This window comes from Mastigocladopsis repens PCC 10914 (genome assembly GCF_000315565.1).
In the GTDB taxonomy this organism is placed as follows: domain Bacteria; phylum Cyanobacteriota; class Cyanobacteriia; order Cyanobacteriales; family Nostocaceae; genus Mastigocladopsis; species Mastigocladopsis repens.
The window spans coordinates 4,558,989-4,616,191 of sequence record NZ_JH992901.1 but is presented as its reverse complement, the minus strand read 5'-3'; the positions used below and the strand labels follow the sequence as shown (position 1 = coordinate 4,616,191).

The 57,203-nt window shown below is 43.2% G+C and carries 56 protein-coding genes (1 of these 56 only partly in view); 24 read left to right on the top strand and 32 right to left on the bottom strand.

Annotation, left to right across the window (positions count from 1 at the left end; all coding sequences use genetic code 11):
• Window positions 1-562, top strand: the 3' portion of a protein-coding gene (locus MAS10914_RS31720) for a sulfurtransferase (protein WP_332248821.1). Its footprint begins 200 nt before the window's first position; only the last 562 of its 762 coding nucleotides appear in the window; its start codon lies off the left edge, out of view; it ends in the stop codon at window positions 560-562.
• A gap of 108 nt (window positions 563-670) precedes the next feature.
• Here the strand turns inward: MAS10914_RS31720 and MAS10914_RS0122580 are convergent, their stop codons facing one another.
• The 3 genes from MAS10914_RS0122580 to MAS10914_RS0122570 form a co-directional block, all read right to left on the bottom strand.
• Window positions 671-1,279, bottom strand: coding sequence for a hypothetical protein (locus MAS10914_RS0122580; protein WP_017318221.1), 609 nt, complete (start codon window positions 1,277-1,279; stop codon window positions 671-673).
• A gap of 189 nt (window positions 1,280-1,468) precedes the next feature.
• A complete protein-coding gene (locus MAS10914_RS0122575; protein WP_017318220.1) occupies window positions 1,469-2,053 on the bottom strand; it encodes a thylakoid membrane photosystem I accumulation factor in 585 nt (194 codons plus the stop codon).
• A gap of 83 nt (window positions 2,054-2,136) precedes the next feature.
• Window positions 2,137-3,378 (bottom strand): RNA-guided endonuclease InsQ/TnpB family protein, encoded by a 1,242-nt coding sequence (locus MAS10914_RS0122570; RefSeq protein ID WP_017318219.1) that lies wholly within the window; start codon window positions 3,376-3,378, stop codon window positions 2,137-2,139.
• Between the two features lie 441 nt (window positions 3,379-3,819).
• Between MAS10914_RS0122570 and MAS10914_RS0122565 the strand changes: the two genes are divergently transcribed.
• From MAS10914_RS0122565 to MAS10914_RS0122555, 3 genes are all read left to right on the top strand, one after another.
• Window positions 3,820-5,157: a Mur ligase family protein gene (locus tag MAS10914_RS0122565; RefSeq protein WP_017318218.1), complete on the top strand. Its 1,338-nt coding sequence runs from the start codon at window positions 3,820-3,822 to the stop codon at window positions 5,155-5,157.
• 85 nt (window positions 5,158-5,242) lie between these two features.
• Complete coding sequence (locus MAS10914_RS0122560; RefSeq protein WP_017318217.1) at window positions 5,243-5,734, top strand: DinB family protein; 492 nt, start codon at window positions 5,243-5,245, stop codon at window positions 5,732-5,734.
• 126 nt (window positions 5,735-5,860) lie between these two features.
• Entirely contained in the window at window positions 5,861-6,724 is an 864-nt protein-coding gene (locus MAS10914_RS0122555; RefSeq protein ID WP_017318216.1) for a type 1 glutamine amidotransferase, read from the top strand.
• 27 nt (window positions 6,725-6,751) lie between these two features.
• On the opposite strand, the gene MAS10914_RS0122550 is transcribed toward MAS10914_RS0122555, so the two are convergent.
• Window positions 6,752-8,098: a methyl-accepting chemotaxis protein gene (locus MAS10914_RS0122550; RefSeq protein ID WP_198014998.1), complete on the bottom strand. Its 1,347-nt coding sequence runs from the start codon at window positions 8,096-8,098 to the stop codon at window positions 6,752-6,754.
• 169 nt (window positions 8,099-8,267) lie between these two features.
• Between MAS10914_RS0122550 and MAS10914_RS36295 the strand changes: the two genes are divergently transcribed.
• Entirely contained in the window at window positions 8,268-8,402 is a 135-nt protein-coding gene (locus tag MAS10914_RS36295) for a hypothetical protein (RefSeq protein ID WP_269635072.1), read from the top strand.
• 260 nt (window positions 8,403-8,662) lie between these two features.
• Here MAS10914_RS36295 and MAS10914_RS0122545 read toward each other — a convergent pair whose 3' ends face one another.
• On the bottom strand, window positions 8,663-9,724 hold the full coding sequence (locus MAS10914_RS0122545) for an aromatic ring-hydroxylating dioxygenase subunit alpha (protein ID WP_033366414.1): 1,062 nt from the start codon (window positions 9,722-9,724) through the stop codon (window positions 8,663-8,665).
• A gap of 174 nt (window positions 9,725-9,898) precedes the next feature.
• Here MAS10914_RS0122545 and MAS10914_RS0122540 point away from each other — a divergent pair, with 174 nt between their 5' ends.
• Both MAS10914_RS0122540 and MAS10914_RS0122535 read left to right on the top strand, forming a co-directional pair.
• A complete protein-coding gene (locus MAS10914_RS0122540) occupies window positions 9,899-10,408 on the top strand; it encodes a YbjN domain-containing protein (protein ID WP_017318213.1) in 510 nt (169 codons plus the stop codon).
• A gap of 50 nt (window positions 10,409-10,458) precedes the next feature.
• A complete protein-coding gene (locus MAS10914_RS0122535) occupies window positions 10,459-11,136 on the top strand; it encodes a lipoate--protein ligase family protein (RefSeq protein ID WP_084786473.1) in 678 nt (225 codons plus the stop codon).
• A gap of 58 nt (window positions 11,137-11,194) precedes the next feature.
• Here MAS10914_RS0122535 and MAS10914_RS0122530 read toward each other — a convergent pair whose 3' ends face one another.
• Entirely contained in the window at window positions 11,195-11,809 is a 615-nt protein-coding gene (locus MAS10914_RS0122530; RefSeq protein WP_017318211.1) for an HD domain-containing protein, read from the bottom strand.
• Window positions 11,810-11,945: 136 nt separating this feature from the next.
• On the opposite strand from MAS10914_RS0122530, the gene MAS10914_RS0122525 reads away from it, so the two are divergent.
• A complete protein-coding gene (locus tag MAS10914_RS0122525; RefSeq protein ID WP_017318210.1) occupies window positions 11,946-13,106 on the top strand; it encodes a DNA cytosine methyltransferase in 1,161 nt (386 codons plus the stop codon).
• Here the strand turns inward: MAS10914_RS0122525 and MAS10914_RS30840 are convergent.
• From MAS10914_RS30840 to psaK (MAS10914_RS0122490), 6 genes are all read right to left on the bottom strand, one after another.
• Window positions 13,063-13,566: a hypothetical protein gene (locus MAS10914_RS30840; RefSeq protein ID WP_017318209.1), complete on the bottom strand. Its 504-nt coding sequence runs from the start codon at window positions 13,564-13,566 to the stop codon at window positions 13,063-13,065. The two genes, MAS10914_RS0122525 and MAS10914_RS30840, sit on opposite strands and share 44 nt — an antisense overlap.
• Window positions 13,563-13,817, bottom strand: coding sequence for a hypothetical protein (locus MAS10914_RS35820; RefSeq protein ID WP_017318208.1), 255 nt, complete (start codon window positions 13,815-13,817; stop codon window positions 13,563-13,565). The genes MAS10914_RS30840 and MAS10914_RS35820 overlap by 4 nt, the downstream gene beginning before the upstream one ends.
• The gene (locus MAS10914_RS0122510) at window positions 13,801-14,046 is read right to left on the bottom strand and encodes a helix-turn-helix domain-containing protein (RefSeq protein ID WP_017318207.1); all 246 of its coding nucleotides are present in this window, start codon (window positions 14,044-14,046) and stop codon (window positions 13,801-13,803) included. Before MAS10914_RS0122510 ends, MAS10914_RS35820 begins: the two co-directional genes overlap by 17 nt.
• Window positions 14,047-14,356: 310 nt before the next feature.
• The gene (locus tag MAS10914_RS0122500) at window positions 14,357-15,553 is read right to left on the bottom strand and encodes a site-2 protease family protein (protein WP_017318205.1); all 1,197 of its coding nucleotides are present in this window, start codon (window positions 15,551-15,553) and stop codon (window positions 14,357-14,359) included.
• A 303-nt stretch (window positions 15,554-15,856) separates the two neighbouring features.
• Window positions 15,857-16,153 carry a photosystem I reaction center subunit PsaK gene (gene psaK, locus MAS10914_RS0122495; RefSeq protein ID WP_017318204.1) on the bottom strand — a complete coding sequence of 99 codons (297 nt, stop codon included), beginning with the start codon at window positions 16,151-16,153 and terminating at the stop codon, window positions 15,857-15,859.
• Between the two features lie 250 nt (window positions 16,154-16,403).
• Window positions 16,404-16,658: a photosystem I reaction center subunit PsaK gene (psaK, locus tag MAS10914_RS0122490; protein WP_017318203.1), complete on the bottom strand. Its 255-nt coding sequence runs from the start codon at window positions 16,656-16,658 to the stop codon at window positions 16,404-16,406.
• Between the two features lie 392 nt (window positions 16,659-17,050).
• Here psaK (MAS10914_RS0122490) and MAS10914_RS0122485 point away from each other — a divergent pair, with 392 nt between their 5' ends.
• Window positions 17,051-17,683 (top strand): phosphoribosylanthranilate isomerase, encoded by a 633-nt coding sequence (locus tag MAS10914_RS0122485; RefSeq protein WP_026082745.1) that lies wholly within the window; start codon window positions 17,051-17,053, stop codon window positions 17,681-17,683.
• 110 nt (window positions 17,684-17,793) lie between these two features.
• Here MAS10914_RS0122485 and folE read toward each other — a convergent pair whose 3' ends face one another.
• The 5 genes from folE to MAS10914_RS0122460 all read right to left on the bottom strand — a co-directional run bounded on the left by folE (window position 17,794) and on the right by MAS10914_RS0122460 (window position 22,797).
• The gene (gene folE / locus MAS10914_RS0122480; protein ID WP_026082744.1) at window positions 17,794-18,501 is read right to left on the bottom strand and encodes a GTP cyclohydrolase I FolE; all 708 of its coding nucleotides are present in this window, start codon (window positions 18,499-18,501) and stop codon (window positions 17,794-17,796) included.
• Window positions 18,502-18,671: 170 nt separating this feature from the next.
• On the bottom strand, window positions 18,672-19,397 hold the full coding sequence (locus tag MAS10914_RS0122475; RefSeq protein WP_017318200.1) for an SDR family oxidoreductase: 726 nt from the start codon (window positions 19,395-19,397) through the stop codon (window positions 18,672-18,674).
• Between the two features lie 397 nt (window positions 19,398-19,794).
• Window positions 19,795-20,778, bottom strand: a complete 984-nt coding sequence (locus MAS10914_RS0122470; RefSeq protein WP_017318199.1) for an acetyl-CoA carboxylase carboxyltransferase subunit alpha — start codon at window positions 20,776-20,778, stop codon at window positions 19,795-19,797.
• 111 nt (window positions 20,779-20,889) lie between these two features.
• On the bottom strand, window positions 20,890-21,909 hold the full coding sequence (locus tag MAS10914_RS0122465) for a long-chain acyl-[acyl-carrier-protein] reductase (RefSeq protein ID WP_017318198.1): 1,020 nt from the start codon (window positions 21,907-21,909) through the stop codon (window positions 20,890-20,892).
• A 192-nt stretch (window positions 21,910-22,101) separates the two neighbouring features.
• A complete protein-coding gene (locus MAS10914_RS0122460; protein WP_017318197.1) occupies window positions 22,102-22,797 on the bottom strand; it encodes an aldehyde oxygenase (deformylating) in 696 nt (231 codons plus the stop codon).
• A 196-nt stretch (window positions 22,798-22,993) separates the two neighbouring features.
• On the opposite strand from MAS10914_RS0122460, the gene MAS10914_RS0122455 reads away from it, so the two are divergent.
• Complete coding sequence (locus MAS10914_RS0122455) at window positions 22,994-23,857, top strand: carbohydrate ABC transporter permease (protein ID WP_017318196.1); 864 nt, start codon at window positions 22,994-22,996, stop codon at window positions 23,855-23,857.
• Between the two features lie 93 nt (window positions 23,858-23,950).
• Here the strand turns inward: MAS10914_RS0122455 and MAS10914_RS32275 are convergent, their stop codons facing one another.
• The 4 genes from MAS10914_RS32275 to MAS10914_RS0122435 form a co-directional block, all read right to left on the bottom strand.
• On the bottom strand, window positions 23,951-26,977 hold the full coding sequence (locus MAS10914_RS32275) for an ABC transporter substrate-binding protein (RefSeq protein WP_017318195.1): 3,027 nt from the start codon (window positions 26,975-26,977) through the stop codon (window positions 23,951-23,953).
• Between the two features lie 71 nt (window positions 26,978-27,048).
• Window positions 27,049-28,116: an ABC transporter substrate-binding protein gene (locus MAS10914_RS30830; RefSeq protein ID WP_198014997.1), complete on the bottom strand. Its 1,068-nt coding sequence runs from the start codon at window positions 28,114-28,116 to the stop codon at window positions 27,049-27,051.
• A gap of 182 nt (window positions 28,117-28,298) precedes the next feature.
• Window positions 28,299-29,615 (bottom strand): AAA family ATPase, encoded by a 1,317-nt coding sequence (locus tag MAS10914_RS0122440; RefSeq protein WP_017318193.1) that lies wholly within the window; start codon window positions 29,613-29,615, stop codon window positions 28,299-28,301.
• A gap of 463 nt (window positions 29,616-30,078) precedes the next feature.
• Window positions 30,079-31,104 (bottom strand): hypothetical protein, encoded by a 1,026-nt coding sequence (locus tag MAS10914_RS0122435; protein ID WP_017318192.1) that lies wholly within the window; start codon window positions 31,102-31,104, stop codon window positions 30,079-30,081.
• Window positions 31,105-31,168: 64 nt separating this feature from the next.
• Between MAS10914_RS0122435 and MAS10914_RS34550 the strand changes: the two genes are divergently transcribed.
• Together MAS10914_RS34550 and moaA are read left to right on the top strand one after the other, a co-directional pair.
• Window positions 31,169-31,315 (top strand): hypothetical protein, encoded by a 147-nt coding sequence (locus MAS10914_RS34550; RefSeq protein WP_017318191.1) that lies wholly within the window; start codon window positions 31,169-31,171, stop codon window positions 31,313-31,315.
• A gap of 98 nt (window positions 31,316-31,413) precedes the next feature.
• Complete coding sequence (gene moaA / locus MAS10914_RS0122425; protein ID WP_026082742.1) at window positions 31,414-32,403, top strand: GTP 3',8-cyclase MoaA; 990 nt, start codon at window positions 31,414-31,416, stop codon at window positions 32,401-32,403.
• Window positions 32,404-32,595: 192 nt separating this feature from the next.
• On the opposite strand, the gene rpsD is transcribed toward moaA, so the two are convergent.
• A complete protein-coding gene (gene rpsD, locus MAS10914_RS0122420; RefSeq protein WP_017318189.1) occupies window positions 32,596-33,204 on the bottom strand; it encodes a 30S ribosomal protein S4 in 609 nt (202 codons plus the stop codon).
• A 223-nt stretch (window positions 33,205-33,427) separates the two neighbouring features.
• Between rpsD and MAS10914_RS0122415 the strand changes: the two genes are divergently transcribed.
• Window positions 33,428-34,168: a hypothetical protein gene (locus tag MAS10914_RS0122415; protein WP_017318188.1), complete on the top strand. Its 741-nt coding sequence runs from the start codon at window positions 33,428-33,430 to the stop codon at window positions 34,166-34,168.
• Window positions 34,169-34,260: 92 nt separating this feature from the next.
• Here MAS10914_RS0122415 and hetR read toward each other — a convergent pair whose 3' ends face one another.
• The 6 genes from hetR to MAS10914_RS0122385 all read right to left on the bottom strand — a co-directional run bounded on the left by hetR (window position 34,261) and on the right by MAS10914_RS0122385 (window position 42,420).
• Window positions 34,261-35,160 (bottom strand): heterocyst differentiation master regulator HetR, encoded by a 900-nt coding sequence (gene hetR / locus MAS10914_RS0122410; RefSeq protein ID WP_017318187.1) that lies wholly within the window; start codon window positions 35,158-35,160, stop codon window positions 34,261-34,263.
• Window positions 35,161-36,378: 1,218 nt separating this feature from the next.
• Entirely contained in the window at window positions 36,379-38,322 is a 1,944-nt protein-coding gene (locus MAS10914_RS0122405) for an EamA family transporter (protein ID WP_017318186.1), read from the bottom strand.
• 490 nt (window positions 38,323-38,812) lie between these two features.
• Window positions 38,813-40,087, bottom strand: coding sequence for an inorganic phosphate transporter (locus tag MAS10914_RS0122400; RefSeq protein ID WP_017318185.1), 1,275 nt, complete (start codon window positions 40,085-40,087; stop codon window positions 38,813-38,815).
• A 131-nt stretch (window positions 40,088-40,218) separates the two neighbouring features.
• On the bottom strand, window positions 40,219-41,265 hold the full coding sequence (locus MAS10914_RS0122395) for a zinc-dependent dehydrogenase (protein ID WP_017318184.1): 1,047 nt from the start codon (window positions 41,263-41,265) through the stop codon (window positions 40,219-40,221).
• A gap of 101 nt (window positions 41,266-41,366) precedes the next feature.
• Window positions 41,367-41,951 (bottom strand): PIN domain-containing protein, encoded by a 585-nt coding sequence (locus MAS10914_RS0122390; RefSeq protein ID WP_017318183.1) that lies wholly within the window; start codon window positions 41,949-41,951, stop codon window positions 41,367-41,369.
• On the bottom strand, window positions 41,944-42,420 hold the full coding sequence (locus MAS10914_RS0122385) for a helix-turn-helix domain-containing protein (protein WP_017318182.1): 477 nt from the start codon (window positions 42,418-42,420) through the stop codon (window positions 41,944-41,946). Before MAS10914_RS0122385 ends, MAS10914_RS0122390 begins: the two co-directional genes overlap by 8 nt.
• A gap of 250 nt (window positions 42,421-42,670) precedes the next feature.
• Between MAS10914_RS0122385 and MAS10914_RS0122380 the strand changes: the two genes are divergently transcribed.
• From MAS10914_RS0122380 to patX, 4 genes are all read left to right on the top strand, one after another.
• On the top strand, window positions 42,671-43,267 hold the full coding sequence (locus tag MAS10914_RS0122380) for an extracellular solute-binding protein (RefSeq protein WP_017318181.1): 597 nt from the start codon (window positions 42,671-42,673) through the stop codon (window positions 43,265-43,267).
• A 46-nt stretch (window positions 43,268-43,313) separates the two neighbouring features.
• Window positions 43,314-43,577, top strand: a complete 264-nt coding sequence (locus tag MAS10914_RS35815) for a hypothetical protein (RefSeq protein WP_232224215.1) — start codon at window positions 43,314-43,316, stop codon at window positions 43,575-43,577.
• A 375-nt stretch (window positions 43,578-43,952) separates the two neighbouring features.
• A complete protein-coding gene (locus tag MAS10914_RS0122375; protein ID WP_017318180.1) occupies window positions 43,953-45,719 on the top strand; it encodes an FAD-dependent oxidoreductase in 1,767 nt (588 codons plus the stop codon).
• Between the two features lie 105 nt (window positions 45,720-45,824).
• Window positions 45,825-46,037 (top strand): heterocyst-inhibiting protein PatX, encoded by a 213-nt coding sequence (gene patX, locus MAS10914_RS30825; RefSeq protein WP_017318179.1) that lies wholly within the window; start codon window positions 45,825-45,827, stop codon window positions 46,035-46,037.
• Window positions 46,038-46,652: 615 nt separating this feature from the next.
• Here the strand turns inward: patX and MAS10914_RS0122365 are convergent.
• Both MAS10914_RS0122365 and MAS10914_RS0122360 read right to left on the bottom strand, forming a co-directional pair.
• A complete protein-coding gene (locus MAS10914_RS0122365; RefSeq protein WP_017318178.1) occupies window positions 46,653-47,552 on the bottom strand; it encodes a ferritin-like domain-containing protein in 900 nt (299 codons plus the stop codon).
• 557 nt (window positions 47,553-48,109) lie between these two features.
• Window positions 48,110-48,967 (bottom strand): SDR family oxidoreductase, encoded by an 858-nt coding sequence (locus tag MAS10914_RS0122360; RefSeq protein ID WP_017318177.1) that lies wholly within the window; start codon window positions 48,965-48,967, stop codon window positions 48,110-48,112.
• A 707-nt stretch (window positions 48,968-49,674) separates the two neighbouring features.
• Here MAS10914_RS0122360 and MAS10914_RS0122355 point away from each other — a divergent pair.
• Window positions 49,675-49,875, top strand: a complete 201-nt coding sequence (locus MAS10914_RS0122355) for a hypothetical protein (RefSeq protein ID WP_017318176.1) — start codon at window positions 49,675-49,677, stop codon at window positions 49,873-49,875.
• Between the two features lie 180 nt (window positions 49,876-50,055).
• Here MAS10914_RS0122355 and glnA read toward each other — a convergent pair whose 3' ends face one another.
• Window positions 50,056-51,471, bottom strand: a complete 1,416-nt coding sequence (gene glnA / locus MAS10914_RS0122350) for a type I glutamate--ammonia ligase (protein ID WP_017318175.1) — start codon at window positions 51,469-51,471, stop codon at window positions 50,056-50,058.
• Window positions 51,472-51,835: 364 nt separating this feature from the next.
• On the opposite strand from glnA, the gene apcB reads away from it, so the two are divergent.
• From apcB to MAS10914_RS0122330, 4 genes are all read left to right on the top strand, one after another.
• Window positions 51,836-52,345 (top strand): allophycocyanin subunit beta, encoded by a 510-nt coding sequence (apcB, locus tag MAS10914_RS0122345; RefSeq protein ID WP_017318174.1) that lies wholly within the window; start codon window positions 51,836-51,838, stop codon window positions 52,343-52,345.
• A gap of 288 nt (window positions 52,346-52,633) precedes the next feature.
• On the top strand, window positions 52,634-53,062 hold the full coding sequence (locus MAS10914_RS0122340) for a DUF29 family protein (RefSeq protein WP_017318173.1): 429 nt from the start codon (window positions 52,634-52,636) through the stop codon (window positions 53,060-53,062).
• A gap of 6 nt (window positions 53,063-53,068) precedes the next feature.
• On the top strand, window positions 53,069-53,878 hold the full coding sequence (locus MAS10914_RS0122335) for a TlyA family RNA methyltransferase (protein WP_017318172.1): 810 nt from the start codon (window positions 53,069-53,071) through the stop codon (window positions 53,876-53,878).
• Between the two features lie 106 nt (window positions 53,879-53,984).
• Window positions 53,985-54,248, top strand: coding sequence for a hypothetical protein (locus tag MAS10914_RS0122330; protein ID WP_017318171.1), 264 nt, complete (start codon window positions 53,985-53,987; stop codon window positions 54,246-54,248).
• On the opposite strand, the gene MAS10914_RS0122325 is transcribed toward MAS10914_RS0122330, so the two are convergent.
• Window positions 54,242-55,633, bottom strand: coding sequence for a GTP-binding protein (locus MAS10914_RS0122325; RefSeq protein WP_026082741.1), 1,392 nt, complete (start codon window positions 55,631-55,633; stop codon window positions 54,242-54,244). The genes MAS10914_RS0122330 and MAS10914_RS0122325 overlap by 7 nt on opposite strands.
• 178 nt (window positions 55,634-55,811) lie before the next feature.
• Here MAS10914_RS0122325 and MAS10914_RS34545 point away from each other — a divergent pair, with 178 nt between their 5' ends.
• Window positions 55,812-55,967, top strand: coding sequence for a hypothetical protein (locus MAS10914_RS34545; protein WP_232224214.1), 156 nt, complete (start codon window positions 55,812-55,814; stop codon window positions 55,965-55,967).
• A 113-nt stretch (window positions 55,968-56,080) separates the two neighbouring features.
• A complete protein-coding gene (locus MAS10914_RS0122320; RefSeq protein WP_017318169.1) occupies window positions 56,081-57,091 on the top strand; it encodes a bestrophin family protein in 1,011 nt (336 codons plus the stop codon).
• The last annotated feature ends 112 nt before the right edge of the window (window positions 57,092-57,203 follow it).

Genomic DNA, 57,203 nt, shown 5'->3' with positions numbered 1-57,203 from the left:
TAGTGCCCCTTGGGTCTTTTGGTTCCTCAAAGTATTCGGGCATGACGATGTACGAGTCATGAATGGTGGTCGCAAAAAATGGCTCGTCGAAGCACGCCCTCTCGTGACCGAAACTCCCACCATTACGCCAACCACATATACCGCACAGAATCTCGATTCAAGCATACGTGCGCTACGGGAGCAGGTGCAAGCGAGCATCGGCAAGTTAGACCGCGTTTTGGTAGATGTACGCACACCCCAAGAGTATTGTGGCGAATTGTTCACCATGAAGCCACCAGAAGGAACAGAACGCCCGGGTCACATTCCAGGTGCAGCCCACATTTTTTATGAATCAGCCCTGAACGAAGATGAGACCTTTAAATCAGCCGAAGAATTGTACACCTTATACAGTAGCAAAGGCATCACCTCTGACAAGGAAGTGATCACGTACTGTGCAATTGGGGCACGCTCCGCCCATACTTGGTTTGTCTTGAAGTATTTGCTAGGCTATGAGAATGTACGCAATTACGACGGTTCTTGGAATGAGTGGGGGAGACTACCTGACACGCCTGTCGAGGTTTGACACTCCTTAATATTTTTACACACCTGAAAGCTCAATTGATGAGTTCTATAAAATCCGCTTAATGACTTATCGTAAGTTCCCTGAGTCATGAAACAGATTTTATATTACTCAACCAATCGGACGATGACCTGGATTGACTGCATGAATATACTCAATTCCTGAGGATGGAAACCCTCTTTTATAACAGGCTTCCTCCGGTTTTCCCCATCCTAATTGTAAAATGATTTCCAAAAAGTTAGTCTTTTCCCACTTCCATAAACTTGTCCATTCTGTTCGTTGAGCTATTCTATCTACATCAGCTTTTATAATCTGCTGATGCTGTTTGCCATGATTAAAACTTAAGTACAAGTCCATCCCTACAGTGATTTCATTCCAAAACTCCAATATGGAATTTTTTGCCGCTTTTAATGTTTCTATGTCACTGGGTAAAGCAATTAATTGAGCATCTAGTTCTGGATAGCGCAAAGTTTTACCTTTGACAGTGACTTCACGCCAGACAATACCTGAAACTTGATGTTCCCTTTGATATTCGTGAATGGTGGCTTTAAAATCTTGATAAGCCGTGAACTTTTGTAGCCCATCGGTTCTGATAAACTGGTCTATGACAGGATTGCCAGAGACAGTGACTGCTAACTTCAAGCGGTTTCCCTTGAGGCAAGCTTGGCGTTCAGACCGCAGAATTTGGATTAGCTGTTCGGTAGTGTAAACCTTTGACATCAGAACACACTCTATTAGTCATTGGTCAATAATTATTATTTATTTAGTTACTTATTCCTGACTTCCTAGCTCCTTAGTTCTCAATAATTTTTAAAGATTGTTCTTATAAATTATCCTTTAGAGTCATTAGGTTTGTGGTATCTAATCACACCAAAAAATAGGGCAGACAAATTTTGTCTGCCCCACAAGTTACTGAGTTAACTCGCTGTTCAACTCATTGAATGATCGCCGCTTCAATCGCACGGATTCGGAACGAGGTAATAAATCAAACACTTCTCGAAACCTGTCGTCTATTTCCTCATAGGGGACTTGACCCTTTTTATTCAAAACGACTTGACCCGACTGATTGAACACCACTACTTGAGGAACAACCCCAGAATAGTAATAACCCGGTTCTGTGGAGTTATAGCTTTCTTTGATAGGGATGGTATCGACATTCACGGGGATAATTTCTGCTGCTCGACCGTAAAATTCTTGTACCGTTGAAACGACAATAGCATATTTCTTACAATCGCTGCTGTCATCTACATAGAAAGCTAATATTGCCGGTTTATGCTCTGATAAAGCCTTTGCTAGCGTTGCTTTGGGAGGAACTAGTGAACCATTCCCCGCATAAACCACGAAAACATTGCCATCGTATCTGTCGTTATTGATATCAGCAAATGCTGATTGCACATCTACAACTAACAAGCAGGTCAGCAGCAGAGATATGGAGAATAACCGCCGCCAGTTTGGAATGAGATTCTGTAAAAAGCGCCACTTTATGCCATTCATCAATAAGAACCTTCTCACGTCTATTTTTTACAAGTTTGTGCTGAATGTAGCAAACTGGGGTGGAATTGACACTCCCACAGCTATCAAAACACGGCGTTAGCTCGTTTTGACTTAAAGCCGTGGGATTCTTGACTCACAGGGGTTCTAGTGAACTTACCCTCATCAAGCATCTTGACCGTCTGCCCGACGGCTGCACACCCTCTATTGAGGACGACTTGAGCGGCTGCGACATCTCTATCTGTTGTGTAGCCGCAATTTTCACAAACATGAACACGTTCTGACAAATCTTTTTTACCCGTTTCAGTACCACAGTTTGGGCATATCTGACTTGTCTTTCTACTATCAACTTTCTGGAAGTAGACACCACGCTTAAAGCAGCACTGTTCAAGAACCTGGAAAAATTGGCCCCATCCAGCATCTAAACAATGCTTTCCTAGCATCCCTCTGGACAAACCAACTAAATTTAAATCCTCAACAAATATTGTTTTGGCTTGGTCACAAAGTTGGTGCGCTATCTTCCAGTGAAAGTCTTTTCTAGTATTAGCAATACGTTCATGTAGTCTTGCCACTTTTGCTTGAGTTTTGCGCCGATTATTTGATCCTAATTTCTTGCGACTAACTCGTTGTTGCAGCAATTTAAGCTTGCGTTGGAGGTCTACAAAAAATTTAGGACGCTTAACACAAAAACCATTAGAAGCAGCAATAAAACTCATTAACCCCACGTCCACGCCCAAAGCATCACCATGAGGCAAAGGCTGAGGAACAGATACATCCCATTGCAGAGTCAGCATCACATACCAACCAGATGAGCGTTTAACAATTCGAGCCTGCTTAACTGCTGCATCTGTTGGAATATCTCGTGATTGCCTAAACTTAACCCATCCAATTACAGGAAGTTTTATTAATCCAGGCTTTAACGGTTCTTTCCCTAACTGGGGAAAAACAAAAGAGCGTAGCTGACCTACTTTCTTAAAGCGTGGAAACCCAAAATCACGCTCCCACATTGATGTAAAAGCATTCTCAAGCCGCTTTAATGTTTGTTGCAATACTTGAGACTGAACCCGTTTTAAATCTGGGTATAGCTCCTTTGCGGCAGTCAACGATTTGGATTGACTTGCATATGTCGGACGAGGTGCGTTGACTGGAATGATGTACTCAGAGTGCAATGAACAAGCATTAATTTGACATGAGCGCGACTTGTACCAGTCTTTGCGTTCAGCAAGAGCATAATTATAGACTTTGCGATTAATTTCTAACCAATCTTGAAAAATCTCTATCTGTTGCTTGGTTGGCAGTAGTCGAAACTCATAAGTCAAAGAAAACATTGATCATCACCTCCCTTCGAAGGGAATCTTAACTGAGCCACACGGTGAAGCTAAGACTTGAATAGACACTTGTGCAACTGTCACAATTAAGATCTGACTGCACCTAAAGGTGCAACGCATTCATCCCACGGCTGAAGCCGTTCGCGGAAGCGTGCCGTAGGCATTGGGCTTTCTGCTTTCATCGCTGTAAAATAAAACTCTATACCCTATCACCTGTTACCTCCTCGACTGGCTATTTTGGCAAGGATTCGCGAAAATACATGATTAATTGAAAATCAGGACGACGACAAACTAGTACTTTGTCAAGATAGTTTTGAGGGTTTGCAGTAAGCACGAAGAGTGCTTAGAAAATAAGGACTAAAGTCCTTACTACGAACTTACTTACCCATCAATTTAAACTTGACAGACCACTAGCAACACTCAAAAGACTAGGGTACTGATGTGGGAAACAAAATTCAACTGATAGACAGGATACGACTGGCTTTTGCTGTGTCAGTCGCAAAAAGCGTCACTTTAGGAGTGCGATCGCTCCGCTTGGGTGCAGCTAGTGTTTTACCAGGTTCTCTAGCGCGTCGCATTGAACCCCGACTGTTGCAGTTATTAACTCAGCAAGTCAAGAATGGGGTGATTTTGATTGCCGGTACCAATGGCAAAACGACCACATCGCTGCTTCTACGCACAATTCTAGAACGTAAAGGATACCGCGTTGCTCACAACTCGACAGGCGCAAATCTCGAAAACGGCTTGATGACTGCGCTGTTGGAAAGTACAAACGTGGTGGGTACGCTGGATGTTGATTACGCCATTTTAGAAGTCGATGAAAATATCGTACCGAAGATTTTGACACCGATTCAGCCCCGGATCATTCTCTGTTTAAACCTGTTCCGCGACCAATTGGATAGGTATGGAGAAGTTGACACAATTAGCAAGCGTTGGACAAAAGTTATTTCTACGCTTCCACCAGAAACAGTTGTCATTCCTAACGCTGATGACCCAACTTTATCTTATCTTGGTCAGCAGTTACCCCAAAGGGTATTATTCTTTGGTTTGAATGAACCAGAAAATTATTTAGATGAAATTCCTCACGCCGTCGATTCTATATTCTGTCCCAAATGCGGACACTCTTTAGATTACGAAGGTGTTTATTTATCTCATTTAGGAGATTTCCAATGTCCTAAATGCGGCTTTAGGAGAAGTCAACCTGCGCTTAATAGCAGCGAATTTCCCCAAATTCTTGTAGGTTTATACAACAAATATAATACTTTGGCAGCCGCGACTGCTGCTATAGAATTAGGCGTTGATGAAGCAACTATCCTAGATACGATTAACAACTTTCAAGCTGCATTTGGTCGTGCTGAAGAGTTAGAAATTAACGGAAAACGGGTGCGAATTTTGTTATCAAAAAATCCTGTAGGGACGAATGAAACAATTCGCGTCGTGACTCAAAGTCATGATAAAACAACACTGCTCGTCTTAAATGACCGGACACCCGATGGAACTGATGTCTCTTGGATTTGGGATGTAGATACAGAGAAATTAGTAGAACGAGGAGGGACTTTAGTTGTGAGTGGCGATCGCGTTTATGATATGGCGCTACGTCTACGCTACAGCGAAAAGACTCCTGATAGTCATTTTAATTTAATTGTCGAAGAAGATTTACGGCAAGCAATTGCAACTGCGCTGGAACATACACCAGATAACGAAACTTTGCACATTTTACCAACCTATTCTGCCATGCTGGAAGTGCGAGAAGTTCTAACAGGTAGAAAGATTCTTTAAATTGGGTAATTGGCTTGTAGTAAGCGCTTAAGCGCTCACTACGAACCTCTTACATAATTACCTTTAACAAGTGAAGATATTGATTATGCTCATCCAGCACTTTCAAATGCTTGCACGTTATAACACTTTGGCAAATCAAAAACTCTATGAAGTTTGTTCCCAACTTTCAGATGCAGAACGCAAACGCATTAGACCAGCTTTTTTCAAAAGTATTCACGGGACATTGAATCATATTATGTTAGGCGATCGCATCTGGATGGGACGCTTTGAAGGTAAACAAATGCCATCCACCGGACTTGATGCTATCCTCTATGATAATTTTGACGAGTTGTGGAAAACTCGTGTTTTAGAAGATGAGAAGATAGAAGCTTTCGTGTCTGGATTAAAGCAAGATTTCGTGACCAAAACAATCAGCTACGTAAACAATGCGGGTAAGCTTTATAACGACCCGGCTAACTTATTGCTAGCACACTTTTTTAACCACCAAACACATCATCGCGGTCAGATTCACGATATGCTGACTCAAACCGAAATCGCCCCACCATCTCTAGATATGCACCGGGTTATCCGACCATAACTAGAAAAAACTGTTCGTAGTGAGGACTTTAGTCCTCTTTCACAAAAACCAAGACTAAAGACCTGACTACAAACAAGTTTTATCATGGGTAATATTTGGAACATGATATTAGGAATTATTTAAGTTATGAATTATCAACAGTATGAATTAACAATTGGTTGGTTGTACCCAAAGCTGATGAGTACTTACGGTGACAGAGGTAATGTCATCTGTATAGAACGCCGTTGTCAGTGGCGCGGATACGATGTTAAAGTATTACCTTTAGACCAAAACGCTACAGCAGATGATATTCATGCAGTAGATGTGATTGTTGGTGGTGGCGCACAAGATCGTCAGCAAGAAATTGTTATGCGCGATTTGCAGGGTGCAAAGGCAGAAGCAATACGCGAGAAAATTGAAAATGGAACTCCGGGAGTGTTTACCTGTGGTTCACCCCAGTTGTTGGGACACTATTATGAACCAGGGTTTGGACAGCGCATTGAAGGCTTGGGCATATTAGATTTGGTATCGGTGCATCCTGGGGAAAATGTCCGGCGTTGTATTGGTAATTTGGTCATAGAAGTTACGGCGACTCGTCTGGCGCGGGACTTGGAAGAAATGACGGGTCGCAAACCGTATTTGATTGGTTTTGAAAATCACGGTGGACGCACCAAGCTGGGAAAAGTAGAAGCATTAGGGCGCGTGGTGTACGGTTTGGGTAATAATGGTGAAGATGGGACAGAAGGAGCATTCTATCAGAATGCCATAGCCACTTATTCCCACGGTCCCCTGTTACCAAAAAATCCCTTTGTCGCCGACTGGCTAATTCAAACAGCGCTCCGGCTGAAGTATCAACAGCCTATCACTCTGGCATCTTTGGATGATACCTTAGCCTTTGAAGCGAGAGAGGCGATGTTTAAGCGGTTGAAAGTGAATATTTCAACCAACCTTCGAGGGAATGTCACGAAGTTTTCACCATTGGCAAAGGACGATTTGAGAACGCCTTTGTAGCAAGAGTTCACGCACCATTGTTGTTAATCATACGATTAATTTGAGATTCTGTGCAGCTTCGTTGAGGTGTTGAGTGGTGAGCCTAACCTGTGCAATGCCATTAGTAATCTCTTTAGCACCCTGGTTGATAGCATTCATTCTCGCCTCTACTTGCTGCACTGCGGCTAATTGCTGTTTGGCATTTAGCGAAATCTGTTGGCTATTCAAGAAGACATTGTTAATGGCATTTTTAACTCCTACAAAGGTTTGGGCTGTTCCCTGACTCAGTTTGATCCCTGACTCTGCTGTTTGAGTCCCTTCTTGGGTCACTATAACTGTGGAATTCATTGCTAGCTGAATTTTGGCAACTAGGATATTAATCTCTTGAGCTGATCTTTTACTTCGATCCGCCAGTGTACGAACTTCTGCTGCAACAATACCAATCCCTTTACCCTGATCCCCTGCTCGTGATGCGTCCACAGTCGTTTTGAGAGCAAGCATATTCGTCTGTTCAGCTAACTCGCTGACTAGCACAGCAATTGTTCTAATTTGCTCAGTTTGTTCACTCAAGTGCAGAGTTTGTGAGGCGATCGCTCCCACTTTGTCTTTAAGAGTGACCATTTCTGCCATTGTTTGCTCGATAGCGATCGCACCATCTTCCGCCAGCAATAATGCTTGGCGAGCTGAAGCTTCTGAAGCTTCTGAGGCTTGTGCTGATTGTACAGAAGAAGCCGCTAACTTATTCATTGTCGTTGTTGTTTGGCTCACCGCACTTGCTTGTAAAGAAATCGTCTGCTCTTGTTCAAAAAGTGTTGATGCAATTTGAGTTGAAGAGGTAGCAATGGCACGTATGGATTCTCCAAAAGTGGATGTAATTCGATGTACTATTATCAGGAGAATTGCAAGAATCGCTATAGTTATTCCCAAGATAGCGAGCTGTATCGTTCTTAAGAACTGCACTTTTGCCTGAGAATATTTTTCTGCAGCCAGCACTGTTTCATCAGTGAGCTTAAATAAATCCTCACTTTGATTTAACAGCACATTTCGCTCAGTAGACTTCTGCCTGACTTTAATAATAGTCTGTTTAAGAGTTTTCCAAGCATTTTCAACTTGCTTGAGTTTTAATAGAAAGTTTGGATCTGTTGCTTTTGGCAAACCCAACTCTTGATCACCATTAATAAGTCCATTTACTTTTTTATCTAACTTTTGAATCAAATCATCATTTGCTTTCCCTGCCATTTCTAACTTAACAAGCCTCTGAGTACCACCCCTAACTAAACCTGCCTGATTTACTACTGTGCTGTCGCTTGCAACCACACTAAAATAAACAGATACTACATTTCCAGTACCAAGCAGCAATAGTCCAAGTGCAACACCTCGTAATTGAGTTGTCATTTTCATTTCTCCAAATCTCCTACAGAGACTGTTTGTAAATGATTGTTACCAGAAATATCAACCCTTTTAATTGAGTCGTGTAGACCTAATATGATGACTACTCACTCTGAAAAGTTTGATTTTTAGAACCTTTGCTTTTATTGACAAACAACTTCTAAAGATTGCGTGAATGAGGGATATCCATAAAAATAAATATCCAGTCGTCAAATTTACAGCAGAATACATCCGTCAGAAGTCAGAAGCGGAGCCACCAGATGCTCCGCCTCCGGCCAGAAGTAAAATTGGCTCTGTGTCTGGCTTTTAGACCTCACGATTGTACTTCACTGACTTGCAATGCGCTGTATATCCCTCTCTTAGAGACGCTCTGCGAACGTCGTAGTTGCAACCCCCTGACACACGGCTGGATATTTATTTACGCGCTATGTGCCTGAATTGATATGAAACGCTCAAACATTAAACTCAGAGGCGAAGTAGCAGTAGATTTACCCAACTAATTACTGAATGATCTGTTTCTAATTTTTATCTCATTATCTTTACATGGTTCTCTCTGGCTGTAAAGTTCTATCATTCTCCTTTCTCAACCTGACTCGTCATCAACCTTTGCACACTTGCCAAGGCTCGATTCAACTCATAACTCCGCCTCTGGGGATTCTGCAAATATGCTTGCTGTTCCTCCTCAATCATCTGTACATCTTGGCGCACCAAACCATCAAGTAACTTTTGCGCTGCACCAAACAAACTATTTTTCACAAACCGCCGAAACCACACAGGTAATTTGTGTAATCGCCAAAAGGCATTTAATGATGTGAAATGAATCAAATAAGCTTTTGTTTGTGTCTCATTCACGGGACATAATAAACAATAAATTTTAAAATCTTTACCTAATGTCGAAGTCCAGTGAGGATACACATAACTGACATCCAAAGGTTCAGGATGAAGGCGGCGCAAAGCCGGAAAAAATAATTGTGAAATTGACCAAATTTTATCTATTTTATAATAACTTTGTGCTGTATAATGAGCATCAACACGATGAGCATCTTCGTTAATATCTTCCAGCAATGCTTCCGCCCAAGCTTGGTAATCCTGATGTAAATGTCCGTGATACATATCCATCAGGTTTTCAATTAAATATGAATAATGGGCGTTACAGTTAATAATTGAAACTGTGGCAATGTAATTGAGATGATCCCACTCTGGTACACCCATTGGTTGTAGAGACATTGCATGCAACGTCTCTACATCGCCGGGGAACAACCAAATAAAACCATCTTGCTCCTTCACTGGGTAACGGCGGATTTTGCAACTGGGGAGTTTCTGGTTGTCTGCTAAATAGGGAACTGCTGCACATTCACCTTGATCATTGAAGCGCCAACCGTGATAAGCACATTCCAACTCGTCACCAATAACTTGCCCGTGACTCAGTTTAACTAACCGATGAGGACATTTATCCTCTAGGGCGTGGACTTGTCCCTTGCTGTCGCGGTAGAGTGCGATTGCCTGTTTCCAAAGCGTCACACTCACAGGCTGAGTTTTCACCTCACGCGAAAGTGCAACAACATACCAGTGATTCGGGTTAATACCCAACTGACGAATATCACGACTTTGGACAGCTTGGGAAAGAGACATAAATTCACGCATCCTCACTACTGGATTAGAATCTAGCGCAAATCCTCTCACTCATAACTGATAACTGTTCACTGATTGGGTTAGCCTACCACTTAAGGAGCTAAACATTACCACGCGCACGAGCTATAAAGTATCTCTAGGTGTAACAATTATGCTGTTGAGGCAAAAATCTATATGACAAGCTACCAATCCAATCAAGAAACGGTTCCGACTGCGACTGAATCTACATCAAACGACGAACTCATCAATGAGATTATCGAAGAAACAAAAGACATCAACTACGTCGAGATCATCGAAAACGTTATCGACAGTCTAGAACAAGATAACAGCGCAATGGTCAGCCATGCTCAAGAAGGTGGTTATCTGTGGAAGTTTAAGTACGGTTCAGTAGAAGTGTTTGTCCAACTTGCTGGAACAACTGATGAAGACACCTTAACAGTTTGGGCTGTGGTGCTAAAGTTACCGGCAAAAGATGAACCCAAGTTGATGCGAGAGTTGTTAGAGATGAATGCTTCTGAGACCTTTGAAGCACGTTTCGCCTTTGTTGAAAACCAAGTCGTCGTCCTCTCAACACGCACTCTAGCGGATTTGTCTGCTGGCGAAGTTTCCCGCTTGATTACTATTGTGGCAACGATCGCCGATAACAACGACGATGCATTACAATCTGAGTTTGGTTTAGCTTGACTTTAGTGTGGCGACTGATTCCGTTGCTAGAAACCTCTGGCAAAGTGCAGATGGCGATTGACCATTGGTTGTTAGAACAGCACCAGTCGGGACATCCTTCAACTTTGCGGTTTTACACTTGGTCGCCACCTGCCATTTCCTTAGGCTACCATCAACACAAATATCCCGAACATTGGCAGCATCTTGTTTGGCAAGGTCAAAAAGTAGACTTGGTGCGGCGTCCCACGGGGGGACGCGCGGTGTTGCATCAGGGTGATTTAACTTATGCTGTCGTGACATCTGGACTCTCTGGGAGTCGTGTCCAGATGTACCAAAAAATTTGCGAATTTTTGATTCAAGGGTGGCGATCGCTTGGCGTACAATTGCACTACGGTAGCGCTGGGCGAGGTTACATCCACAACCCCAATTGTTTTGGCACGGCGACTGGTGCAGATTTGGTTTTACCAGATGGTACAAAACTTATTGGTAGCGCCCAACTGCGACGAGCTGAGGTAATTTTGCAACATGGTTGCATCCGTTTGCAACCTGATGCTGAATTGTTTACTCAGGTATTTGATGGAGAATCTTTTACTCCTGTGCAACTTCCCCAGAATCTAGATATTGAAAATATTATGACAGCTTTAATTGCTGCTGCTGAAGATTGTTTTGGTATGCAGATAGAGGTGCAACCACTCTCTCAAGATGAGTGGGAGGCAATTTTGGAGCAACCGAGTTTGGAGGTTGGTTAACCATTTTAGAATAAGAAACGAATTGCTTAACACCGCCCCCTTGTCTTTTTTAAGTATGTTATTTTGCTGGAGCAGTTGCAGGAACATCTTTGAGATAACCTGCGGCTATAGAATCCTCAATCAGTTGCTGCACAAAGAACCAAAGTTCCGGCGCACCCGTCTCCACAGGTGCTACCCGTTTCATCACCTGATCGCGTGTAATGCCATGAATGCGCCAAGTACCGCCTTCAGTTTGTTGGTTGTGTAGCAAAGGCTGTATGCGATCTAAGGCTGCTGAAAACTTAGCTGTGGGTGTTTCCCGCACTTCAAATTCTTCCCAAAGTGAACGCAACTCACTTGCCTGATCTGCTGGCAAAAGTCCAAATAGCCGCAACGCCGCCTGTGCTTCCTTTGCTGCCTTGCTTTCGTTGCCCTGCACATCGTAGCAGAAGGTATCACCCGCATCAATTTCCACCAAATCGTGAATGATCAGCATTTTTATCGCACGAGATAAGTCTACCCCTTGCGGAGCATACTCAGATAATACTACCGCCATGATTGCCAAATGCCAAGAGTGTTCTGCACTGTTTTCTTGACGTGAATGATCTGTCAGCAGAGTTTGACGGAGGACTTGCTTGAGCTTGTCGATTTCGATGATGAATTGTATTTGTTGAGTGAGTCGGCTGATTGTCACTGGAATTTTTAGAAAACGACTATCTCACACTTTACTAGAGAGATGCGATATCTCGCGTCTCTTACAATAGGTGAACCATTCTCATAACCCTTAAAATCAGTTGACAACACTATTTGAGTACTATAGTATTCAATATATGACGTACAAATTAATTGATTTATTTGCTGGCGCAGGTGGATTAACTACAGGGTTTCACTTGGCAGGTTTGGAGTCCTTATGTGCCATTGATATAGATAAAAAAGCTTTAGTAACCTATAAACTCAATTACCCGAACACTCAAGTTGTTAATCAAGATATACGTAAAGTAAATCCTTCAGAGTTGCGTTTATTGCTTGGCTTGCAGCGAGAAGAACTAACAGCGTTAATTGGCGGTCCTCCTTGTCAAGGCTTCTCAAGAAATATCCCTGCTGGCGATCGCAGTCTTAATGATCCTCGCAATCAACTGTATAAAACTTTTCTGGAATTTGTACAAGAGTTCAGACCTCTTTACGTCGTTATGGAAAATGTCTCTGAAATCTTAAAAGCGTATGATGGTGTAGTTAAAAACGAAATAACGGAGCAACTGGAATCATTTGGTTATAAAGTTGCTTCCTCTGCATTAAATGCTGCCCATTATGGAATACCGCAAACGAGAACCAGGGCTTTTTTTCTCGCTAGTTTAGATAAATTGCCTCACTTTCCTAAACCCACACATTGTGGTAATACCAAAAGTGATTATAGAGATGCAAAATCCTGTAATCACCAGATAGCTTTATTCGATCCAAGCATTTCTTCAATTGTCACAGTTAGAGATGCAATTGGAGATTTGCCACCATTAGATGCAGGGCAAGAATATGGTGATGAAGGTTATCCATCAGCTCCGCAAACCATATATCAAGCCATAATGCGTAGTGAAAGTACGAAAATTGTTAACCACATTGCTCGTGCTTTAACCCCGATTCAAACAACAAGAGTACGTCTTTTAAAAGAAGGGCAAGATGCAAGAGACTTACCACCGGAATTAGCCCCTAAGAAGCACTACAGTGGTGCCTATGGAAGACTTTACTGGGATAAACCGGCAAAAACGATCACAAGATGGATGTTTCATCCTGGTTCTGGTAGATTTTTCCATCCTACACAAAATAGAACTATAACAATACGTGAGGCTGCAAGATTGCACTCTTATCCAGATAACTTTCACTTTTTAGGAACGTATACTGATATGGCTTCTCAAATTGGAGAATCCGTACCTCCGCTATTAGCTAAAGCGCTTGCTACGTGTTTGCTCCGGGGTTGTCATCAAAAAGAGGGTTGCTGATTTGCACTTGTAATGCTGCAAGGATAGTTTCTACATATTTGTCAGGTACAAGACGAATTCGTTCAATATTAATACGAACTGCTTCGAGAAGAACCGTTCTGGCTCTGAAAAGTTGTTTTTGATTTTTATACCACACTAAATCTGTTTTGCCTGCAATACTCCCTTGTAACCCTGCTCCTTCTTTCCTAGAGGTTCTATCTACCGCCCAAGCCCAAGAAAAGGTAGTTGGATCAAGTGGTTCGAGAGCATATTCACAATAAACATATTCATTACCTCGAATAGTTTTCAAAAGTATACCTTCGTCACTATTTACAACGCCTTGTACTGACTGACTTGTTAAAATCTTTTCGTTCCAATGCTGTATGATAGCTGCTCCTAACTCCTGTGGTGAAGAGCGTTCGGTTAGACTAGGAAAACCAAGTTGAGCAGCTTTTTTAAGCACATCTGCTCTCTGAATCACAAAAAAAATGTGTTTCCTGGCGTGAAATTATTGAGTTGAAGCGATTTCAGTGACCAACCAGTTTGAGTCGTAATATCAACAGCGTCATAGAGAAGTTTGCTACGCCCTAAAGCTGGATCAGAAAGAGGAATATCTTTGACGTAATGAAAAATTGCTTCCCAAGCATAATCTTCTATTGAGCCGATAACTGGGGATGCCACAGTGGCAATTATGGCTTTCCTCAATCTTTCAACTTCATTCTCTGTCAGCACTCAAAGATTCCTCCACGGCTCGCAAAAATTCGCTCATTGTTATACTTAAAGCATTAGTAATATGACTTAGAACTCTAACAGATGGGCTTTTCAAGCCTCGTTCTAGTTGGCTGATGTAGGTTCTGTGCAGACCTGTCATTTCTGCCAGATACTCTTGAGACCAACCTTTTTCTGTACGACGACGCTGTATTTCTAGCCCTAACATTTGGTCTAGTTTACTGGGCTGCATAAAGAAGAAATTAAAGCTTTGAATACAAAAGTGCTACAGACTAAAGTATTCAAAGCAACCAGTTATGGACAAACAATAACCACATGGGGTGACTCGCATTGCTGCTACTCAGATGCGCCTGCTTATCAAAGCGTTGTGGATTTCAGGAAAACGCGCAGTCTTTTCCACTGGTTTGCCTGGCTATCAGGGTAACTTCAGGGCAAAGTTGCATGGCTTTTGAAATTCGCCATATGAACAAGAATTCCACCCTATCTAACTTTGCTGAAAAGGTGGGTTTTTTAGGTAATAGGATAGAATTTTTTAATTAGGATTAGCTGGTGATTGATTTCGCAATGACACCCAATTGCAAACCAGGTGGATAACTCCCTTCCTCTTTAATTCGCTTGATCTCGGCTTCCGTTATCCGCAAATTTAACTTTTGTGCTAATGTCCGTACGATATCTCCTCGGTCAATGACACCAGAGACAGCACCTGCGGGAGAAAGGACGGTTATGCGGGGTAGCTGTTTATTTTCCAGCTTGTTAATCACCTCTACCAACGAAGTTGACTCGGCAACAGTGGGAATTTCTGTCAGCGGATGCACAATATTTTGCACAGGTAAAGTTTCCCATTGACTCCTTTCTACCAGGCGTAAATCGTCGATGGAAACCATGCCTCGGTAACGTCCATCAGACTCGGCAAAATAAACCTGTGGGGCGGTGGTGTCCAAAAGGTATGAGTCGGCAAATGAACGCAAAGTTTGATTGGCATCAATAACACGAAAGTCGCGGGTCATGCTATCAACAGCAACCAGATTGAGCAAGGTTTCTTGTAAATTTGTGATGCGGTCATAGCTGCTGGCATTGCGGATGCCAAACCAACCTAACAGGGCTATCCACAAACCAGTGACTAATTCGCCAGTAAAATAATCTACTGCCAAACCCAGGGCGATCGCACCATAACCCAAAATTTGCCCTGCTTTTGCTGCCCACTTGACAGCTTGAAAGCGATTACCTGTTGCTTTCCACAGCGCTGCTTTTAACACTTGCCCGCCATCTAAGGGTAAGCCAGGAATCAAGTTAAAGAGCGCTAACACTAAATTAATTCTCGCTAAATCCCCAACCATGAAGCTGGCAGGACTATTAGAAGGCAGAATATTAACTAGCACTCTGAGGACTAAAAACAGGACAACACTCACTGCAGGTCCGGCAATTGCCACTTGAAATGCTTTGCCTGGGGTTTTGGATTCTTCTTCAATAGAAGCAATGCCACCAAACAGAAATAAGGTTATTGAATTAACTCTAATGCCTTGCGATCGCGCTACTAAGCTATGACCTAATTCGTGCAATAATACTGAACCAAAAAGCAGCAGCGCCATGACCACTCCAGCACTCCAAGCAAGGACAGTTCCCCACGCTTGGTAAGCTACCCCAAAGTTCAGGGTTGCCAGCCCTAAAATCACAAACCACAGAGGGTCTAAAAACAGTGGAATTCCAAATAAAGACCCGATTCTCCAATTTGTTTGCATTATTTTTTCCTAAAACTAGATATTTCCAACCGTCGAGCTATCGTCATATGTTATTTTTTACACATATTATCGGTTTGCCGCATTAACAATACCTTGCTGCTATTTGGAAAATCAGCAATTGCTGGTTAATAGGCTCCAATTTCTAGAATAGACAATTCCTGCTAGCGAGCCAAACTCAACTAGGGGCGCAGCAGTTTAAGAATGAAAAACAGAGGCGGTAGACCATATCCTTCAGGAGTAGCCCAGAAGGAGAAGACCTGCCGCCTATCATGTTTCAGATGTAGTATGTTTGTCAGGTAAAATCTAGATAACGCCGAGGTTGGTCAAGCCCAAAACTGCACCAATACCAATAAGGTGACCAGTACTCATCGCAGCGAGAAATGAACCGACGCTGGGATTATTGAACACCGACGGGAAAGGCAGCGGCATTTTAGGACCAACGTGGGGGTAGCGAACCACTCGGGGAATAATCAAAAGAGATAATAGACTAGCGCCGACAATAATTATTGTTCCCGTCCAGTCCCATTCTGTGCCAGTGTTGGGAACGGTAGCTTGGACTGCTAATAACAGTGATGAAATCACAGAGCTTTCTCCTAGCATGAATAAATTGATTTATTTATCAATGTAGAGACGCGTAATTCGTGCCTCCTGAACAGTAGCTTACACCGCCGCGTAGCGCTTTTCGATAAGCACACAACTGCAAAGCGGCGCGAGGCAATTTCGCGTCTCTACCACCATCTCCATGCTCCGCCCGATGAAGTCGCTGAATCTTCTTTCTTAGGGAAGGTGTTCATCTCCTCCTAGAGTAAGAGGTCGATAGCGGGAGAAAGAACGTGATATGTGGAATAACCTAGAGACTACCGATATTAGTCAGCCCTAAAACGATGCCAACCCCGATAAGATGACCAAAACACATAGCGCCGATAAATGTTGGAATGCTTATAGGCAGTAGAGGCACTTTGGGACCAACTAAAGGCTTCTGAATCTTGAAAGCGAACAAAAGAGCTACTAAACAGCTGATGCTGATGACTATTGCTACATTGGGGTTCCACTCAGGTGTTGCGGGAACAGTTGCGGCGGCTGCGAGTAAGATTGATGAAATCAACTTTTTCTCTCCTAAATAGAAAAATTGACAAATTGTCAGCAATCAGCATTTAGCGATCTGAATGCTGATGACTTACTGTATGAAAAGGAGTCAGAATTCAGAACATGTCCTGCGGACACGCTACGCGAACAGAAATCAGAATACCCCACGGAGCAATCCGGGGGTTTCAAATAGGATGCTCCGCATTTCTATTCCTCCATACTTGAAAGTAGGGGTTTAAACCTCGACTCATCCGCGGCTTCGTACAGAACTCACAATGAGTTCTGAGTTCTGAGTTCTGAGTTCTTCTTCGGTAAACCACAAAAATTATAGAATTACAAAGCAAAAAACTAGCAATTGTTTATACAACTTAGAGTTTCTATAATTCTTACTACATATTGTTAAAAATTTCTATGCGAGTCAAGATTTGCGGAATTACTCAACCACAACAGGGGAAAGCGATCGCCTCACTCGGTGCTACGGCATTAGGCTTTATTTGTGTTCCATCCTCACCGCGCTATATCACTGTAGAGCAAATTCAGGCAGTGGTGGAACAACTGCCGGAAAAAATTGACAAAATCGGAGTTTTTGCCAACGCTAGTAGTGAGGAAATTACTCAGACTGTTGTTAATTCTGGCTTGACTGGCGTCCAACTACACGGAGACGAATCTCCAGAATTTGCTGTGCAGTTGCGTCAATTGTTGCCCACAGTAGAAATTATTAAAGCTTTGAGAATACGTAGTTTAGAGGATATTGAAAAAGCATCTACTTATATATTCCACGCAGATACACTGTTACTTGATGCTTACCATCCGCAGCAGTTGGGTGGTACTGGCACAACTTTGGACTGGAATATGTTACAGCAATTCAGCCCCAGTAGTCCTTGGCTTTTAGCTGGAGGGCTTACTCCAGATAATATTGTCGAAGCTTTAACAAAGGTTAACCCCAATGGCATTGACCTATCTAGTGGTGTAGAACGTACACCTGGGGATAAGGATTTGGATAAGGTAGCTAAGTTGTTTGAGCAATTGGGGAAGAGGCAATAAGGATTGTTAGTGGGTAGTGGGTAGTGGATAGTCGATAGTGGAAAAAACAACTCCCAACTCCCAACTAACAACTAACAACTAACAACTAACCACTATCTACTAACAGCTCCCTAAAAGAATGCTGATTGGTGGCGAATTAAGTTAAAGAATTCTTCACGGGTTTTCTGTTCTTCTTGGAACACACCCAGCATTGCACTAGTGACCGTCCAGGAACCTGGTTTTTGCACACCCCGCATGACCATGCACATATGGCTAGCTTCAATCACAACGGCAACTCCCTGGGGTTCCAAAACAGTCTGAACTGCTTCAGCAATTTGGCGGGTGAGCCTTTCTTGCACTTGCAAACGGCGAGAATACATCTCGACAATGCGGGCAAGTTTGCTGAGTCCTACAACTTTTTGGTTGGGGATATAGGCAACATGAGCTTTGCCCATAAACGGCAACATATGGTGTTCGCACATGCTAAAGACATTGATATCCCGCACTAGCACCATCTCGTTATGACCTTCATCAAAGATGGCACCATTAACGATTTCTTCTAAGGATTGGTTGTAGCCACTGGTCAGAAACCGCATTGCCTCTGCTACCCGCTTGGGTGTTTTCAGCAGTCCCTCGCGTTCGGGGTCTTCTCCCACACCCACCAGTAGAGTCCGCACGGCGTCCATCATCTGCTCCATATGCTCCTCTGTTTGCGGGTGCAAATCAGCTTCCCGCCCGTCATGAGTGTTGCGGTCTGGTCTTAGGGTGATGGCTTCTGTTAATTCGGGAATCAGAGGAGATTGAGAGCGATTGGTACCGTTGGAACTAGCACTAGTCATGATATCAGTCTTGGTTAATGTTTGAATGTGAGTCATTTGTAGAGACGTGCCATGGCAGGTCTTCACATTAGTCGTTTGTAGAGACATGCCATGGCATGTCTTTACATTAGTCATCAGTCATTAGTCTTTTGTCACTAGCAAAAAACCAAGGACAAAGGACACGGGACTAATTAGAGTGCGCCAGCCATAGGCATGATAGTCAATTCATCAATAACTGCTTGTTGTGGTAACAAAGCTGCATGGAGAATTGACTGAGCAACAATTTCTGGAGTTAGCATTTTTGAGCGGTCAAAGTTAGCATTGACAGTTTCTGTATCCCAGAGTTCTGTGTTGACCGCACCGGGACAGATAGCAATCACACGAATACCGTGGACACGTTCTTCCTGTGCAAGGGTTTGAGAAAGGGCAATCAGACCAGCTTTGCTGACGCTGTAAGCTCCCCAATTGGCAAACGCCTGCTTTCCTGCTATTGAGGTAAGATTGATAATTGTGCCTGCGCCGCGCTCGCGCATTCTGGGCAAAATTCCCATTATGGACTGGAACACGCTGGTGAGATTTAACTCTATCACTTGCTGCCAGTCAGACAAGGGAGTTTCACTCAAAGTGGCGGTATAACCCATGCCAGCATTGTTGACTAAAATATCTATGTCACCAAAGTTAAGGGCTATTGCCTGCATCTTCTCTTGCACTTGAGCGACACAAGCTAAATCCACTTCGTAAGCTTTCGCTTCCACTCCTGTGTGTGATACAGCTTCACACACCGCCGTCAGCTTATCAACTGAACGGCTCACTAGAGCAACATCTATTCCTGCCTTTGCAAATGCTAAAGCGGTTGCTTTCCCAATCCCACTACTTGCCCCAGTAATTAGAGCACGCCGTTTTTGCTCAACACTCATGCTATCTCCCAATTTTTTAGCGGTTTGATAACCGCGTCGCCACCCAATTATTTAAGTTTCGTTGTCTGGATAGATTAAACAAACCTAAAAATCAGATTAATTTTCTTTGACAACTGCTATACTGCATTTGCCAATAAGATAAATTCCTAATCTCGTCATTTCATAAAGAGCGACAGCATACTTTCGCCCTAGGAATCCTCTATCACCCTGAATGTTAATCAGTCAGTCATCAGCCAACAACCCATAGCCTATAGTCGAAAAATGTTTAACTAATGACTCATAATTGATAACTGATGACTAAAAACGCAAATGCCTATGGCTTAAAAGATTGTTAAAAATCTTTAACTTCCATAGGCAATTATAGCACTGCCGCCATGCTAATCAAGCAGGTCACGTTTTATGAGTGTGAAACTTCAGTAAAAACACCAATTTTCCGGAATTTCTCGTAGCGCATTTGGCGTCGTTCTTGAGGGGTCAAACAGTTGAGTTCCTCTAAATTGTCCAAGAGGGCTTGCTTGAGAGTGGTGACTGCTGCTAGAGGGTCAGAATGAGCACCGCCAATGGGTTCAGGTAATATGTGGTCAATAATCCCCAAGTTTTGTAGGTCGTTTGCCGTCATTTTCAAAACAGCGGCTGCTTGAGGAGCCTTGCTAGCATCTTTCCATAAAATAGCAGCACAGGCTTCCGGGGTAATCACAGTATAAACGGCGTGTTCAAACATCAGGAGGCGATCGCCAACACTAATACCCAATGCACCGCCAGAAAAAGCTTCACCAATGACGGTACAGACTATTGGCACATCCAAGCAAAACATCTCACGTAGGTTGTATGCAATGGCTTCTCCTGCACCTTGTTGTTCGGCGACGACCGTGGGTAAAGCTCCAGGCGTGTCGATAAAAGTTAAAATTGGCATTCCAAATTTATTAGCATGTTCCATCAATCGCATCGCCTTGCGATAACCCCCAGGGCTAGCCATGCCGAAGTTGCGGGCAATATTGTCTTTTGTGTCGCGCCCTTTTTGATTACCCAACATGACCACGGGTTGCCCGCCTAAACGACCCACACCACCCACTAAAGCAGGGTCGTCAGAACCACCGCGATCGCCATGCAACTCCATCCATTCATCACTGATAGCCTGAATATAATCAAGAGTACTAGGGCGGCGGGGATGACGAGCGACTTGCAGTCGCTGAGACGGCGATAGACTAGTGAAAATTTCCTCACGCAGTTGCATAGCGCGTGCTTCTAGTTGACGAATTTGACCAGAAACATCGACGCCATTTTCTTCTGCAAGTTGCCGAATTTGCTCAATTCTGGTTGCCAGTTCTGCTAGCGGCTTTTCAAAATCCAACAGTAGCGGTTTACGCTCAGTAGTAGCCATTTTTCTATTGAAAAGTGAAGATTGGGTAGTGGTTAGTGGATAGTGGTTAGTTGTTAGTAGGATTTTTAGCAACTAACAACTAACCACTAACAAATCACAAATCAAAAATGACTAAACCAACAGTGGTCTAAATCCATGCTTTTTCGATACGTGACCAATCTGCTCCATTTTTTCTACAGTAATCCGATTGCGCCCCCAAGAGAAGTTAGTGTATAACTTCTCAAATTCCAAAAGCATTGATTCTGCAAAACAAGCAAACAACTGGCGTGCGGGAACGTCCATATTGACGATGCTCATAATTTTCCAGTCAATGTCTAGGGAATGTTCTACGATGCCACCATTGAGGACATACACACTAGGATGCCGAATTTTGATTGCTAGGTTTTTTGGATAGCCACCATCAATTAGCAAACAGGGTTGCTTTAAAACTGCGGGATCAATTTCCATACCTTTAGGCATACTAGCAACCCAAACCACAATATCAGCTTGGGGAAGTGCTTCTTCCAAAGACATGATTTTTCCACGCCCCAGTTCGTCTTGCAGCTGTTGCAAACGTTCTGGATTACGGGCTATCAGCAAAAGTTCCTTGGCATCTGTTTTGGTATCTAACCATCGACAGACAGCGCTACCAATATCCCCAGTTGCCCCACATACAGCAACAGTTGCTTTTGATAGTTCAATACCAACTTGTTTCGACGCTTTTTCTACCTGTTGACAAATGATGTATGCCGTATGAGTATTACCAGTGGTAAAGCGTTCAAACTCTAGTTTAATGTTGCGGACTTGTCTAAACTGCTCTAGATTAAAATTTTCAAAAATTATTGAAGAAAATCCGCCTAAAGCTGTAATATTTATCCCGTGCTTTTGAGCATGAGCCATCGCATTGAGAATTTTACGTGTCGCTGCTTTGATGCGACGCGTTGCCAGCATTTCTGGCAAAAAGCATGACTCTACATACTGCCCTTCAATTTTTTGCCCAGTCACACTGGTAACGGTGATGGTATCGACAATTTGGGGCGGGGCGCTGCACCAAAAATCTAGCCCTTGATCGGCATATTCTGGATAGCCCAAATCTCTGGCTACTGCCTGCGCGTGTTCTAAACTAGTAAGGTGTCCGATTAGACCAAACATGAACTGTTGTGTTAGCCTTGTCCTTTCTCAAAGGGGTGGAATCAGCGGGTAAGATAGAACTAACCCTTAAAAATACTACACAAATCAGGAAAAATGAGGGGCGACTCCTTAAGGAGGACGCAGCGACGGGGAGATATTTTCTCTGTGCGTCCTCTTCACTCTCCGCGTCTGTGTGTCTTGTTGTCTAAATATCTATGCGGCTGTGAGTCCGTAGGCTGACATACGCATGATATCGCGGGTGGAAAAACCAATATTGCTCAGGGCTTCTCCGTACTGAATCATGAAATCTTCCACCAAAGCTTCCTTTTCCATGGCCAAGGTGTGAGCATCTTCTGCAACTTGGTTAAGCATTTTCCAGACAATAGGAAGGTTTTGGCGATTGGCTTGTTCTAATTCATCTTGAGATTGTTCAAAGTGTTCTTTCAACCACACTTCTCCAAAGTTAAGGTGGCTGTATTCTTCTTTAACGACCCCTTCGGTGATTTTCCGGGCAAAATCATCAGCTACCGGAATGTAAATGTTGTAGGCGGCGATCGCAAAACATTCAATAATCAAAGACTGAATCAGCAAACAAGTCACTACCTGACCTGCAGCCGCAGCTTTTTGGAAATTTTGATGCAATGGGGCAAAAAACTCTTGAGCAAATTGCATATCCGGCGTTACCTGAAGATTGCGCCCACAAGCTTCAAATCCTTTCTTGTGGCGACTTTCCATTTTAGAGAGGCGAATGAGTTCATCTTGATGTTCGCTCAGCAGTTCAGCAAGTTTTATGTAATTTGCGTGGGCTTCTTGTTCCCCTTCAATCACAATCGCATTTATGCGGCTATAGGCATCTTTGTATGTTTCGCTATGAAAGTCAATTTCCGATTGATTTGCAACCTGCTGCATGGTATGTTCACTCCTGTGATGTGAATCATTGGATACCAAAATTGAGTTACCCTTATGAATTCAGGGCAATGTTAACTGTGGTTTAATTTTACTTAACAAGTCTCTATGTTAATAGATTAGCTTTTGCTGGCGGCATTAGCTCAAGCTAATTCACACGAGAGTGAGGAAAGTAGGAAAAGTGGGAGACAGGGGAGAAATGATAGATGACAAATCCAAAATCCAAAACATCAAGCGTCCTGAACGCAGCGAAGGATCTAAATTCAAAATTCCCTGGAGCCTAGGAGTGCTACTACTGGGTGCAGTTATCGTCTTGTTACCTTTAGTTATCGTCTTGTTGACATCCTTTGCACCTCCTGGTGCAACTCCTAGTATTTTTCCCAAAAATCGTTGGTCATTAGCCAATTATCGCGATGCTTGGGAAAGAGGTAAATTTTTACTCGCTTTCACTAATTCTACCTTGGTAGCGATCGCTGTGACCGCCTTTCAAATTATCACTTCGGCACTCGCTGGTTACGCCTTGGCACGGCTGAAATTTCGAGGAAGGCAAGCGCTGCTGCTCATTGTACTGGCAACATTAGTGATCCCCTTCCAATTATTGGTGATTCCTGTCTTTTTGGTGTTAAAGTGGGCACACCTTATAAATACCTATTGGGCACTGATTTTACCAACAGCTGCCAATGGTTTTGGTATTTTCCTGTTGCGTCAATATTTCTTAACAATTCCTGTAGAATTGGAAGAAGCAGCCGCTATAGATGGTGCCGACAGATTGCAAATTTTATGGCGGGTAATGTTACCTTTAGCCCGTCCCGCCTTGGTGACGCTGTTTCTGTTTACCTTTATCGCGGAATGGAATGATGTGTTTAAACCGTTGGTGTTTACAACGCGACCAGAATTGAGGACAGTGCAGCTGGCATTGGCAGAGTTTCAGGAGCAATTTACAAATAATTGGCCCTTGATGATGGCAGCGGTGACTATAGCCACTTTACCAGTGATGCTTCTATTTCTTGTTGGTCAGCGTCAGTTTATTCGAGGTATCGCGACAACGGGGATGAAGAATTAGTCACTTTTTGGAGTTCTAACATTACTGTAGAACTCCAAGACTCAGTGAATTGGTACTACATAGATGTGCATGAGAGTAAAGCTGCACTTATCTTCACTCATTCACTAGTTCAAATTTACCTCCAACAACCTTAATAAGGACAGGTTGAGTTTGCCTTTCTCCGTCTGAATCAAACTCTACAGTCTCTCCAGAAGTTTCGCTAGATGAAATTGTTATATCTTGCAGTCTTCGTAGAACTGTTGAGCGGGAGGCACTGGCAGATAAAGCTTTAATCAAAGCCTGAGTAGCATCAAAACTAGTAGCTGTCCGCCAGCTAATCTGTCCTCCCCATTGCTTCGCTGCTTCTTGTGCAAATTTTTTTGATTTTGGTGCATCTCGAAACCAAGGTACAGCTAAAATCAAACCTTCAATATCCTTTCCGCTTTGTTGCAAGGTTGTGTCGCTATAGAGAGTATCGCCACCTAACAACTTTAACTCTTCTCGCCTACGGCTGTTGTTTGAGTCTCTGAGTCTAGTATTCCTCTGGGCAACAGCTACAACAACTTTGAGCGCGTCAGGCGTGGTTTGTGTGTCTGGAAAAAGTACAACAGCCAGTGCCGGATATTCTTTTGCATACACACTGCTAGCAACTTCTGCTGTTGGATTCAGTTCTGAGTTGGTTAAATCAATCCTCCGAACAACCTTACCGTTTAGTTTATCTTCAAATTTTCTTGTAAAAGCCTCTCTCAAACTGTTGCTATAGCTGCTACCGGAATCATAGAAAATGACAACATTGTTGATACCAAGGGACTTTTTAGCATACGTGGCTAACTTCTCTCCAGTAGCAGCGTCAGAAGGTACTGTCCGAAAGAAAACACGATTGTCGTTGTCATTCAACAATGGACTGGAACTAGTAGGAGAGATGATGGCTAAGCTAGCTTTTTTGTATGTGTCTAATGCCGCTTCGGTAGCATCGCTAGTGTTATGTCCAATCACTGCCAGTACAGATGGATCTTTCTCCAATTCCGCAGCCACTTGCTTCGCGTTATACTGTTCATTATCATCGTTGGCGATCGCAATTTCTAATAATCGACCATTTAATCCCCTTTTCTCATTAAACTGATTTTGTGCCTGCGCCACACCTCGCAATATTTCTTGAGCCTGACCTTCTTGTTTTGCTGGCACAACCACTGCTAGTGTGAAAGGAGAACGCTGTTGCTTGGCACGAGTATTGTTGTAGTAAATCAGTACTTCTGGGTCACTGCGATTAGCTGTTGTAGCTGTTTTAAAATATCCTGCCGCTTCAGGGTATTTGCGTTGTTCAAAAGCTTCAATACCCTGTTCACGAGCAGGGTTTTTAATATTAGGAAAGAAGGTGCGTTCACCGCGACTAATCTTTCTTTCATCTAGTTTACAACCAACAAAAAATACCTTCTGTTGACCTGCAGGACATGGCGTTGTTGATACCCGATAAGCACCAATACCAATAAGAGATAATATTCCTGTTGCCACCCCTATTGCAGCTATAAAAAATAGTAGATTGTAAGACTTATGGCTGTGGTGGTTACTCTTATCTGTTCTAGTTAAACCTCTCCTAGAGTGAGTAGTTGCAATTGGAGCTAAAAAGTTAGTTTGTGAATTTAGTATTGTAGATTCAGTTTCATCTGAAAAAACTTCTTGCAATTTCTCCCATGCAAATGAGTTTTCATTGTCAATTTCCAAGATTCGCTCAAACTGCTCCTTTGCCTGTGTTAAATCTCGTTGTGCGAGCAATTTTTCTCCGTAGGTAGCAAGCGCACGCAACAATCCATCTTTATAGCGTGCGGGATCAGCTTGGTAGACTCGTGTATATAGTTTTATAGCTTTGTCGAACTCGTCTATCTCAAAGTATCCTTGAGCCAAAGCCATTACTGTACTAAAGTGATTGGGATTAAGCTTTAAAATCTGCTCATAAACAGCTAGTGCATTTTGTGTTTCGCCCTGTTCATACATTACTCTTGCTTGTTTAAAGAGGAAATTAACTTTTTCTTCCTCTAACTTCTCTAGTTGCCATATTACCTGCCGCAGAGGGTAACGTTTGACTAACCAACGGCGAATTAATTCAACTTTGACTCTATGTCCTGTATTGTCCAACAAACCGTCTTTGGTTAACTGTTGTAGCGCTTGAACTAGTTGTTCTGTTCGGACTCCACACTCTTGAAGCAGTATTAATGCTTCTTTTGAATCTTGCTGGGCTTGCGCCACAGCTGAAAACACTACTTGTTCTGGAATAGACAGCCCGTTCCAAAACCATGCCAGCCCCGCCTCGGCAAGTTCAATTGCTTTGTCTACAATGCCCTCAACATCTTTGCGGTTGATAGTCCAGTTTTGTAGTTCCCGCGCTCTTCCAAAAAGAGCAAAGCAAATGACTTGTGTAAAGTATGGATGTCCTGCAGACAGTTCTAAAATTGCTCGTATCGCATCTGGCTCGTATTCGAGCACACCCTGAGCGAGTTTAGTAATTAGTCGTTTAGCACTTAGCTCATCCAGTAAACCTATTTCTTGGATAGGTGCTTCCTGAAATACTTCAAGTATTGTTGGCAGTTCTTCTGGTTTCTGCCCTACAAGTAGAATAATAAAGAGATTATTTTGTAAAGTGATATTGCGTAGATAAGGGAAAATATTTTTAACTAATGAGTTAGATTCTTGTGTTGTTAAACTATCAAATTCATCCAGTAATAATACTAGTTTCTTGTCTTGTAATTCTTTCAAAACTTGAGGTAAAAATTGGCTAGAAAAAATATATGGGTCTTTTTCTAAATCTGTAGTTAAAGGTAGCTTTATATTATCTTGATCCAGTTCAAGGTAGTCTAATATTTCTGTCGCAAGGGTCTCCAAGATATTACTGAGGGATTTCCCACTTTGGTCTTGTAAATCGAAGGGAACAAAGACAAAATCATTCGGTGCAACAAAGTTAGGAATATTACGAAGTACAGAAGACTTGCCAATGCGTCGTTGACCGTGTAACAAGATAACCTTGATATTCTGTCTTAGGTTGTCTTCAATAAAGGCGAACAGAGCTTCTCGTCCAAATATCAATTCCGGTTCATCGATTGGGCGACCAATGATGTAAGGATTGCGGCGAGTCGTTGAATACGTCATAATAGTTCTCAATTTACTAAGCTACTGGTCGTCTTATGGAAAGAACAGCTTAAGATCACCCTGGGTCATCTTCACTCTTGTACTAATTCAAATTTACCTCCAACAACCTTAACAAGGAAAGGTTTAGTTTGCCTTTCTCCATGTTTATCAAACTGTAAAATCTCTCCAGAAGTTTCACTAGCTTCAACTTTTACATTTGGCAGTGTTTTCATAACTGTAGAACGAGAGGCACTTGGAGATAAAGCTTTAATCAAAGCCTGCGTAGCATCAAAACTAGCAGCTGTGCGCCAGCTAATATTTCCTCTCCATTGCGTCTGTGCTGCTTGTGCAAACTCTTTTGATTGTGGTGCTTCCCTAAACCAAGGTACAGCTAAGATTAAACCTTCAATGTCCTTGTCGCCGTGTTGCAAGGTTGTGTTGCTATATAAAGCATCCCCACCCAACAACTTTAGCTCTTTCCGCCCTTGGTTGTTAGTTCGGTTTTTAAGTCTAGTATTGATCTCGGCAACAAGTGAGGCAAACTCGAGTGCCTTAGAAGTGCTTTCCGTGCCTGGAAATAATACAGCGGCTTGTGCGTTGTCTTTATCCACACTGTTTCCAAGTTCATTTTTCCACTCATTTCGTTTTGAGTGCTTTAAATCAATTTTCTTAACAACTCTATTCCTTAATAGGTATTCAAATTTCTTTGTAAATTCCTCTCTCAAACTGTTGCTATAGCTGCTACCGGAATTATAGAAAATGACAACATTGTTGATACCAAGGGACTTTTTAGCATACGTGGCTAACTTCTCTCCAGTAGCAGCATCAGAAGGTACCGTCCGAAAGAAAACATTATTGTCGCTGTCATTTAATAATGTGCTGGTACTAGTGGGAGAGATAACCGCTAATGGAGCCTTTCTGTATGTCTCTAATGCCGCTTTGGTAGTATCGCTGGCGTTATGTCCAATCACTGCCAGTACAGAAGAGTCTTTTTCCAATTCCGCAGCCACTTGCTTCGCGTTATCCGCTTCATTATCATCGTTGGCGATCGCAATTTCTAATAATCGACCATTTAATCCGCCTTTTTCATTGAACTGATTTTGTGCCTGCGCCACACCTCGCAATATTTCTTGAGCCAGATCTTCTTGTTTTGCTGGCACAACCACTGCTAGTGTGAAAGGATTACCCTGTTGCTTGGCACGGGCATTGTTGTAGTAAATCAGTACTATCGCTTGCCGCAAAGGATGACGTTTGATTAACCAACTTCATCGATTGGAGTACCAACGATGTAAGGATTTCTTTGTAGATTTCTCGCACTACTCACACTTGTCCTCCTTTGTGCTTATATCCAGTTAAACAAGCCTTGAATGGCTCCTTTCGGAAAAGCAGCTGACAACTTACCAAACAATTCAAGAGCAGAGGATATCTCTTGTGTATGGTTCCACAACCAGCGAATTGCTTGTGTGACGTTCTCGGCTTGTTCGTGACTCATCAACTTGAGAAACACCTTTCGCCGTTTTTCCAGTGATTCATTATTGGTGTTCCCCAGTTCTTGAATCACCCACTCCTCCATAAGTGAGGAAGTGAAAGAGGGAATCTTTTTATTTCCTTGTTCTGTACGGGTAATCACGCCTTGTTCTTCTAAATTCGTCAATTCTCGCTCTTTTTGGCTGAAGATGATGTCAATACCGCTTAAGTCATAGCTGTTCTTATGCAAACGACCTTTCAAGGGATACAAAGCTATCAGCATCAATAAACTTTGCTCTTGTTCACTGCATCTTTTCCAAATGTTTTGAAAAATCTGTCTCGTATCGCTTTCAAATTTTCCGGCAAAGGCTTGAGCATCCAGTGCTGTCCCTTGTGCAGTTGGTAGCTCTCTGTACAAGAGAGAACCAGCATTTTGTAGCAGAGCTGGATGTCCACCTGCAATTTCTCGAATGATGTCCCGTAGTGGTTGTGATTGAGGTGTCTCTGGTACTATGCCAAGTAGTTGGTCAACCTCTTTCTCACTAAATAGTTTCAACGACTGGAAGAGATAATGGTTATACCACGGAGAACTTGCTGGACTAAGGGGAGGACCAAGTTCATTGAGGCGCATGAGCGAAGTAACAATCATTGAGAGATATTTTCTCTCCTGACAGTGGTAAGCCAAGTTACGACACTCGCTTAAGAATGTCACCATATCAGCTTGAGTGTATTGCTCATTTTCGTAGAGAGCTGCATCATAGTCATCTACTAGCAGCACTAAGAATTTTCCTTTCTTTCCCAGTTTCTTCAGTGTTTGGCGCAAACAATCTTTCGTTGTTAACCCTTGTTCCAACAATGTCTCAATGTCAGTCTGCAAGGCAGGTTCAGTATCCAACTGACCCTTCATGCCAATCAAAACTTCTTTCCAAAAACCAGAGGCAGTGAAGGGATTAATGCTCTGGCAACTAAAAAGAACAATCACTATCTTCGATAAATTTTCTCCACGTTCTTCCCAAACTTGAGGTGAAGCCAGTTTCTCCAAAAAGGAGGACTTGCCCATTCCAGGACCACCCCAAATTGCTAGGTGACTGCGATTGAAAATTTGATCAAATGCAGCATCAATCTCAGATTTCCGCCCTACAAAACTTTCTGGAGATACTGTCTGTCCTACGATAAAAGGATTTTGTTGCATTACAGATATCCAAGCTTTTATATAAATTGCGATTATTTTTCATGTTAAAGCTTATACCGAAGTTAAGCTACAAGAGTTTTTCTTCTATATTCTTAGTAGGTGTAAGCAAAATGAACTCATGCACTTCTGGGATAAAAATAGAAAAGAATTTTAACAAATTGTTTCTATGGGAAACCAAACGTTCAGCAAATAGCTAAAGCACGCAAGGCATAGCGAAGCCATTTCACACAATGACTACCTGCTTGTAAAGTACGTAGGTGATATAAATTAAGTATAAAATTAAATTATTATTTTGCTTTTCTATGAAAGAAGGTCACCGTAATTTTATCCTTCCTACTATTTCCCGCTATCCAAAAACCCTTACTTGTTTAATAAAAATTTCCGAAGCAGGTGAGCAGAAACACACTAGACATTTAGGTATGGAGAAGTTATCAAAAATACTCTCTCCTCCACATCTGACTCCCTAACTAGTCTCCTGAATTTGCAAGCGGATAGTGTGCTCAATAGCACCACTCAGTTGTAACTCCATAACCTCACCACCAAGGGGTTCCAAACATTCAAGAAGTTCTCGCAAACGTGGCGTACTTGCACCCGTATCCACATATAAACGGTCTGAGAGATTACCAATTTTCTTCCAACTCATATACAATTTGGCAATCATTTGTTCTAGCTGAGATGCTTGATTCACCAAATCCGCAGCTATGCTTAAACAGCCCACTCTTTGAGCTTCTATAAGTGCTGTTTCAATGTCAACTTCTTGGGCATTCAACGCTTGGACTTGAGCTGCGGCTTTAAGATATTTTGCCAGATTGCGAGCTTCTGTGGTTACTAGCTTAATCGTATCCACATCAGGATTTTGGGATATTTCCTTTTGGATGGCGCTTTGGTGAGACTCTGGTAATTTTTCCATTTCCTTCACCAGTGGTGCGATGTAACGGGGAGGAAGAGAATTGTCTGCTGCTTTTTGCTTGACTGGTTCGGGTAACAAATCAGAAGACATCGCTGTCCATTCGTCATTGATTTGACGAACTTCGCGCCTGGTGATGCGATCGCCTTTTTGTGCTGCTTCACCCACCATCTGTTGGACTTCTGGTGCTGCTTTGGAGGTTTCTACAAACGCTCGTTTGCTGAAGTTATTGATAGCTGATGGGTCTAGTCTTCCCTCTTCTAAAAGGGTATCAGCACTATTTGCCAGTTGAATCCAACTATAAGCCTGACTTTTGCTAATTTCGCGTTCTTTGAGCCAATTGAGAAAGCCTGCACCTCGTCCATCACCACCCTTTTTCTCTCTGTCGCGGATAGCGCGTAAAATTCGCCCTCGCCAGATGTCCGTTTGCAAGTCAAAGCGATCGCACACCTGCCAAGCTACATCCAGCTGCTGTTGAAATTCTATCTCAGGAATTTCCTCATCTTCCGGGTCAGGCAGTTGGAATGTCAAGTCTGCTGGCTGTTGTAGAAGATCAGCCAGGTCATTATCGTTGTATAGCACGATTTACAGCCTACTAGTGTATGCGCTCGGCTTATTATCACACAATCTGGAGTAACTGTAACCGATGATTTACCCAGAACGAGACATCCTCAACTTACCCCAAATTCAGCAAGAACTCGACAAAGACACTCTGCTGTTGCAGTATTCCTTGGGGAAAGTTTGCTTGATTTTCTGTCTGCTACTATTCGCAAATATATTCAATACACGTTAGCGTAAAAGAACATAAGTAAAATTCCTACGGCGAGCGAGTCTTTATAGCTTGACAAAAATTATATATTCTGCATCCAGGCGATAAAATCGATAATAAAGATGAACCAGGTAGATTATCTCCGCATTAGTTTAATAGACCGCTGTAATTTCCGCTGTCAATACTGTATGCCAGAGGGAGCAGAGCTTGATTACATCCTTAAGCAACAGTTATTGACTGATGAGGAACTGCTCACCCTGATTGAAGAAGTGTTTATCCCTGTTGGGTTCACTCGGTTTCGTTTGACTGGGGGGGAGCCCTTATTGCGTCCCCGTGTGGTGGACTTGGTGAGAGAAATTGCATCTCTCCCCCAAACCCAAGACTTGTCAATGACAACCAACGGTTTTTTACTTGCTCGAATGGCGCAAAATTTATACGATGCTGGTCTGCGGCGAGTTAATATTAGCCTGGACTCCCTTGATCCCGACATCTTTGACCAAATTATCGGTAATCGCGGTCGTTCACGCTGGCAACAAGTTTGGGAGGGAATTCAAGAAGCATACCGTGTGGGATTTGACCCGTTGAAGCTGAATGTGGTGGTCATCCCCGGTGTCAATGACCATGAAGTTCTAGATCTAGCCGCGCTCACGATTGACAAGCAATGGCACGTCCGGTTTATTGAGTTTATGCCTATTGGTAATTCGCAGTTGTTTGGCGATCGCGGTTGGGTATCTTCGCAAGAGTTACGGCAAGGCATTCGTCAGCGTTGGGGATTGACTGAATCGCAAGTTTGTGGTAACGGACCCGCTGATGTCTTTCAAATTCCAGGAGCGAAGGGGACACTGGGATTCATCAGTCAGATGTCGGAGTGTTTTTGCGATCGCTGTAACCGGATGCGCCTGAGTGCCGATGGCTGGTTGCGTCCCTGTTTATTGAATGAAACTAGTCAAATTGACTTAAAAACTGCTCTGCGTGAAGGTGTCAGTACTGCCAAATTACGGGAGCAGGTTAGGCATTTACTTGCCCTTAAGCCTGAAATTAATTTTAAACAACGTTATTCGGGTACGGCGACAGGTGTCTACACTCGTACCATGTCACAAATTGGTGGGTAGTCAATTGTCAATTGTCAATTGTCCTTAGTTATTACAAAGGACCCTTCGCGTATGCCTTCTCCTGACGGAGACGCTATGCGTTGGCGCAGCCTGTCCGCACGACTTTCGGCACACCTTGGGTGAACGCCAGTCGCCTAAAGAAGGAAACCTTCTTGCAGCGCTGGCTCACAAATGACCAAGGACAAATGACAATTACGCTTGACGTGAGTAGTATTCCACCACAAGCAGTTCGTTAATTTGTAGCGCCACCCACTCGCGCTCAATGACGCCGTTGACTTTACCAAGCATCTTGTTTTTGTCAAACTCCAAATGGTTGGGTAGGTTTGCCAAACCAGGATATTGCAAGTTAGCTTCCACCAACTTACGGGATGCTTCCCGGTTTCTGACGGCAATTTCCTCTCCAGGACGGCACTGGTAACTGGCAATATTGACAACGCGACCGTTGACGGTGACATGACCATGATTCACCAGCTGGCGAGCCGCCGGAATAGTGGGAGCCATACCCATACGGAAAACAGTGTTATCCAAGCGCATTTCTAGCAATTGCAGCAGCACTTGTCCGGTAGAACCAGTAACGCGTCTGGCTTTACGCACGTAGCGCAGCAATTGCGTTTCCGTCACACCGTAGTTAAAGCGGAGTTTTTGTTTTTCCTCCAACCGGATGGCATATTCAGAACGCTTTTTGCGGTTCTGACCATGTTGACCAGGTGGGTAGGCGCGTCTAGCGCTTTTACGAGTTAATCCTGGTAGGTCGCCTAAGCGACGTACAACTCTAAGGCGTGGTCCTCTGTATCGGGACATGAGTTTCCTAAATTTAATCTTGCTTAACTTTACCCAGACATATAATTATAATTCGAGATTTCATATCTGAATACAGGAATGGTAAGGAAGTAGGGGAAGCAAGGGGAGAAATTGCTCGCCATCTTTGCATCTGTCCATCTCCCCACACCTTGTGTATTGCAAGCATCAAAGCAGGCTTCTATCATGAGGTAGCATACCCTTGGGTGTTTGGAGAAAGGAACTCATGTTAGGGAACAGAAAAAGCAAAGATACCCATAGGCTTGGGCTAAAAGCTAGACTCAGTGCAAAGCGTCATGAAAGCAGCGCAGACGCCATAAGAGCGGTTGTTTGCAGAGTGACCGCTGGGCTAACTGCACCAGTTTTTGCTGTAACTGGTTGGTTGGCGATGACTTCATCTAGTATGGCTGTCACTGCCTCATACAGGAACGATTTCCGTGTTTGTGCTGGACGGCTTTTGAGTGTAGGCATAACTGCGGAAGCCGCATCACAAGCTTGTGCAGAAGCTCTCCGTCCTGGGGACTTGTCCTCTTGCGTGACTAGAATTGGGCGGCAAACACAACTTGCAGCTCCTGATGTGCTTGCAACTTGTAGGCAAGCACGGCGTCCTGAACAGGTAAGTGATTGTGTTGTTGGTATCAGTCGGTACACTCGCGAATCCGACAGATCAGAAGTTTTAAATTATTGCGGTCGTAGCTTGTTACCTGTACGCTTTGCTGATTGTGTGGTGGGTTTGCGTGCTGAAATCGATTTTGCCTCCACCCAAGCAATGGAGAGTTGTATTGATGCCAGCGACAGGATTAGGGGCTATTTGCCTTCTTTTATCCCGGCAAATAACCAACCTACGGAATTTAGACCAAATTTTGAGTCTACTCCAACTCCAGCAGCGCCTTCTCAAACTCCAGCCGAGTCTACTCCAACTCCAGCAGCGCCTTCTCAAACTCCAGCAAATCCTAGCAGCAAATAAGCTGTAGTCAAAAGTCCAGAGTCTATAGTCTTGATTGGTGTTAACCATGAACTATTGACTCTTGACTAATGACTTTAAAACATTTAAAGTTTTTAGTCTTCTTTCTTGCCAAACACCATCTGTAGAATCATCGGAACTCCTCCGTCTTCGTGATATTTATCTGCCCAAGCACGGATGATTTCGTCTAATTCTTCCATCGCTTTTTCAAATCGATCTGGGGGAATATCGAGTTCTTCCAGAACGCGCATTGTATTTGGTTTCCGTTCTGCCCAATCTTTCATCATCCGGAAATACCGAGCAGTATCTTCCACCATGATGTAAGTACGCTCTTGCTCATCGGCTGGAGCGTAAAAAGGACGAGTCAGAGCGTAGAAGGGCATTCCCCAAGGTGAATCAATGCGTGTCACCGTACCAGAGTAGAGCAGACGGCGCTTGATGTGTTCTGCCAATGCTTCACTCAATTCCATCCGGTTTTCTGGTGGAAAGTCTTCCTGCGATCGCCTGTGCAGGAATTCTATTAACTCCAGAAATTCAAAAGATGTGATTAACTGGGCATCTGGTAGATTAGAGGGCAGTTTCTGCTCAATGAGTCTTTTCTCTTCTGGTGTCAGATTTGTACCCGGGACGCGCGCTCGCCCTGGTCGCCAAGGATACTGTTCCATCCAAACATAGGGCAACTGAATTAAATAGCGTGGTTCCTGAGAACCCAGCATCTTCAGTAATTTCCCTTCAGTCAGTGCTTGTCTGACTTCCTCAACAATGATTTTTACCCGCTTCGGCTCAAGGTGGTGTAAATGCCCAGTCATCCGCAGGTTTTGTCCCTGCTCTAGATAGGTCATGTAAATTGCACACTTGGCAGCCGTTGCTGCAGCATCTAAAAACGCCCCATGTCTATGCCCGCTCGTTCGCATAGCACTAAAAGCCAGGTATAGCATGATCTGATCCATTGCACTGGGGCCAAGACGTTTGATCAGATCTACGTCGTTACTCATATTACAGACAGTTGAATAGCAAGTTTACACAATTGTCAGTCAATGGAAAGCAAGTAGTATACACCCGTATAAATGGTGATGTTTTTCCCTCAGATTATCTATTATGCGTTAAGTATGAGTATTGATGGTAGTCATAATTGGCATTTCATCCGTATTTTCAAGTACAAAACCAGAGCTAGCACTGTTTGTAGAGTTGCCTCAATACAAAATTGCAAGCTATTGTTCCCTAATCGCAAGTATCAACGCGTATACGCAGGAGCAACTACCAACTATTTCACCAAGGCACCCGTCCTATAAAGGCTTGAACCGACATAACGGGAAGTCACATCCAACAAATAAGGGATGATTTCAAGGAAGACGCCTCCCTTGAAGCGATTGCTTCGGTTCAAGAACTAGCTAATACCTACGGCTAATGGGTAATCTCTCAGTCAAAGTCAGCTACTGCTGGGTAGAGCGAGATAATTGTGAGCAAGTTACTCCCTTGTCGCATTAAGACTAAGATTAAAAATCTTCCCTTCTTTTTCAGTCTACCTAGATAAAGATTTTCTGGATAGAATGCAGCTGGCGGTGTTTCACTTGTTGTGGTAACAACATTGACAGAAAAAGAGGTGGCGCGGCTCTTTGCAAATTGCTGTACTGCTTAAAACTTCCAGTTATGTTGTGGCGGTACAGGCAATTCTTTTTAGGGAAAATTGCTGACTTTACGTTGAAAAGATAATCCAAGGTTCAAATTACCTTCCTGTTTCGACAATTTTTGCTAATTTTATCAACCTGTATTAGACAGTAATGTTAGAGAAGATACAGAATAGTAAACTAGCATTTTTATGAAAAATTATATTACTAAATTAATTTATAGTATTCATTTTAAATTTTTTTAATTTAAATAAAGAATAATTTTATATCACACAAATGTAACCAAAAAGAGTTAAATTCACTCAATTTTAAGGAGTATTCAAAAACTAGCACTTAGCATAAGAGTCAACGAATACAGGTCTTTGACCCATTCTTCTTAATGAAAAAACTAAAGAAATGGAAAAATAGGGTGTAGGGTTTCACCCCTCCATCTTAAGAATACAAAATTTAAAATTAAACAACCAGATAGTGGCAAGCTTTTATCCACTGACAGTTGTAAAATTAAAAATGTGACTAATAATACCTTTGTATAACATCTAGATTTATTGGTAAGTCATTCTGAGTTATATTCAATTTTTTTTTGAGTTAATTGGAAGAGTTATTATAAGGTTGATGTCGATTACGGATTTTTTCAAAACAGAAAGCGGCTGCTCCAAAAGTCACTAGCAAAACTCCTAAAACTTGCTCAATCTGTAAGGTTTCCTGAATAATCAAGCCAGCCAAAATTCCAGTTATAACGGGGATAGTTGCGCCGATAATTGCCGATCGCGAGGCACCAATTTTACGAATCCCAAAATTATTTAATAAATAGCTAAAGAGCGTTAGTACACCTAGTAGGAAAGCACATAAAACAAGTTCGAGGAAGTAAGCAGGGTTCAGTTGTAGGTTCCAGTTCGTTGGTAAAGGCAGTATCAAACCGAAGACAGACAAGAACAACATCGTAGCGAAGTTAATCAAGGTAAAAGAAACTGGATGTAGTTTGGCAGCACATTTGCGCGAGAAAATGAGGTAAAAAGCAAAAGCAGTTCCTGAAGCAATTGCTGCAATGCTCCCCAAAGGAATATTCCTCATGACAGTGCTGGAGGAACTCCCTAAAACGAGCAATTCTCCTAAGCCAATGGCAGCCATAGCACCGAAACTGAAGAAAGTTAGGCGATCGCCGAACAGAGACCACGAGAGGAGTCCGCTAATTACCGGATAGACAAAGAAAAGTGCGATCGCCACTCCAGTGGGGACTTGACCGATGGCAAGGTAGATGAGTACCTGAGAGAGAAACAAAAAGCATCCACTGACAATCGACAGCACCAACACCCGCTTTGCAGTTGGATTACTGGAATTGCCTCGGATTGAGTCACCCAGGTATTGTAGGTCTTGCCACACTCGTGAGTGCAGTATCGGAGCCAAAACCAACATCAGCGGGACAACGACCAGCATCCTAAGCATTAAAATTAACAAAGAATTACCCAAAGTCGGCGATATTACGCGCTCCACATCAAACACACCGAAAATTTGGGAACCTGGAAGGAAAATCACTTTAATGACGATGTTGTACAATGCCGACGCCACTGTTGACAACACAAGCAGGATGATCCCGGTCAGCTGTAGGGATGACATTCCCGTTTGTCTTTGCAGTTGCCTTGGCATGACCTGTGGTGGCTGCGAGGTGGCTGGTAAAGGAGGAGATGCGACTGGTGTTGGTTCTGGGGGATGAGACTGGGGTGTTTCGCTTGGCAAGACTATGCTTTGGGAAACAGAACTCCGAGCAGAGGTTTCTTCCTGTGGCGGACTGCTGGGTCTAACTGTAATTGCCAGCGGAATATCGGTTTGCAACTTCGTTGGAACTTCCTCAGAAGCTGGTTGATGCGGCTGCTGTTGAGTCTGTTCAATCTCAACAAGGGGGATTTCTCTAATTGCAGGCGGAGAAGTTTCTGCTGTTGTTTCTTCCACTTGAGAGCGGAGGCGATTCACTAACTCTATTAAAATAGCTTCCCCTTCCCTTTGTTGGACACTCATCCGGGATAACTGTTGAGAAAGACTGCTTTGATAGTTTTTCAGTTCCTGTTGTAGTGAATTAAAGGTAATAGTAAGGGTGTCATCCAAAGAGTCAAGCAGTTTTTCTGCATATTCATTAACTTCACTTGCTGAACTACTTGTGGTTTGATCTGGTTCAGAGCTTACCGTTGGGGAGCGTGTCTCCCTAGCTTGGGTCGCTAATGTTTCAAGAGAAGATTGCAGCTGCGTTGATATGTGACTAGCCAAAACTTGTGACAACTGACGAATCAACGCTTGCTGCTCGTTGATTTCGTGTCCCTGTTGTAGATGTTCTTTTTCCTCTTGCAGCCGTTTAATATCTTCAGTTAAGCGGTCTTTTTCTACCTGTAGCCGCTTCATATCGTCGTGTAGCGACTTGAGCAAATTCCGTTGGAGAATTTGCAATTCCTCCGTGACCGCCCGTATGGCAGTTTCTGCTGACCCGTATGGATCGCCTTTTCCTCGCAGGTTATCTGGTCGCCTCTCGTATCGCCCCATTAGTCTTTAACCTCTCACCCTTTCCCAATCAAGCAGCTTAGTGTTGACTTAGATCGGCGCTTATATTCCTACTATTTCTGGCTTGTGTCAATGGACAGACACCCCGCCTTCCAATGCAAAATGACGGGAAGGCTGAACAATCCGTATCTTTTAGTTCCAAATGAAAGCTGATACGGCAATTACAGTTGTTGTTCAGATATCTTGACAGATGTTGCTTTGTACTGTAATAGTATTCAGTAACGAAAACCGCTACACAATAAAACTAAGTTTAAGTTTAAACTAGTTGCACACAAGCTCTTGAGCGTGTAAATCACAAAGCATTGTCTAAAGTCGTGCGAGTACTTGAAGAACACTTTGCTGAATTAGAAGCCATACTGCAAAAATACGGTGTAAGAGTCCTGAGTAGCAAGTGCTGAGTGTTGGGTAAGATTTCAGGAAGGTTACTCAGCACTCAAGACTCATTGCTCGCAACTCTGGACTTTTTCGGAACTTAGAACACAACACTCAGCAATGTAAAGATAGCCGCACTAAGAGCTGCACTTACAGGAACTGTAATGAGCCATGCGGCGGCGATTCCTTGGAGAGTTTTGAATTGAACTGACTTGATGTTTTGCATCAGTCCAATCCCAACAACACCACCGACGAGAGCATGGGAGGTGGAGACTGGTAAACCCAAGCGGGAGGCGAGTAGGATAGTCGTGGCAGTTGCAAGTTCCGCACAGAATCCACTACTGGGTTGCAAGGGAATAATGCTTTCGCCAATGGTAGCTATGACTTTTTTACCCCAAATAGCTAAACCAGCAACAATGCCAACGCCACCAAGTATTAAAATCCATATGGGGATACTGATGCCGTTCATGGGTACGGTACCAGTGTTATTGATGTAAGCAATTGCAGCCAAAGGAGCGATCGCATTCCCCACATCATTAGAACCATGAGCAAAGGCAACAAAACAAGCACTGAGCAATTGAAATCGAGCAAATAATCCTTCAACAGGATTCTGGAATTTAGATTTTGGATTTTGAATTGGGGCTTCTCCTCTTGTCCCCATATCTTCCAATTGTCGCCAACTGTAGAAAGTCAGTCCAACTGCTGCTACAGCACCACTTACCAGTGGAATATCATGAGCGGGTATTTTTAAACCAACTTGCGAAATCAAAAAATCTGCTATCGGTTGAGTCAGCGGCGGTAACACAATGACACCAAATACCCCCAGCAAAAGCGCACTCAACCAAGGAATCCACTCGTCTAACTGCACCAATGGATTTGGTTGATCTAAAATCCAGCGCTTAATTTGATTATAGAATAAGGCGGCAATTGCGCCACTTATGACGGGCGTAACAATCCAGCCTAAAGTGATTCGCCCAATTGATGACCAATCAATCGCACTTACTCCCAAAGCCATCCAGCTAAACCCGGCGATCGCACCAACAACAGCATGGGAAGATGATACAGGCAAACCCCGTGATGTAGCAATTTGCAACCACAACCCGCCAGAAAGCAGCACCGCCACCATTCCAGTCACTAGCATTTGGGGTGTATCGACGAATAAAGCTGGATTGGCAATTTTCGTCGCCAGAGTTTGGGATACCTCATGTCCAAACAGAACCGCACCCGTAAACTCCAACACTCCTGCAATGATCAGTGCCTGTTTCAGGGTAACAGCCTTGGAACCCACGGAAGTTCCCATTGCGTTAGCAACATCATTTGCACCGAGATTCCAAGCGACGTAGAAAGCGAGAAGTGCGACTATGATGACAAGCATTTTTTCTTATAAAGGATGAGGGAGTGAGGGAGTGGGGGAGTGGAGGAGTGCGGGAGTGGAGGAATGGAGGAGTAAGCGAACATTGACTCTTCCCCCCCTCTCCCTCTCTCCCCCTCCCCGTTTCCTCTTCTCTAGGGATAAATCAAAATTTTGTACGTTTCCGGAGTAGGAGCGATCGCTTGTTCCACTGCTGCTGATAAATCTTGTAATGGATAGCGATCGCTAATCAACGCCTGCACGTCAATGCGCTTATTAAACACAATATCAGCAGCGAGACTTTGAATACGGTATGATGAACTATAACTGCCCATCAAGTCAATTTCCCGGCGGTAAAGGATATTTGGGTTAACCGGGATTTCCACCTCATCGGGAAACTCAGCGAAAAAGAGGATTTTGCCACCTTTGCGGGTACAGTCGAGGGCTTGAAAGAAAGCTTTTTCACTGGGAACCGCTAACAGAGTAACATCAACACCCATGCCATTTGTCAAGCTCTGAATTTTTGCAGGTAAATTGGCGTCACGGGCATCAAATGCTGCTTCTGCACCCACATTCAAAGCTTTTTCAATGCGGGATGGGAGTAAGTCAGTGGCGATCGCCTTCGCCCCGAAGTATTTCACCAACATAATAAACATTAACCCAATTGGTCCAGCACCAGTAATCAAAACCGTTTGACCCGGGGCAATTTGCGCTTTTTTCACCGCCTTCAGGCAGCAGTTCGTTGGTTCTACAAAACTTGCTTCTTCAAAACTGATATCATCAGGGATGGGAATAATTCCCCCATTTCGTACGATGTGACCGGGAACCTTGACATACTCAGCAAAACCGCCGCCGCTAGCGTTAAATCCTGCTGTGGTAGAGATGTTTTTGTAGACATCGCACATTGAGAAATTGTCATTTAGGCAATAGGCGCAACGCATACAGGGGATGTGGTGCATCACCGCCACCCGTTGCCTAACTTGCCACCCCTTGACTTCAGAACCTACTGCTGATATAATACCAGCCGTTTCATGTCCAAAGATGCGCGGCGGTTCATACAGGGGATAACGAATTTTTTTGATATCCGATTGACACAACCCCACGACTTGCACCTGTACCAGCACTTCATCGGGTTCCAGTGAAGGTACGGGGATATCTTCGTAAGAAAGTTGATTGACGCCTCTAAATACCTGTGCTTTCACGTTGCTTCTCACCGCTCAACGATCTATAGATGTAACACTTAGAGGTGTTGTTTATGCGATCAGCGACAAGATTTTAGTTACGCAAATGTGACTTTGATAACTTAAACAGCATCATTACGGAATTCATAAGAGCGAATTTTACCAACAAATTTGAGTAATTTGTTATTTTGCTCTAATCTGTCAAGCAGTTCAGTAAATGTAATTGGTGGATTATTGAGATCCTTAGATTGCTGCTGAAGAACTTGTATCATTTTTTTGGAGTCTAGGTCAAAAAGGTAACTCAGAAAATCATCTGGATGCGACGCTTCAATTCCAAAGGGTGCTAAAGCTTCTGCCCGAAAGTGTTTGAGGTTAGAAGTAACAATAAGACCCACTTTAGCAATTATGGCAGCAGCGACAACATGGCGGTCATCAGGGTGATTTGTCATTGTTGCAACTAACTCTAACGGTACTTCCACCATTGCTTCTGGAAAGTGTGTTTTGAGCATTTCCTGAAAGCGTGTTGCCTTCGCCGAAGTCATCCTTCCCTTTTTCACTAAATTACGCGTAGCACCGTCCAAAATTTCCTGTGAAAAATGAACTTCATAAAGTTCTGCTTCAGCCGCACGCAGCAGGGTATCACACAAAGGCATCGGGAAAAGAACACAAGAATCTAAAACAACACAGGGAGAAGCTTTGTTACTCATCTAACTCACAATTTTCTTCATCGTAAAATCCCTCATCTTGCAGAAACTGAGTCAGTTCTTGAAGTGCTTGCCGACGCTTCATATCTCGCTGTTCCTTATATTTCATCAAATCCTGGAAAGGAACTCGTCGATGTGTTCCTACTTTGATATGAGGAATTTCTCCCTGCTCTAGTAGTTTAATCAGATAGGGGCGTGAGACGTTAAGAAAGTCTGCTGCTTGTTGTGTCGTCATTTCACAATTTTCCGGAATTATAGATATGATTCGACCTTTAACAAAAGCTTGAACGACATGATGCAACACCTGGTGAAGCGACTCAGGAATGTCAATTTGTTCTCCATTAGCTCCCAGTAGTTTCACTTTGGAGCCTTCTGATTGTAGTATGCGCTCTAGTTCCTTAAAAGTTTGAGCTTCTTTTTCTTGAGCTACCACTGACTCTACAGATGCGCTATTCCCCAATATGATGGTCATGTTTGGTATTTGGGTAATTTTTTGCAGGTTACAATAATCATTGTATTACATAGACGAAATAGACGAAATTAAGCGAGCAACTTTGTCTGTGTGGGTTCGCAGATAAAAGAACATTTTGATGACGAAGTTATCAGGGTTTCAGATCCTTAGAGTATTGATTATGGATAACAAGTATCAGTTTCGTACACTCCGACAGTTATTGCAGAAATTTAGAGTTATACGATTATTAGTGCTTTTAATAATCTGTATTATGAGCATTGTATTGATTTCTGGTTGTTCTTTTGAGCCAGTCACTCTTACTTTTGTAGTTACTAAAAACGAAGTAGAAGATTGGAAACCACTGATCAACCAGTTTGAGGCTAAGTATCACATCAAGATCAACCTCAATCCGGCAAAAGCAAACGTACCAGATGCTAGCGATAAAGTAAAAACAGCCTTGGTCTGTGCCTTCGAGGAGAAAAAACCCTACGATCTGCTCTATTTAGACATCGTCTGGGTTCCTGAATTTGCCGAGCGAGATTGGCTCACGGATCTCACTAAAGAGTTTCAACCCGAAGAATTAAAGAAGGAGGGGTTTCTAGTTAATAAGATCGAAAATGGCTTGTATAAATGTGAAAATTGCAAGGATAGCAAACTATATCGCGTTCCCTTCCGCACTGATATAGGCGTACTCTACTACCGAAAAGACTTGGTAAAACAGGCTGAAATACCGAAAACATTTGACGATTTGAAAAAAATCTCCAAAGATTTGCAAGATAAATTGCGGGCAAAAACAACAGAAAAAGATTCTTGGGGATATCTCTGGACCATGTCCAGAAAAGTGAACAATCTGCGGTTCTACATCTAACATGGCTTGCTGAACATCTTTGGGACGGACTGCCCAACGCTGTTCTATGATAAAGCGATCGCGTTTTTTGGCTAAACGTATCGCCTCTTCAATGTTACGCACCTTTTCATCTAGCCGCAGGCATGATGTTTGTCTTGGATTTGCTGCCAGAATTAAGATTTTTTTTACAGGCGTATTGTCGCTCATATACAGCGGTTTGCAATTGGGTGAGGTACACAAAGAAATAATGAACCACAGATGGACACAGATGGACACAGATAAATTAGTACTTCATTCAGATGAGAAGCGCTGTAGTAAGACTGGTTATTAAGTACTTCGCGGCATAACATCTAAAAACTTAACTAAAAAGTTTAGGGCTACCCGAAAGTGGGATACACCCCAAATTCTTTAATTCCGTATTTTAAAGTAATTTTCTACAAGATTGGTGTCAGCGTGCGATGGCACGGAGTGCCCGCCAGAGGCGATCGCCGATCTATCAAACTTACTTTTTCCAGACGCTGTGAAAAGTCAGCTTGCAATAAACCGTGCAATAAATCTCCCACTTAAAGCTTAAGCCCATTTTAATGGGTTAAAATCTTTGCCTCAGTTAGCTTTAGCTAACTTTAGCTTTTAGCCCGAACTTTAGTTCAGGGCAGAATGTAGTGCGAAGAGGAAAATATATCAACTATCTACCGGAGGTTGAAAAATGGTTCATCAAACATACACAGCAGATGTCCTAGTCGTCGGAGGGGGAACCGGGGGAACCGCCGCCGCCATCCAAGCGGCGCGACGAGGGGCAAAAACTATCCTTGTGAGTGAATTTCCTTGGTTGGGGGGAATGCTGACATCAGCCGGCGTATCTGCGCCGGATGGGAATGAATTAGAAGCTTTTCAGACAGGGTTGTGGGGTGCGTTTCTGCGGGAATTGCAGCACCGACAGCCGGGAGGACTAGACAATTGCTGGGTCAGCTTTTTTAGTTACGATCCGCGTATTGGGGCAAAGATTTTTGCAGATTGGGTGCAGGAGTTGCCAAATCTGCTTTGGATTGCGGGGCAAGTGCCATTAGAGGTTTTCCGGCAAGGAAATTGCGTCACTGGCGTTCGGTTCGCAGATTTGACTATCAAAGCCAAGATAACTCTCGATGCCACAGAGTTAGGAGATTTATTAGCTTTAGCTGAAGTGCCATTGCGTTGGGGTTGGGAGTTGCAGTCTGAGTGGGGAGAACCCAGCGCCCCTGCAGATTTTAATCATCTCACACAAAGATATCCAGTGCAAGCACCCACTTGGGTCGTGATCATGCAGGATTTTGGTGAAGCACTCGCCCCAGAAATTCCCGCCGCACCTAATGAAGACATATCACAGTTTACTGGCGCTTGGGATAACTATAGTGCAGAACAATTTTTGAATTACGGACGCTTGCCGGGTGGTCTATTTATGATTAACTGGCCCATTCATGGCAATGATTACGGCAAAGGATTAGGGCGATTGATAGAAACAGAAGAAACACGGCGCGAGTTTCTTCAAGAATGTCGTTGGCACAGCCAAAATTTTGCCCGTTTTATCCAAAACGAAATTGGTCGTCGCTACGGTTTAGCTAATAATATCTTCCCAGCATTTAGCACTAGTTTCGCCCTTCATCCTTACTACCGGGAAAGCCGTCGCCTAGTAGGACTCACGACTGTGCGGGAACAAGATATTCTGCCAATGGCTGGAGGTATGGTTGCATCTTTGAATGAAGATGCAATTGCTATTGGTAACTATCCGAACGATCACCATTATCCAGATATTGAGTTTCAGCTTTCACCCAAATCTATCCTTTGGGGAGGACGAAGGACGGGAACTCCTTTTACAATTCCTTACCGTTGTTTAATTCCTACACAAACAGATGGTTTACTCGTCTGTGAGAAGAATATTTCTGTCTCCCACATTGCCAATGGAGCAACTAGATTGCAACCTCTAGTAATGGGTATTGGTCAAGGTGCGGGAATGGCTGCTGCTCTGTGTGTTGAGTTGAATTTAAGCCCTCGGAATTTACCTGTCAGAGTTCTGCAAGAAGCTTTATTGCAAGATAAATATGCGCCTGCGGCAATGATTCCATTATTGAATTTGCTACCGAACGATCCGGATTGGCTGCACTGGCAATTGTATTATTTAGATGAGCCAGAAGCATATCCAATTAATGGCAATTGCCCTTTTTTATCGCCTTCTCAATATTATTACATGAATGGCGATAGCGTCACTGTAAGGAAAACTTGTTGTTTCCAGGGCATCTTTTACCGAATAGCTCACCAAGATTACAAATTCACTATGACTGCGCCAAGTAAATACAAGGGGCAAACTTGGCAGATTGTGACATTGCGATCGCACATAGACGAGCAGTTGCAAACTTTTTTTAATGAGCAAATGCTTACACTTTGGGGTCGAATAAATCACGCCCTTAATTGGTTAATAGTTGAAAATCTCAGCACCTAACAAAAATCTGTGCAGTAAAAAAAAATACTATTTAATAAATTATCCGGATGCACTAAAGAAAACTCAGTATCAGTGAAATGGAGAGTTCAAAAATAGACATTTACTATGCGTGCTGCCATTTCACTTTTCATCTCAGGATTGTTATTAGGCTCCTTAGCTGTTAACACTCAAGCATCTGGAATACAGGTATCCAACTCTGGCATACAAGAGTTGATGTCGGCAAAAAAGAATACCAACAAGCCTACTCGCAGACCCTATCGTGGTAGTGGGCGCAAAGAAATGGTGCAACATATCGAGATTACACATCCTGTTGTCTAACAATGAGAAGTTAATGCTATTCGTTGTGATGGCAATCATCTTGTAGCAAGGGAATTAACTTACGGTAAGCCAGGGTGTTAGGCTGAAAATTCGTTACTTACCCTCCCTAGTAGAGATGTAAGAGTAAAGATACAAGCAGATTAAGTAATACTTCGGTATTTTATCCGTGAGATTCTCGTATACCTAGTCAGCTTTCAATTCTTGCATCGGAACGCGAAGCAAGTTTAGCTGCCTGTGTTGCAACCATTAAGAACTACTTCAATAAGCAGGAGCGCGATTGCGTAGAGCGCAGCGTCCTTACGGGCGATGGCACGGACTGTCCGCCGGGGCGCTATGGCAACCTTCAGGTTATCTCTTGAAAGGGTGCTATTTGGGCTGTTAGTTCAGCTATAGTCCATGTAGTTCAGGTATTATGACTATCGAGAAATCTGTGAGTTGACTGCAACCTTTTTTAGGACAGATTGCTAGGAGAATCACGAGCTGATATAACAAAACTTCACTCAGTTTGGAGACAGATGTTTTCACTAACCCATGGAACAGCTTTTTGAATGAATGTTGCTAAAAAAAAGGGTGGACATTGCCCACCCAACTTATAGAACAGCCGAGACATCTGTTCTACACTGTCGTTTTTTTGCGGTTATTTTGCATCCCTTTGATGCCGTTAAGAAACATCGGCACAAATCTTTCCATTAATGCCTGTGGGTCTCGCTCCCAAATACGCTGAACTGCATTAATGCGGGTCAGTTGTAAATCTGGCGCTAGCAGAGTCTGCGGTAAGCGCTCCATTAGGTATTGAGGACGTTCCCACATTGGCATTGTGTTTGCCACTTCTAGCAAGTTGGCAACTCTACGCAGTTCCGCACCTAAGGTGATATCCATGCCAGCTTCAAAGGCTGCTTGTTCAATAGCAGCGTATTTCCGCTTGGCTTCCTCGACCTTTTGGCGATGTTCTGGACTTTTGTCTGCTAACTGCGCTAACCAACGGTTACCCCAGCGAACGTGTCCAGCTTCTTCTGGCAGAATTTTTTCAATCGTTTCGCGGATTTTAATGTTTTCTTCGGTTTGCGGCGCTTGCTTGAGGGCGTAAATATGGGCAGAGAAATACTCACAGCCCCGTTTTTCAGTAATGTTAATTGCTGCCAATGCAGCAATGATGCCGTCCTCAAGGTTGCGTTTTGGGTCGTAGGAGTCTCGGTCTATAAGACGATCAAATTCATCGATATAAGAAGAGCCAGGAGGCGTTCCCACATCCGCTCCCAGTTCCAACAACAAATCAGTCAGCCACATGGCATGACGGGCTTCATCTGAAATATGGTGAGATAAATCCCGTACTAGTTCGCGTGGCTGTCCATTGAGTTGTTCAATGACTTCGGTAAGGTCTTTGCAACTGCGTTGCTCACTGTAGCGGTAGCGGTTAAGGGTAATGAGATGCAATTCGCGATCGCGGACAACTTGTGTCAAAATGTCCCTTGCACCTATGGCATTCTGAAATTTTCGTGGGTAAGCAACAGCCATAAATTTTTATGGAGTTATGTAAACTATTTCTAATACTACCTACTTTTTTACTAGAGCTACCATAAAACTTTCTTACATCAAGCTGGCTTGCGAGCAATGAGAACTGAGCAGTTACCAGTTACCAGTTACCAGTTACCAGTTTTTAGCGGGAGTCCGCAGACCCCCATCAAAGATGGTACGTTTCACTTGGGGTCTAAATCCCCTGCGTGTTACCTGGCCACTGTTCACCCTTCGGGTATCTCCTCCGGAGAGGCTGCGCCAACGCCAGTCGCCTACGGCGGGAGACCCGCCTGCAGCGCTGGACTCACTGTTCACTGGTCACTGTTTTAACCACCACATGGCTAACGCCACGCACTCGCGAACGCACACAAAGTCACGGGGTCTTACACGAAAAAAATGGGGAGGGTTTATACGATAACTCGTCTAATGCCCATGATAAATCGTGGGGCTTGGAACCCTCCCCATTTTTTAGGGGACAAATGCGTCATTCTGACCGGAGCTTTCGGAAGTCTCCGGCTCCGCTCCAGGCTCCTGACTCCTGACTACTTGTTGGTCAACTACAAACCCATTGAGTATAAAATGAGACGATCATGCAGTTTGTCGGGCAAAATATGCTTGAGCACTGCTGCGATTTTGGCGTCTTGTCCAACGAGATAGCGAGTATGCGGCTTCTTTGCAGTGAGCGCATGGACAACAGCCTGAGCTACTATATTCGGAGAAATTCCTTTAGACGCTAAAATCCCCACTTTCTTACGCACAGCATTCATAGCATGACCGTACAAGTTTTCTGCCCATTGAGGCAGATTCTGTTGCGCCATATCGGATTGAGTTAGGGACTTATCCCAAATTGGGGTAGCGATCGCACCAGGTTCAATAATTGAAACTGAGATTCCCCAAGGTCGTAACTCCATACGCATCACATCGGTGAGTGCTTCCAGCGCAAATTTTGAGGCATTGTAAGCTCCAAGAAACGGGGCAGGGCTTCTACCACTAATCGAACCCATATTCACAATTCGACCCCGACTCTGGCGTAATAGACCAAGAAATGCTTGTGTCACTGCTAGTTGTCCGGTGACATTAACCTGCAATTGCTGTTGAAATTCTGCGATTGGTAGTAATTCTAACGGACCTGGGACGGCAATTCCGGCGTTATTCACTAAACCTAAAATTCCACCACCACCGACTGCATTTGTTAACGTCTCAACTGCGGCTGCAATTGACTCAGCCTCAGTAACATCTAAAAAAATAGGAATGAGTCTTTGTGACGCTTTGCATTTGAGTTTTTGAGCATCGATATCTTTACGTACGCCAGCAAAGACAAAGAATCCCAACTGATCTAAAAGCAAAGCACACGCTTCACCAATTCCTGTTGATGCTCCTGTAATCACGACTGTACGTTGAGTTCCTACAATCATTAATGCTCTCCGTATTATGGCGTTAACTAAAAAATCGGCGTTGCATCATTTCGGGATGATAATTGATCAAATCGCAGGCATCAATTGTGTAGAGAATATCGGCACAAATTGCTGTTGATAATTTTCATCCCTTCTTGATTAAGGCAAAATAAACGAATCACTTTTCACCAAAGCTTCAACTGAAAAGTTTTCTCTGAGTGGCTTTTTTATGATGTTTCAGAGGAAATGCAAAGAAAGGACAAAATGAATTCTTTGAATTCGGATTTACACGGAGAGATTTATTTCAAAATAGCAAATCAAAGCATGATTTATCCTCAGAAGATTCCACATTCAATCTGTAAGCATAGGCGATCGCTCTCTAGCTAAACGAGAGAAATGTCATTTTGGGGAATTGGGTGAAAAACCGGAAAATTTAATGTAGAGTTTGTATCAAATTATAAATGGCTGTCTGTTTCATGATCTAGCTATGCCACCAAACCTCTGAGGGCAAAATTTTTGTGGCCAAGTGTTCAAAATCAATCCTTGACATTTGTAAAATTTAATAGTATATTCACACGTCTTTTTTTTCGCATCTTTTGCACCTTAATTGTTAATTTTTGTTAAGATTAATAATTTCGTAACTTTAGATACAGAATTGGTGTTATAGTGTAATTAATTAAAAGTCAGCTAATCATAACATTACTTAAATTATTAGGGAGGACTTTGCTATGTCTACTCAAGAAAAAGCTCGTGCTTTAATGATGCGTCACTATCAGGTCATTAAGAATCGTCAACAATCTATGCTCGAGCGTACTGGTGAGGAAATAGGTCTTCCTGGAGAAGTCTCTAATTACTGGAATCCGATTCAAGGAAAGATAGACCCTACCGCTCGCATAACTTATGATCGCAGCAATGCGACTATGAGCTAGGTGTCAGCAGCACGTTGGCGGGGTTCCCCCGCTTGAAGTGACTGCTGACCCGGAGGGTCAAGATTGTTGAATTTTTGTAAAGACGCGATATGTCGCGTCTGTACCACGTAAAAAAAGCCACCCGCCTAGGGTGGCTTTAGTTACGATTTCAAAAAAAATGCTCTCAAATAGCGCGTTTAATTAAGCATCGTAATAGAGGGCAAATTCGTAGGGATGAGGACGCAACCGCATCGGGTTGACTTCATTATCTAGCTTGTAGGAAATCCAGGTTTGAACGAAGTCTTCTGAGAACACACCGCTTTCAGTTAAGAAGGCGTGGTCATTCTCTAGTGCTTCCAACGCCAACTCGAGAGAACCAGGAGTTGAAGGAACTTTCGCCAGTTCTTCTGGGGAGAGTTCATAGATATTTTTATCAAGAGGTTGACCGGGGTCGATTTTGTTCTTAATACCATCTAACCCAGCGCACAGCATGGCAGCAAATGCCAGGTAGGGGTTAGAAGTTGCATCAGGACAGCGGAACTCTAACCGTTTGGCTTTGGGGTTAGTACCAGACAGAGGAATACGGATAGAAGCAGAACGGTTCCCTTGGGAGTAAGCCAAGTTTACTGGTGCTTCATAACCAGGAACCAAGCGCTTGTAAGAGTTGGTGGTGGGGTTGGTGAGGGCTAGCAGTGCTGGTGCATGCCTGAGGATACCGCCGATGTAGTTCAACGCCATTTCACTTAAGCCAGCGTATTTGTCGCCAGCGAACAGCGGTTGACCATCTTTCCAAATGGACTGGTGGGTGTGCATCCCAGAACCGTTATCGCCAAAGATGGGCTTGGGCATGAAGGTGACGGTTTTGCCGTACTTATTGGCAACATTCTTGATGACATATTTGTAAGTCATCAGCCAGTCAGCAGCTTCAATTAACTTACCAAAACGGAAGCCAAGTTCACTTTGACCACCAGTGGCAACTTCGTGGTGCTGCTTTTCAATTGGGACTCCGCACTTTGCCATTGTCAGCAGCATTTCTGTACGGATATCTTGGAAGGTATCGGTGGGGGGAACTGGGAAGTAGCCCTCTTTGTAGCGTGGTTTGTACCCCAGGTTAGGACCTTCTTCTCTACCTGAATTCCAACGACCTTCAACCGAGTCTACGTAGTAATAGCCTTGGTGCGCGCCTTGGTCAAAACGGACATCATCAAAGATGAAAAACTCGGCTTCAGGACCAAAGAAGGCTGTATCACCAAGACCAGTGGAAACTAAGTAATCTACTGCTTTCTGGGCAATAACACGAGGACAACGGCTATACCATTCACCTGTCCGTGGTTCTTTGATGCTACAAATGATACTCAGAGTTGGCTCTTTCATGAAAGGGTCGATCCAGGCAGTATCTGGATCGAGTACCATTGCCATATCTGATTCATTGATGGCTTTCCAACCCCGGATACTAGAACCGTCGAAAGGTACGCCGTCTGTGAAGGAACTCTCATCGATTTGGTTGTGGAAAACCGTGAGATGCTGCCAGGTTCCTGGCATATCGATGAATTTCAGATCGATCATCTGAATGTTATTGTCCTGAATCATCTTCAGGACTTCTTGTGGGGTTGTCATGGTTACTCCTTATCAGCCGATTTATTCATAGTAAAACCAGAGTGTTCAAAGCATGCTGACCCTGCTTGTAAATCCAAATCTATGAGACACCTGGAATATCGTAAAGATTTAAAATTGGAGAATTTTGTATTGTTTGTAACAGAATCTGTGTTTGCAAGGGGATATTTAACCTTTACTTAACCAGTTTCACAAAAGTTGACAGTTTATCTCCCAGGGGTCAACTTTGGCATAGAATCCATAATTAGCGGTATAGATTGTTTTTGTGTTGGGGCTTCTTTTACAAGAGGCACTCTTAAGTTGCAGCTTGGAAAAAGCAGTCAAATTAATATCAAACCATAGAAAGGACTGATTGGGAGAAAAAGGAATGCGGGATGCAGTGACAAGTTTAATTAAGAATTATGACGTTGCAGGGCGGTATTTCGACCGGAATGCGATCGACAGCCTCAAGTCTTACTTTGAAAGCGGTACCGCACGCGTGCAAGCATCTGCGGCTATTAATGCAAATGCGGCGGCAATTGTCAAGCAGGCTGGTTCTAAATTATTTGAAGAACAGCCGGAGTTGATTCGTCCAGGTGGAAACGCTTACACGACTCGTCGTTATGCGGCTTGTCTACGAGATATGGACTACTACCTGCGCTATGCTACCTATGCCCTTGTTGCTGGTAGTATGGATGTGCTGGATGAGCGGGTACTGCAAGGGCTGCGGGAAACTTACAATTCTTTAGGTGTGCCAATTGGTCCAACGGTTCTCGGTATCCAAATTATGAAGGGTATTGTGAAGGAGCAAGTGTCTGCGGCAGGTGTAAGCGATACGAGCTTTGTAGATGAACCGTTTGATTATATGACTCGTGAGTTGAGCGAACAAGATATCTAAGTACAGCTTCGCGTAAAAATGAGCGCGTTTTTAAACGCAGAGGAACGCTGAGTCTCGCCAAATTTAATTGGCTACGAATTCATGAAATGCTGTACTAAGTTGCTCTGTTGGTTTTAAAATAAGGCGAGTCTCCTTTGGGACACTCGCTTTTTTTATCGAACCGCACCAGGCGCGGAGTACACAGAGGAAAAGGAGGAGGAGAACAGAGGTAGTAAAGGGATTTGATATCACTTCCTCCTGCCGAAAATCCGCCACAATAGAAGTTGCCCAACGATTGAGGCGCTGGTTATGGAAGAATTACTAGAGTTAAAAGATTTGTTACTCAAAGGTGATGTACCAGGAGCTTTGGTCATCGTTGAAGAATTAGAAGAGATGAGTCGTAAGGATATAATCAAGACAATTCGTAGCTATGCTGTGATTGTGGTGTTACATCTTATTAAACAGCAAGCAGAAAATCGCACGACTCGCTCTTGGGAGGTCTCTATTCGTAATTCAGTGCGGGAAATTCAAAGGGAAAATAAGCGTCGTAAAGCACGAGGTTATTATTTAACCGCAGAAGAATTGCTGGAAACCTTAGAAGAAGCTTACTTAAATGCCATTGATGAAGCTTCTCTAGAAGTAGAAGAAGGGCGTTATGAACCAGAAGAATTAGAACAACTAGTTAAGCGAGAAGATATTATAAAGCGCGCCTTAGTTTTGATTTCAGGACAAGAGTAAAGTTAATTGGTTAAACAACGACTCGACACTTTATTAGTAGAACTCAATTTATGCTCTTCCCGCGCCTTAGCACAGCGTCTCATTCAGGCGGGGGAAGTGAGTGTTGATGGTCAAATTATTGATAAGTCGGGTACGGAAGTTGATGTTTTGGCTCATATTCAATTAAAAGAGCGATCGCGTTTTGTTTCTAGAGGCGGGGAAAAGTTAGCAAAAGCATTGGAAGTGTTTGCGATTCCTGTGGAAGGGCGCATTTGTTTGGATGGCGGTATTTCTACGGGTGGCTTTACAGATTGTCTCTTGCAAGCTGGCGCAAAACGAGTTTATGGCGTTGATGTTGGTTACGGACAAGTTGACTGGCGTTTGCGAAATGATGCTAGGGTGATTTTGAAGGAACGCACAAATTTACGGTATCTAACGCCAGATGAGTTGTATCGTGGTGCTGAACTAGCTGATTTGGCGGTGGTAGATGTGTCGTTTATTTCTTTAACCAAGATTTTGCCAGCTCTATGGCAGTTACTGCAACCTCCCCATGAAGCTGTGTTGTTGGTGAAACCCCAGTTTGAAGTGGGTAAAGACCGTGTCGGTAAAAAAGGTGTTGTGCGTGACCCTAAAGACCAAGGTGATGCTATTTTTCAGGTATTGCAAGCCGCTGGTGAATTAGGATGGAAGTACAAAGGTTTAACTTGGTCGCCTGTCACTGGTCCTGCTGGGAATATAGAGTATCTCTTATGGCTGGGAATGGAGAGTGAAACTCCGCCGCCTGATTTAGAGACTGTTCACCAGATAACAATATTAGCTGCCTCTAAGTTGCGATAAATTGTTTTTTGTAAATTTCTCTTTTATTTATTGGATTAACGTTTTGCTTTATTTTTTTAAGTTGCAAAATAGAAGGACAGTTTAAATATTGATGAGAGAAAATTGCATGAGTACTCAAGATAAAGCACGGGAATTAATGGTTCAGCAGCGTCTGCAAGACGAACACTTGCATGAGTCAATGCTCAATCGTGCTGAAGCAGTGCATCGTAGTGGAACAGAAGCTATGACCCAAGAAGAAGCACGGGAGTTAATGGTACAGCAACGTCATCATGCAAAACACCTACATGAGTCAATGCTAAACCGTGCGGAAGCTGAGGTAGGATTGCCTAGTGATAACAATGACTCTTCTCAAGAGTGTCGTCTTTATTGACGTAGTGAAGTACGGTTGAAAGAAAACTGCTCCAACTCTTGGCGCAAGCGATACAAAATTGTATTTTGTTCCACCTCAGCCAGTATTTCTTGAATGACTGTACTTGCTCCTAATTGTCCCCAAGAACAGCCTTTTTCTAAATATACCTGTGCCGCTTTACCTACTGCATATGCTCCATAACCTGCGACACCACCTTGCGTGATTGCAGTTCCAGTATATGCAGTAATATTTATCGGGTTATCTCCAGAAGCAATTGCAGCGGTACTTTTACCCAAACCTAACAGCAAACTGCTGCCTAGTTCTCCCAACAGCAAGCCACCGGAACTCAATAAAATCGTTTTTAAAATTTTTCCTGCTTCGTAGCTTGTGATTGGTAAACCATAGAGGCGTGCTAGAGAGCGAATTAAAGCCAAGTCTGCCACGGTTCCGCCTAGAATATCTAAGAAGGCGATGGGGTTGAGTGCTACTGCTAAAGCTTTGTATTTAGTATATTGCCAAATCAAGTCTTCTGCTTGTTGTTGACGAAAGTCGAGGGTTTTTTGGGCGATCGCCTCTTGTGCATCCCTTGCTTGGATGAGTGCGTTTAAAGCGAGGAGCGATCGCCCTTCGCGATTAAGAATTTTAAGAATTGTTTCTTTTAGATCATCTATTTGTGGCGGTGGTGTCTCCAATTCATAAGTCACATGACCGTCGGGAAACTCAACGCGCACTTCTATAGATGCAGGTTCCGCCGCCACCATAACAATTTCATCAGGCTTTAAGGGTTTACCTTGGGGATTTCCTGCCCCCAACTGTTGCAAATTATTATAAATTGCTGTTTTATCTGTATCAGGGTAGAGGTCTATCTTGTTGAACACCAAAATTAAGGGTTTCTGCGCCTGTCGCAATTCACACAGTGCTCGATACTCTGTCCGTGTAATGTCACCAGACACCACAAACAAAATCAAATCTGCCTGAATCACGACTTCTCGCGCCATTTGTGCCCGTAAGTCACCCTCAATTTCATCTAATCCTGGTGTATCAATTAATTCCACCTGCACCTTACCGCCAGGATTCCAGCGTACGGAACGAGGGTACTGAGTCACACCGTTAAGCGGACCAGTTTGCAATATCTTTTGTCCCAGCAATGCATTCAACACCGCTGATTTCCCACGACTCACCAAACCAAAAGCAGCGATGCGAATGACGTTGTAGTCTAGTTTGTTGAGTGTGGAGGTCAAAACTTCCAATTCCGGTTTTACCAAACCTGCTAATTGTGAGTTTGTTGACGGCTGTCCCGGTTTGCGAAGATTTCCATACCAAGACAGCGCTTGTCTGAGGCTAGCACGAGCGCGGTTTAAGTGAGTTTCTTGCAGGTTCTTTGACACTGGGTTAGATTGACTCAAGGCTATACCAATTTTAGAGTTTAGATTTTGGATTGGAGAAATCAAGCTAAGCGCTGACTCATCAGATGAAATTATTTATCAGTTTTCAGACTTGTCAAAAGAGCAGATAGCTGCTTGTTTGAATTATGGCTGCGATTTGTTAGAGTTTGAAACGGTTGCATCGTGAGTTTCAGGTTTTTTGGCGATTGCAAGGCAGCGCAGCACCCGTAAGGGCGATGGCACAAAGTGCCCGCCCCACAGGGGCGATCGCTCTATCCCTAACTCCATTATTAAAATATCACCTGAGGCTGGCTATGAAGTTGTGATTTTTCAGGATTACATTCTTGCCAATTGAATAAATAAATTTTGGTGAATCATGAAATATTCAACTCCAAACGTAGACTGATTAATCAATTTTTTGTAATTCAAATTGAACTTTCTATGTTAAATCATTGGGAGTCATAACAGATGAGTCGGTCAAATCCCATTAATGCACTGGAACGTTGCAAACGCTTTTTAAGCAGGAAAAAAAATTCGTTTACAGGAAAGTATCATCTCTATACAGGCGAAAAACTCAATTGGTTTCAAGTCACTTTACGACTTGAAATGTCACTTATTCCAGTCATTCTTCCCTGGGTAATATTTGGTGGTGTATACGGTTTTTTAATTTCATTAGTCTACCATTTTGGGTTTCCCATAGGATTCTCACACAGGAGTGGTGTCCTGACCAATGCCGTCTTGACTTTCAATATTGGCTTTACTTTGTTATTAGTTTTCCGGACGAATACAGCGAATGAGCGATTTTGGGAAGGTCGTCAACTATGGGGAGCTTTAGTTAATACGGTTCGTAATTTGGCTCAAGGAATTTACGTAGTAGTTAAAGAGCAGTCACCCAAAGATAAAGTAAAAAAAGAGGCAACAATCCGGCTATTAGTTGCTTTTGCGATCGCCATGAAGTTACATCTTAGGGCAGAGTCATTGGACGCGCAGTTAGCATCATTGATGTCCGAAACCCAGTATTTCAAGCTCAAAGATACTCAACATCCCCCACTACAAATTGCCTTCTGGATTAGGGATTATTTGCAGCATCAGCATGACCGTAATAGTCTAAATATCTATCAACTGACTGCCTTACATAACTTAGTGGATGATTTGGTAGATATTTTGGGTGGTTGTGAACGCATTTTAAGAACGCCACTGCCCTTGATATATACGATTAAGCTCAGGCAATTGTTATTGATTTTTTGTCTGATCTTGCCTCTTGAAATAGTTAGTTATTTAACTTGGTGGACTGGTATAATAACGGCTTTTGTGAGTTTTACCTTATTGAGTATTGAACAAATTGGCTCGGAAATTGAAGAGCCTTTTGGGCACGATCCAAATGACCTACCTTTGGATGTGATTTGCAATACAATGCTACGCAATGTTGAAGAATTAATCAAGGTTGCTCCTAGCACTGATTATGACTTGCAACTTTAATTTATAGCCGTTTTTAAATAAATGAACCCTGTCCAGACGTTGCACTGCAACGTCTGGACAATGTCGTCTATTGAGATGCAAATGGCTGTAATTTTAATTGGGAACAATTCAA

Excerpts from the sequence above, each read along its gene's own strand:
- MAS10914_RS0122580 (WP_017318221.1), bottom strand. The coding sequence starts at position 1,279 with ATGTCAAAGGTTTACACTACCGAACAGCTAATCCAAATTCTGCGGTCT.
- MAS10914_RS0122575 (WP_017318220.1), bottom strand. The coding sequence starts at position 2,053 with ATGAATGGCATAAAGTGGCGCTTTTTACAGAATCTCATTCCAAACTGG.
- MAS10914_RS0122570 (WP_017318219.1), bottom strand. The coding sequence starts at position 3,378 with ATGTTTTCTTTGACTTATGAGTTTCGACTACTGCCAACCAAGCAACAG.
- MAS10914_RS0122560 (WP_017318217.1), top strand. The coding sequence starts at position 5,243 with ATGCTCATCCAGCACTTTCAAATGCTTGCACGTTATAACACTTTGGCA.
- MAS10914_RS0122555 (WP_017318216.1), top strand. The coding sequence starts at position 5,861 with ATGAATTATCAACAGTATGAATTAACAATTGGTTGGTTGTACCCAAAG.
- MAS10914_RS0122550 (WP_198014998.1), bottom strand. The coding sequence starts at position 8,098 with ATGACAACTCAATTACGAGGTGTTGCACTTGGACTATTGCTGCTTGGT.
- MAS10914_RS36295 (WP_269635072.1), top strand. The coding sequence starts at position 8,268 with ATGAGGGATATCCATAAAAATAAATATCCAGTCGTCAAATTTACAGCA.
- MAS10914_RS0122545 (WP_033366414.1), bottom strand. The coding sequence starts at position 9,724 with ATGTCTCTTTCCCAAGCTGTCCAAAGTCGTGATATTCGTCAGTTGGGT.
- MAS10914_RS0122540 (WP_017318213.1), top strand. The coding sequence starts at position 9,899 with ATGACAAGCTACCAATCCAATCAAGAAACGGTTCCGACTGCGACTGAA.
- MAS10914_RS0122535 (WP_084786473.1), top strand. The coding sequence starts at position 10,459 with ATGGCGATTGACCATTGGTTGTTAGAACAGCACCAGTCGGGACATCCT.
- MAS10914_RS0122525 (WP_017318210.1), top strand. The coding sequence starts at position 11,946 with ATGACGTACAAATTAATTGATTTATTTGCTGGCGCAGGTGGATTAACT.
- MAS10914_RS0122510 (WP_017318207.1), bottom strand. The coding sequence starts at position 14,046 with ATGCAGCCCAGTAAACTAGACCAAATGTTAGGGCTAGAAATACAGCGT.
- MAS10914_RS0122500 (WP_017318205.1), bottom strand. The coding sequence starts at position 15,553 with ATGCAAACAAATTGGAGAATCGGGTCTTTATTTGGAATTCCACTGTTT.
- psaK (WP_017318204.1), bottom strand. The coding sequence starts at position 16,153 with ATGCTAGGAGAAAGCTCTGTGATTTCATCACTGTTATTAGCAGTCCAA.
- MAS10914_RS0122485 (WP_026082745.1), top strand. The coding sequence starts at position 17,051 with ATGCGAGTCAAGATTTGCGGAATTACTCAACCACAACAGGGGAAAGCG.
- folE (WP_026082744.1), bottom strand. The coding sequence starts at position 18,501 with ATGACTAGTGCTAGTTCCAACGGTACCAATCGCTCTCAATCTCCTCTG.
- MAS10914_RS0122475 (WP_017318200.1), bottom strand. The coding sequence starts at position 19,397 with ATGAGTGTTGAGCAAAAACGGCGTGCTCTAATTACTGGGGCAAGTAGT.
- MAS10914_RS0122470 (WP_017318199.1), bottom strand. The coding sequence starts at position 20,778 with ATGGCTACTACTGAGCGTAAACCGCTACTGTTGGATTTTGAAAAGCCG.
- MAS10914_RS0122465 (WP_017318198.1), bottom strand. The coding sequence starts at position 21,909 with ATGTTTGGTCTAATCGGACACCTTACTAGTTTAGAACACGCGCAGGCA.
- MAS10914_RS0122460 (WP_017318197.1), bottom strand. The coding sequence starts at position 22,797 with ATGCAGCAGGTTGCAAATCAATCGGAAATTGACTTTCATAGCGAAACA.
- MAS10914_RS0122455 (WP_017318196.1), top strand. The coding sequence starts at position 22,994 with ATGATAGATGACAAATCCAAAATCCAAAACATCAAGCGTCCTGAACGC.
- MAS10914_RS32275 (WP_017318195.1), bottom strand. The coding sequence starts at position 26,977 with ATGACGTATTCAACGACTCGCCGCAATCCTTACATCATTGGTCGCCCA.
- MAS10914_RS0122440 (WP_017318193.1), bottom strand. The coding sequence starts at position 29,615 with ATGCAACAAAATCCTTTTATCGTAGGACAGACAGTATCTCCAGAAAGT.
- MAS10914_RS34550 (WP_017318191.1), top strand. The coding sequence starts at position 31,169 with ATGATTTACCCAGAACGAGACATCCTCAACTTACCCCAAATTCAGCAA.
- moaA (WP_026082742.1), top strand. The coding sequence starts at position 31,414 with ATGAACCAGGTAGATTATCTCCGCATTAGTTTAATAGACCGCTGTAAT.
- rpsD (WP_017318189.1), bottom strand. The coding sequence starts at position 33,204 with ATGTCCCGATACAGAGGACCACGCCTTAGAGTTGTACGTCGCTTAGGC.
- MAS10914_RS0122415 (WP_017318188.1), top strand. The coding sequence starts at position 33,428 with ATGTTAGGGAACAGAAAAAGCAAAGATACCCATAGGCTTGGGCTAAAA.
- hetR (WP_017318187.1), bottom strand. The coding sequence starts at position 35,160 with ATGAGTAACGACGTAGATCTGATCAAACGTCTTGGCCCCAGTGCAATG.
- MAS10914_RS0122405 (WP_017318186.1), bottom strand. The coding sequence starts at position 38,322 with ATGGGGCGATACGAGAGGCGACCAGATAACCTGCGAGGAAAAGGCGAT.
- MAS10914_RS0122400 (WP_017318185.1), bottom strand. The coding sequence starts at position 40,087 with ATGCTTGTCATCATAGTCGCACTTCTCGCTTTCTACGTCGCTTGGAAT.
- MAS10914_RS0122390 (WP_017318183.1), bottom strand. The coding sequence starts at position 41,951 with ATGAGTAACAAAGCTTCTCCCTGTGTTGTTTTAGATTCTTGTGTTCTT.
- MAS10914_RS0122385 (WP_017318182.1), bottom strand. The coding sequence starts at position 42,420 with ATGACCATCATATTGGGGAATAGCGCATCTGTAGAGTCAGTGGTAGCT.
- MAS10914_RS0122380 (WP_017318181.1), top strand. The coding sequence starts at position 42,671 with ATGAGCATTGTATTGATTTCTGGTTGTTCTTTTGAGCCAGTCACTCTT.
- MAS10914_RS35815 (WP_232224215.1), top strand. The coding sequence starts at position 43,314 with ATGATAAAGCGATCGCGTTTTTTGGCTAAACGTATCGCCTCTTCAATG.
- MAS10914_RS0122375 (WP_017318180.1), top strand. The coding sequence starts at position 43,953 with ATGGTTCATCAAACATACACAGCAGATGTCCTAGTCGTCGGAGGGGGA.
- patX (WP_017318179.1), top strand. The coding sequence starts at position 45,825 with ATGCGTGCTGCCATTTCACTTTTCATCTCAGGATTGTTATTAGGCTCC.
- MAS10914_RS0122365 (WP_017318178.1), bottom strand. The coding sequence starts at position 47,552 with ATGGCTGTTGCTTACCCACGAAAATTTCAGAATGCCATAGGTGCAAGG.
- MAS10914_RS0122360 (WP_017318177.1), bottom strand. The coding sequence starts at position 48,967 with ATGATTGTAGGAACTCAACGTACAGTCGTGATTACAGGAGCATCAACA.
- MAS10914_RS0122355 (WP_017318176.1), top strand. The coding sequence starts at position 49,675 with ATGTCTACTCAAGAAAAAGCTCGTGCTTTAATGATGCGTCACTATCAG.
- glnA (WP_017318175.1), bottom strand. The coding sequence starts at position 51,471 with ATGACAACCCCACAAGAAGTCCTGAAGATGATTCAGGACAATAACATT.
- apcB (WP_017318174.1), top strand. The coding sequence starts at position 51,836 with ATGCGGGATGCAGTGACAAGTTTAATTAAGAATTATGACGTTGCAGGG.
- MAS10914_RS0122340 (WP_017318173.1), top strand. The coding sequence starts at position 52,634 with ATGGAAGAATTACTAGAGTTAAAAGATTTGTTACTCAAAGGTGATGTA.
- MAS10914_RS0122330 (WP_017318171.1), top strand. The coding sequence starts at position 53,985 with ATGAGTACTCAAGATAAAGCACGGGAATTAATGGTTCAGCAGCGTCTG.
- MAS10914_RS0122320 (WP_017318169.1), top strand. The coding sequence starts at position 56,081 with ATGAGTCGGTCAAATCCCATTAATGCACTGGAACGTTGCAAACGCTTT.